The organism is Bradyrhizobium sp. HKCCYLS2038 (assembly GCF_051167655.1).
Classification (GTDB): Bacteria; Pseudomonadota; Alphaproteobacteria; order Rhizobiales; family Xanthobacteraceae; genus Bradyrhizobium.
In genome coordinates this window covers 56711-111960 of sequence record NZ_JBNPTM010000007.1, presented here as the reverse complement: position 1 = coordinate 111960, position 55250 = coordinate 56711, and the positions used below count along the sequence as shown (strand labels likewise).

Below are 55250 nucleotides of genomic sequence, written 5' to 3'. Positions count from 1 at the left end.
GCGCGGCGTTCGTCATCGGCACGATGCTGATCATGAGCGTTCCGCTGCGGCGGATCCTGCGCAAGCGCGACGTGCGGATCGGCAATGGCGGGTTGGCCGCCGGCGCCGTCGGCTACGGCGTGCTCGTCGGCGGCACCTCCGGCTCGGGTGTGATCCTGCTGTCGCTGCTGATGGCTGCCGGCCTCGAAGGCGCGGCGGTCATCGCCACCGACGCGATGATCTCGGTGGCGACGGGCCTCATCAAGATCTCGGTGTTCGGCCTCGCCGGCGTGGTCACGGCGCAGGTGCTCGCCTTCGCGCTGCTGATTGGCGCGGTCGCGGTGCCCGGCGCATTCCTCGCCAAGGCCTTCGTCGCGCGCATGCCGGTGCATATCCACGCCGCGATCCTGGATGCCGCTGTCATCACCGGCGGCACCGTGATGATTGCCTCAGCGCTGCGACATCTGCTGCCGGCGGGGTAGTCGCAAGCGGCGTTACGCCACGCGCTGGTCCGCATCCTCGTCGGGCGGCGCGATCGTGCCCGTCTCGGCGCGCGCGACGATGGCGTCGAGCGTGGCGACGGCCCGGTTCGTCACCTCGTCGATCGGCGGCACCATGCCGCCCGAGGCGAGCTCGACGCGATTGCGGCCCTTCTGCTTGGCGCGGTACAGCGCGCCGTCGGCGACGCGCAGGATCTCCGGCAGCTCGATGCCGGCCTCGGGATAGGCGGCGACGCCGACCGAGACCGTCACCGGCGGCAGCATGCATTCGCCATAGCTGACGTTGAGCGCCTCGACGCGGGCGCGCAGCTCCTCGGCGCGCAGCGCGGCCTCCTCGATGGCGCAGTTCGGCAGCAGCACGACGAACTCCTCGCCCCCGAGCCGGCAGGGCACGTCGTCGTCGCGGAACGTCGCCTTCAGGATCTCGCCGACGTGACGCAGCACCGCGTCGCCGGCCTCGTGGCCGTGGTTGTCGTTGAAAGACTTGAAGTGATCGATGTCCAGGGTCACCACGCTTAGCGGCGTATGCTTGCGCGAGGCGCGCAGCAGCTCGCGGCGCGCCGTCTGGATCAGGCAGCGGCGGTTGTTCAGCCCCGTCAGCGCGTCGCGCAGCGACTGGTCGCGCAGGCCTTCGCGCAGCTTCATGTTGGCGATGGCGATCGACAGATGCTCGGCGCAGGCGAGCGCCAGCCGGGCACGATCGGCGAACCTGGCCTTGGCGTCTTCGGCGCTCTCCTCGCCCTTGAACGCATACTCGACGTGTAGGAGACCAACGGTCTCGCCATGGGCCAGGATCGGGATGCAGCAATAGTTCTCGTTGGCACCGTCATGGACGTGATCGCAGCGGAATTCGACCTCGCTGGTGCCGTGGATGTAGACATGGCCGCGCCGCAGGCTCCAGCAATCGTCCGGATGCAGCGACCGCGTGCGGGCCTGGCCGTTCCATTCGGCGGCGACATCGAGCACGTCGCGGCTGTCCGCATAGATGTAGAGGGCGCCGGTGCATTCGGGCATCAGGCCACCGAGCACCGTCGAGATCATCTGGTAGAGCTCGGGTTCGGACTTGGCCGATTGCAGCCATTCGCTGAGCTCGGACAGGGTGCGCGTCGCCGCGTTCAGCCGCTCGTTCTCGACCAGGCTGATGCGGAAGAAGGCCAGCGCCCGCGCCATCATGCCGAGCTCGTTGCTGTGGCCGGCGTAGGGGATCTCGGTGTCCAGGCGCCCGCGCGCGATCGCTTCCATGCTCTGGGTGATGCGGAAGATCGGCAGCGAGACGTGGCGAGTGACGTAGCCGAGCGTGGCAAGCCCGATCAGCACGCTGATGCCGTTGACGGTCCACAGCACCAGGCGAAACAGCCGCGCATCGAGATTGGCGTTGTCGATCGCCGTGTCGGCGCGATGGTCGGCCAGCTTCGTGGCGTGCCCGATCGCATCGACCACGGCCTGGAAGACGGGCGGCATGTCGATGTTGACGACTCGCTCGAGCCGTTCGCGGTTGGCGCCGACCTCCGGCTCGAGCATCACGGCCTGCAGCTTCAGGTACAGGCTCCATTTGTGGATGAACTGCTCGAACGCCATCTTCATCGGCGTATCGGCGCCGATCGTTTCCTTGAAACGCGCGATCTTCGCGTCGGCTTCGGCGGTGCGCAGCCGCAATTCCTGCTCGGCATCGGCACGCGGCTCGACCGCCGTGGACAGCGCGGCGCGGATCGCGACGAGATGGGTGTGGGCGATCTGGGTCTCGAGATTGCCGAGCGCGTGAATCTGCGGCAGGCGATCATGGTTGATGATCTCGACCGCGCTCTGCAGCGCCGACAGCCGCATCGTCGCCATGACAGACACGCCGCCGAGGATCGCCAGCAGGAGAAAGACGGAGGTCAGGAGCGAGTTCTTGATCGACACGCTCAGCGAGATCTGCGGCAGATTGAGAGACATGACACCGACGCTGCACCAACGGCTTGCGATCGGTCGAAGCGGCGCGCGCGGAAGCGCCGCCCTTTCTCCTTCCAAGCCCCCGTAGCGAGTAGAGATGCGTGCCGATTTCAATTCGGTTACGTCGGTTCCGTATTGCTCCGGGGGCGGCCGCGACCGCTGCGGCTGGTTAACGTCGCGTGTGTCGCAGCGGTGAATGCCGTCCTAATACGGCGCCTGGCATGGCTGCAGGGCTATCGCACATGGTTTGCCGGTGCGGGATTGCCGTGGCCTCATGATTTTCAATGTGATGCGAAAACATCGCCCGAACGCGTCGCAAGAGCGACGCTCCTCACCCTGAGGGCCAAGCGAGGGAGTGGCCGCTGCACACGGGACCATGAACACGCCAAGCTTTCGCTCCTCACCCTGAGGAGCGCGCCACTTGGCGCGCGTCTCGAAGGGCGAGGCCCGGCCGCTGGGCCTCATGGTTCGAGACGCGCCGTCATTGATGCTGATTGCGATAGCTCGACCGGTGGCGCGGCGCTCCTCACCATGAGGAGCTGGCTCCGACGCCGGAGTTGCACATTTGACCATGAGCAGCGTGTTCATGGAGAGGGGTAAGCGCCGAAGCCGGAGCCCCAGCATGGTTGGGAGCCCATATCGGGAGCAGGTGTTGTCGTGCAGTGGCGCGAGAGGGGGGGCCGGGTGTCAGCCCCACTTCATCTCGCCCTTCGCGACCTTGGCGCCGATGTCGAGTGCCACGCCCATGCCGAGGCCCGGAAACCTGGCCTCCATCGCAGCCTTCAACGCCGCAGCATCCTTGGCCTTGGCGAGCTCTTCTTCGAAGGCGACGAGATAGTCCTTGGTATGCCGGACGCCGGAGAGGTCGGTCGGCGCGTCGGCCACGCCGTGGCCGGCGACCACGATGGCCGGTGCGCGCGCTGCGATCTTGTCGAGGTTCGCGATCCAGGCGGCGCGCTGCTCTTTGCTCTGTGTATCAGCGGTCCAGACATGGACGCCCGAGAAGATCATGACGCCGCCGAACACGGCTTTCAGCGAGGGCACCCAGAGGAAGCGGCGGTTGGCGAGGCCGTCGGCGTTCACGATCTCGACCGTCTCGCCGTCGACCGACAGAGACGGGCCGTCGAAAGCCTCGGGGAGCACGATGTCGGCCATCGTCTGCGGGCCGTTCTCCTTGAGCTGCGGTCCCCACACCGCGAGCTTCTTCTCGACATTGCCCTTGATCGCTTCGACGGTGGCCGTCGCGGCGATCACCTTGACCCCGGGGAAGGCGTCGCGGATCGGCTTCAGGCTGAAGTAATAGTCCGGGTCGGACTGGCTGACATAGATCGCGGTCAGCTTCTTGCCGGACGCCTTGATCGCGGCCGCCACGGCGTGGCCGTCCGGATAGTTGAAGCCGCCGTCGATCAGCAGCGCTTCGGTCGGACCCCACAGCAGCACGGGCGCGCGGAAGAAGCCGTTGGGGCCGGCTGGAAAATGCGTCCAGTCGAGCTTGGTGTCCGCAGCTTGACCGCTCTCGGACGCGCCGAGAATGGCGGCGGCGCCGCCGGCCACTGCTGAGGTCATGATCTGTCTCCGTGTGAACATGTGGGATTTCCTGGTGATGATGAAGGACGCGGGAAGGCAGCAGCTCGCAACGCCTGCAACGGGTTGCTGCAGGGTGCGGTCTCGACGGTGCGAACTGATCGGTTCAGGCCGCGCTAAGCTGCGCGAGCAGATTATCAAAGGGTGGTTCGAACAGGCCGTTGCCACGCAGTGGCTTCTGGGTCGGTCCGTCACCGGCCAGCAGGGCCGGCACGCCCGTGAGGCCGTGGCGCCGCATCAGCGTCTGCGCGACCTGCACACGACGGCGATGGGTCTCCACGACCTCCTGATCCTTGGACAGCAGTCGCGCCGCGGCGTCGCCAAGTCCCATCGATTGGAGAAGCTCGCTGACGCCGGTGACGCTGACGATGTCCTGCCCGAGCACGTAGCGTGCCAGCTGCAGCTCCTTCAGCGCCGTCATCTCGCGCGCGGGATCGGTGACGTGAACCGCGGTCAGGCCGAACGAGGCGGCGGTCGAGTCGAACGGGCCGCCGGCGCCCAGAATGCGCGTGCGGTAGTCGTCCGAGAAGCGCTGTCCGGTGAGTTCGGCGATGCGCTGGTCGTTGCGCCAGGCATAGGAGGCGAACTGCGCGTCCATCATGCGCGCGCCCCTGTCGGCGAACAGGCCGGTCGGCAGCAGTTCGAGCGTGACGTCGTCGAGTTCGGCGAGCTTGTCGAGGGCGGGGCGCGCGCCGTAGCACCAGCCGCACAGCGGATCGAACAGGTAGGTCAGTCGCATGCTGAAAATCCTGTCTTGGAGGGGTATGGCGCTGAGATAGCGCGCTCTCCTTTGTTGATAAAGGCGGCATAATCGGACAAACTGTATGCCTAGAACATACAATTGTTGGAAGGCGGTATGGAGCCGATCAACCTCAATCGCCTGGTCTACTTCGCCGCCGTGGTGGATGCGGCGTCGTTCACCCGGGCCGCCGACCGGCTCGGGATCACCAAGGCTGTCGTCAGCCAGCAGGTCGCCGCGCTCGAGCGCGAGCTGAAGACCGATCTGCTGGTGCGCACCACGCGGCGCGTCGAGCCGACGGAAGCCGGCCGGCTGCTGCATGCGCGATGCGCCGCGATCCTGCGCGAGGCTGACAGTGCGATGGCCGAATTGGCGCAGTCCAACGCCGAGCCGATGGGGCTGCTGCGGATCGCCGCGCCGAACGATTACGGCACCTACATTCTCGCAGCGATCGCAACGGCGTTCTCGCGCAGCTATCCGGCCTGCCGGGTCGATCTGGTGCTCGCCGACAGCAGGGTGGACCTGATCGCCAACCAGATCGACCTCTCGATCCGGGTGGGCTGGCTCGACGACTCCACGCTGCAGACGCGCCGGATCGACAGCTTCCGCCAGTTGCTGGTGGCCGCGCCGGGCGTGGTCAAGCGGGTCGCACATCCGCGGGACCTCGCCGCGCTGCCGTTCATCGCGAATGCCGCGCTGAGCGCGCCGCTGGCCTGGCAGTTCGCGAAGGGCGATGCGGAGCGGGAGAGCGTCCAGATGAGCCAGGCGTTGACCATCAACACGACGCCTGCCGTGCTCGCTGCGACCGTGGCCGGCGGCGGTCTTGCGGTGCTGCCGGACTTCCTGATCAGAAACGATCTTGCGGCGGGACGACTCGTTCACATCCTGCCGTCCTGGACGCTGCCGTCCGGCGGCATCCACGTCGTCTATCCGGCCGCGCGCTTTCGCGCGCCGAAGGTGACGGCGTTCGTGGCGATGCTGATGGACGCGCACAAGCGCATGGCGGCGGGTGCGCCGAAACGGCCGCGATGAGCGGGAAGCCTAGCGCGCCGGCACCAGCTCGGTCAGCGAGCGGATGATGCGGTCGGGCTTGACGTGGGTGCCTTCGGGCAGGCCATCGCCATGGACGTCGATCCAGATCGCATAGATGCCGAGCCGCTGCGGCGCCTCGATCTCCCATTCCAGATTGTCGCCGATCATCCAGGTGTCTTCGGGGCCGACGCCGAGCCGCTCCATCGCGTGCCAATAGGCGCGCTCCTCCGGCTTGCCGAAGCCGTGCTCGCCCTCGATCTGGATGTGGTCGAAGCGATGCGCAAGCGCGAAGCGCTCGATCTTGGCGCGCTGCTGGCCGGCCTCGCCGTTCGTGACCAGCGCAAGCTTGATACCGCGCGCCTTGAATTCGTCGATCGCCTCGTGCGCCCCGGGGAAGACGAACATCTGCTCGTCGCGATAGGTGGTGAAGCGGTCGGCCATGCGGATGGCAAGCTCGGTCGGCAGGGCAGGGCCGTCGCTGCTCAGCGCCGCGAAGCCGCCTTTCACCACCTCCTGCCGCGCCTGCATCAGCTTCAACCGCCACTCGGCGCCGGCCACCGACCAGAAGCTGCGCGCCGAGGTCAGGATCGCCGCCGCCACATCCTGCGAGCGATGCGGCGCCAACTCGTCGGCGAACTCGGTGGCGATGATGTTCCAGGCGATCTCGGGTCGGCCATAGGCCGACAGGATGGTGTCGTCCATGTCGATCAGCATGGCGCGGGGCAGGGTGATGGTCATAACGAGGCTTACGGATCAATCAAACGCGGGTTTCAGGGCCATTTCACTTCAGGCGGCATCGACGACAGAATGGACTCCACATTGCCACCGGTTTTCAGCCCAAATGTGGTGCCGCGGTCATAAAGCAGGTTGAATTCGACATAGCGTCCGCGCCGGATCAGCTGCTCCTCGCGGTCGGCGTCGGTCCAGGGTGTGGCGAAATTGCGCCGCACCAGCTCCGGATAAATCTTCAGGAAGGCGCGGCCGACGTCCTGGGTGAAGGCGAGATCGGCGTCCCAGTCGCCGGAATCGTGGTGGTCGTAGAAGATGCCGCCGATGCCGCGCGGCTCCTTGCGGTGGGGCAGGTAGAAGTACTCGTCGCACCAGCGCTTGTATTTGTCATAGGAAGCAACGGAGGCGTGCGCATCGCAGGCGCCCTGCATCGCGGCGTGGAATGCGACCGTATCCGGGTCCTCCTGGTTGCGCCGGCGATCCAGCACGGGCGTGAGATCGGCGCCGCCGCCGAACCAGGCCTTGGTGGTGACCACGAAGCGGGTGTTCATGTGCACCGCCGGCACGTGCGGCGACCACAGATGCGCGATCAGCGAGATGCCGGAGGCCCAGAACCGCGGGTCCTCCGAGGCGCCCGGAATCTGGCTGCGGAATTCCGGCGCGAACTCGCCATGCACGGTCGAGCAGTGCACGCCGACCTTCTCGAACAGCCGGCCGTGCATCATGCTCATGACGCCGCCGCCGCCGTGTCCGCCGCCATGGTCGGTGCGCTCCCAGGGGGTGCGCACGAACCGGCTCGGGGCGCGCGGATAGAGTTCGGCTGGCGCCTCGTCCTCGAGCCGCTCGAACGCCGCGCAGATCTGGTCGCGCAGGCTCTCGAACCAGGCACGGGCGCGGGCCTTGCGATCCTCGATGGCGGCAGTGGTCATGGACGTCCCCCGGCAGTTGTCATTTCGTCTCCCTGTCAAGAGTCCATGACAGCAGGAGCTGACAGCATTGTTGCACTACGGGTTCGGTCCTACCACAATCGATCAGTCCTGCGGACCGAAATAGGTGCAGGTCTCGCGGCAGCTGTCGCGATGGACGCTGACCCTGGTGACGTGGCCGATGGAGCGGACGCGCTCGTAGATGAAGCGCGACAGGTTCTCCAAAGTCGGCAGCCCGATGGCCTCGATCCGGTTCAGGAACTTGTGGTCGAGCGTGGCCTGGATCTCGCCCAGGCGCTGCGTCAGCACGCCGAAATCCACCACCATCCCCGTCTTGGGGTCTGGCGTGCCGCGCACCGTCACCTCGGCGCGGAAGGAGTGGCCGTGGATCTCCTGGCTTACCTCGCCGAGCGTCGTGTGCGCCAGCGCATGCGCGGCCTCGAAGGTGAACGACTTGGTCAATTCCCACATCGGTTCGTTAACAATCCCTATCTGATGCCGATCATCTTGTGCGTCTGCAGGCTGAGCCGCCATTGCGGATGATGCTGGCAATATTGAATCGCGCGCGCCGTGTTCGCGGCCGCCTCCGGCCCGTCCATCGGCTGCAGCGAGAAGCGCTCGAAGGCGAGGTCGGCAAACCGCTCCGGCTCGGCGCCGTCCTGCGGAAAGACGAGCTTGAGCTCGTGGCCTTGCCGGAGCTTCAGCTCGGCGCCGGCTTTCGGGCTGACGCAGATCCAGTCGATGCCGTCGGGCGGCAGCAACGTGCCGTTGGTCTCGATGCCGACCGCGAAGCCCTGGGCGTGGAGTGCCGCGATCAGGTCGGCATCGACCTGCAGCAGCGGCTCGCCGCCGGTGAGGATCGTATAGCGGTCGGCGGACCCGCCTGTCCATTGCCCGGCGATGGCCGCGGCCAGATCAGCGGCGCTGTCGTAGCGGCCGCCCAGCGTGCCGTGGGTGCCGACGAAATCGGTGTCACAGAACCGGCAGATGGCGCCGGCGCGATCGGCCTCGCGGCCGCTCCACAAATTGCAACCGGCGAAGCGGCAGAACACGGCGGCGCGGCCCGCCTGGGCGCCTTCGCCCTGCAGGGTCATGAAGATTTCCTTCACCGCGTAGCTCACGCATCCGCTCCTTTGGCCGATTGCAATTGGACGAATTGTCCAACCTGGCGCAGCGCCTCGCCGGCCGCCATGGCGGCGGCCATCGCGACGTTCAGTGAACGCAGACCAGGCTTGAGCGGAATGCGGAGCCGTGCATCGGCCCTGTCCGCGACCGTGTCGGGCACGCCGGCACTCTCGCGCCCGAGCAGCAGGATGTCGTCCGGGCGATAGCTGAAGTCGAGATACGAGGTCGCGGCCTTGGTCGTCAGCAGCAGCAGGCGGTGGCCTTTCGCCGCCCGCCAGCTCTCGAACGCGCTCCAGGAATCGTGCCGCTGCCAATTCAGCTGGTCGAGATAGTCCATCCCGGCGCGGCGGAACTGGCGGTCTGACACCGGAAACCCCGCCGGCTCGATGATATGGGCGGCGAGCCCGAGGCAGGCGCACAGCCGTAGAATCGTTCCGGTGTTCTGCGGGATGTCTGGCTGATAGAGCGCGATCTGCATGCGAATTGGTCTTAGGTATGATGCGGAAAGTCCGCTTGCTCAGCGGGATTTGGTGCATGGCGTGCTGCGGGGCCGATAGCGGGCTTGCGCGCGTATCGCAAGAGTGCCAATAGAACGATTCTGAGCGGCTTGTTCCACCAGGGGCGGTGGAACGAGCTGTTTGCTGCCGCCGCGGGGGACGCGGGCGCCGGCAGGCATCTCCCGATCACGTGCATTCCAACGTCGAGCGGGGCGGTTGCACCGGCTGCAACGAAGAAAGGGTTGGAATCGTGACAGCGACTACTGCGGATCATCCGACACGCCGGGATTTTCTTTTCGTCGCCACGGGCGCGACTGCAGCGGTCGGTGGCGTGGCCGCCCTGTGGCCCTTCATCTCTCAGATGAATCCCGATGCCTCGACCATCGCGGCCGGTGCGCCGATCGAGGTCGACCTCACCCCGGTCGCCGAAGGACAGGACATCAAGGTGTTCTGGCGCGGCAAGCCGATCTACATCTCCCACCGCACCAAGAAGCAGGTCGAGGAGGTCCGCGCGGTTCCGGTCTCGAGCCTGATCGATCCGGCGAGCGACCAGTCTCGCACCAAGGAAGGCCACGAGCAGTGGCTGATCGTGATCGGCATCTGCACCCATCTGGGTTGCATCCCGATCGCCCACGAAGGCAATTACGACGGCTTCTTCTGCCCGTGCCACGGCTCGCAATACGACGCCTCCGGCCGCGTCCGCCAGGGGCCGGCGCCGCTCAACCTGCCTGTCCCGCCCTATCAGTTCGTTTCCGACACCAAGATCCAGATCGGCTGAGCGGACGTTACGTCCGCAAGCTCAAGCTCGATCGTGCAAGATAATTCTTTCAGGAACGCATCATGAGTGGACCTTCTACCTACCAGCCGAGCCACCCCGCCTTGCAGTGGCTCGAGCAGCGACTCCCCATCATCGGCCTGGTCCACTCGTCCTTCGTTGCCTATCCGACGCCGCGCAACCTGAACTACTGGTGGACCTTCGGCGCCATCCTCTCGATGATGCTTGGCGTGCAGATCGTCACCGGCGTCATCCTGGCGATGCATTACACGCCGCACGCCGACCTCGCCTTCAAGTCGGTCGAGCTGATCGTCCGCGACGTGAACTACGGCTGGCTGCTGCGCAACATGCACGCCTGCGGCGCGTCGATGTTCTTCCTCGCCGTCTACATCCACATGTTCCGCGGCCTCTATTACGGGTCATACAAGGCGCCGCGCGAGGTGCTCTGGATCCTCGGCGTCATCATCTACCTGCTGATGATGGCCACGGGCTTCATGGGTTACGTGCTGCCGTGGGGCCAGATGAGCTTCTGGGGCGCCACCGTCATCACCAACCTGTTCTCGGCCGTGCCGTATTTCGGCGAGAGCATCGTGACCCTGCTGTGGGGCGGCTACTCCGTCGGTAACCCCACGCTGAACCGTTTCTTTGCGCTCCACTATTTGCTGCCGTTCCTGATCGCCGGCGTGGTCGTGCTGCACGTCTGGGCGCTGCACGTCGCCGGTCAGAACAACCCGGCCGGAGTCGAGCCCAAGACCGAAAAGGACATGGTGCCGTTCACGCCGTATGCGACGATCAAGGACTTCTTCGGCGTCACCTGCTTCCTGATCTTCTATTCCTGGTTCATCTTCTATATGCCGAACTATCTCGGCGAGGCCGACAACTACATCCCGGCCAACCCGGCGGTGACGCCGGCGCACATCGTGCCGGAATGGTACTACCTGCCGTTCTACGCCATCCTGCGCTCGATCCCCAACAAGCTGGCCGGCGTCGTGGCGATGTTTGCGGCGATCATCGTGCTGGTGTTCCTGCCCTGGCTCGACGCTGCCAAGACCCGTTCGAACAAGTACCGTCCGCTCGGCAAGCAGTTCTTCTGGATCTTCGTCGTGGTCTGCATCGGCCTCGGCTATCTCGGCGCGCAGCCGCCGGAAGGCGTCTACGTCGTGCTCGGGCGCATCCTGACGGTGCTGTACTTCGCCTACTTCCTGATCGTGCTGCCGCTGCTCGCCCGCATCGAGACGCCGCGTCCGCTGCCGAACTCGATCGCCGACGACGTGCTGGCCAAGTCCGGCAAGGTGGTAGCCAGCGGCGCCATCGCCCTGGTCGCAGCCGCGTCCCTGCTGTTCGGCAGTGTCGGCGACGCCCGGGCCAACGAGGGCACCGAGATGCCGCCGTCGGCCAAGTGGTCGTTCGCCGGCCCGTTCGGCAAGTTCGACCGCGGCGCCGTGCAGCGCGGCCTGAAGATCTACAAGGAAGTCTGCTCGAACTGCCACTCGCTGAACTACGTGGCGTTCCGCAACCTCGCCGAGCCCGGCGGTCCCGGCTACTCGGTGGCCCAGGCGGCGGCGTTTGCGTCCGAGTACAAGATCAAGGACGGCCCGAACGATGCCGGCGAGATGTTCGAGCGTCCGGGCCGCCCGGCCGACTACTTCCCGGCGCCGTTCCCGAACGAGCAGGCGGCGCGCTCGGCCAATGGCGGCGCGGCTCCGCCGGACCTGTCGCTGATCGCCAAGGCCCGCTCCTACAAGCGCGGCTTCCCCTGGTTCCTGATCGACTTCTTCACCCAGTTCCAGGAGCAGGGCCCGAACTACGTCAACGCCCTGCTGCAGGGCTATGAGGACACCCCGCCGCACGGCGTCACCATTCCGGACGGCTCGTATTACAACAAGTACTTCCCCGGCAACGCGATCAAGATGCCGAAGCCGCTTTCCGACGGCCAGGTCACCTTCGACGACGGCTCGCCGACGACGGTCGCGCAGTACGCTCACGACGTGTCGACCTTCCTGATGTGGACCGCCGAGCCGCACATGGAAGCCCGCAAGCGTCTCGGCTACCAGGTCTTCGTCTTCCTGATCATCTTCGCCGGCCTGATGTACTTCACCAAAAAGCGCGTCTGGGCCGCCGCGCACTGAGCGGTGTGATCACAGCATGAGATTGAAAAAGCCCCCGCCGGGGGCTTTTTTGTTGGCTTCTGTCCGTTGGACTCGAACTGGCTCAGCGCGAGCGGTCTACTCCCTCTCCCCGTCCTTACGGGGAGAGGGGCGGGGTGAGGGGCAGCCACACGGGCAGTGCGCGTGATGAGAGCTCCGAGTCAGTGGCAGACGCGCCAGACTTGTGCGCGGATAGACCTGTACCCCCTCACCCGGATTGCATCTTCGATGCAATCCGACCTCTCCCCGCAAGCGGGGCGAGGTGCACCGAGCGAGCCGCGGGACGTGTGGCCAACAACGGGACGCCATCGAAGCTCTCGTGCCATAGCAACACTTGCGAGACAACGGAGCCGCCCCATGCCCTCACTCCTCGCCTTCGCCGGCGCCGCCGTCCTCGAGATCGGCGGCTGCTTCGCGTTCTGGGCGTGGCTGCGACTGGGACAGTCGCCGCTGTGGCTGGCGCCGGGCATCGCCGCGCTGGCTGGCTTCGCCGCGCTGCTTACCGTCGTAGACAGCCCGCTCGCCGGCCGCGCCTATGCCGCCTATGGCGGCATCTACATCGTCGTAGCGCTCACATGGGGCTGGCTGGTCGAAGGCCGTCACCCCGATCTCTGGGATATCGCCGGCGCCATGATCTGCATCGCCGGCATGGCCGTCATCCTGTTCGCGCCGCGCGCCATGCCGGTGTAACGCGCGGCCTGGATGACCGCTCACGTTCGAGCGAAAGCAGGTGGCCTGCCGTCGCGTCGAACGCCCATTTGCGCTAAACCGCGATCCCAACCCCAATCAGAAACTGCGGAGGATCATCATGGGCACATTGATCAGCTTCAAGCGTCCCGACGGCCAGGAGGCCAAGGGCTATCTCGCCAAGGCGGCGCGCGCCGATGCGCCCGGCGTTGTCGTCATCCAGGAATGGTGGGGCCTGCAGGACCAGATCAAGGGCATGGCCGACCGCTTCGCGCTGGCCGGCTTCAACGCGCTGGCGCCGGACCTCTACAAGGGGGTGGTGGTGCCGTATCACGACACGGATGCCGCCGGGCGCGAGATGAACTCGCTCGATTTCATGGATGCGACCACGCAAACCGTGCGCGGCGCCGCGCAATATCTGGCGCGCAATGGCGCCAAGGTCGGGCTGACCGGTTTCTGCCTCGGCGGCGCGGTGACGATCATCGGCGCCACCAAGATCGATGAGCTCGCGGCCGGCGTCGTGTTCTACGGCATCCCGCCGGAGCAGGCAGCGAAGCCCGCCGACGTCAGGATCCCGCTGCAGGCCCACTTCGCCAACACCGACGATTGGTGCACGCCGGCGCTGGTCGACGGCTTTGAGAAGGCGATGCAGGCGGCGGGCAAGTCGCTCGAGCTGTATCGCTACGACGCCGAGCATGCCTTCGTGAACGAGCAGCGCATGACCGTGCACGATCGCGCCGCCGCCGAACTGGCCTGGGGCCGCGCCACAGCGTTCTTCCACAAGCATCTCGGGTGATCTGAGGGCTGCACCGAACGATCGATCGCGCGGGGATCAACCCGCGCGGGCGGTCTCGGCGTCCGTCGGCAGGGGATCGACCTCGTCGCTCACCGAACCACCGTCGGCCCGGTCTGCAGAGGCCGCACGGGTCGTCTCGTCGGCGGAGCGCCGCCGACGCTTCGTCCTTTTCGCCTGCGCTTCGAGGAAGCAATCGAGCAGCGTCTGCTGCTTCGGGAGCGCATGCGACACGGGAGGCTGTTTGCCGCGAGCCATGTTAACCAAGGTAATTCAATATGGTTAACCAATCATTGCCTACACTATGGCAAGGAGACAACAGTGTTGCCCTCGCGCCCGGCCGAGTTATGTAACTTTTTGAGAATACGACAACCGGCGGTAGGTAAGTAGGAGTGGTGCACGCGCGCAACATGAGGTTGTGGCCCTGATCACAGCCAGCGGATGCAGCTCCGCAGCCGTCGGAGCTCCGCTTATGCCCGCGAATCACCGTTGAATTGCGGGTCTTTGAGCGCCGATCACGGGCGCGTCCGGGCGTTTCCGTTCGATGGTCGAATAGGACCGCGTGCTCTTTGTTTGCGTTGCCGAAACAATCTGAGGTAGCGTGTGCCGATCCTCTGCTGATGGAGCGAGCCGTGCGTATCGCCTTTGCGCTGGCCGGGCTGGGCGGCCTGAACGCCCATGGCGCCGGCTTCCTCGATACCGCCCGGGCCTGGGGCGTCGCTCCCGACCTCATCACCGCCACATCCGGCCAGATCCTGGTCCTGTCGGCCTGGCTGCAGGGCCTCGATCTGCGCGACCAATTGATCTCCTCGAGCCGTCCGGAGGATCCGGCATCGCAGCTGCGGACCGTCATGTTCGGTTATCCCGGCGTGTTCAGGCCGGCCTTTGCGGAAGCGCTGGCGCGCTTCGCCTCCTGGCCGGACTGGCGCGACGGGCCGTTCAACGTCATCGCTGACCGGCTGCTGCCGGCGCAGCAATACGTGCCGGTGCGCAGCGAAGCCGACTTCAAGCGCGCCGCCGACACCCTGAACGCGACGCCGATTGGCGTCGTCTTCAACACCTATGATCCCGAGGCCGGCACCGGCTGCCTCTACGGCAACGATGCGGCGCGGGCGCTGCTGCCGCCGGAGAAGTCGATTCCGAATGCCCACGCCGCCAAGGCGCAGCGCTCCGCCGCGAAGCGCGACCTGCGCTACGCCTCCGACGTCAGCGCCGAGCGCGCCATCCGCCCGATCACCCCCGAGGCGATCGAGGCCGCGCTATGGCTGTCGCTGTATGGCTTCACCAAACTCCCGGGCGGGCAGATGGATGGCGCCTATCACCGCGCCAGCATCATCTCCGAGCTGCACGGCTTCGACCGCATCTTCGCCGTCCGCCCGCTCGCCAATGGTTGGCAAGGCCATGCGCCGCAGAACTGGTTCGAGGTGCAGGACTGGACCACTGAGATGTGGTTCTCGGTCGGCTACAAGGCCGAGGTCGATGCGCTCAAGCGCATCAACGATTTGATCGAGGCGAAGGTCATCACTGACCCGAAATACAAGCCCGTCGAGCTGGTCGAAATCCAGCCGGAGACGCCGGCCGGCTACTTCAACTACTTCGTCGAGCGCGGCGAGGTCTACGAGAACGCGGTTGTCGCAACGGAGCAGAGGTTTAAGGAGCTGGGATTGGTGAAGCGGGGAGGCTGACGCGCCGTCACTTACTGCGTCATGAAGACTGCAGAGCTCGATAGTGTTATCGGTGCGATGCAGCAAGTTCAGTCAGCGATCGGTGGCGAGCGAAAAGGCTCCGTTACAGCGCCGGTCAGGGACGAGGCGCGGCTATGCAAGGTAGGTTCGCGATGTCCGGCTCGTTCCTCCATCTCGTCTTCAACATGTCCGCCGCCGGCACGTTGCGCGCTGCGCTCCAGCAAGCCGGCCGCAACGATCGCGTTATCGGTCTTGGCGACAGCCTGAGCTTTGGCCCGATTGATCCGCCCGATCCGGCGTTGCGAACTGCCTGGGTGGACCAGGAATTTGAAGTCTCCGGTTGGGACGAGGTCGGCGGCCAGGCGACAACGTTCTGGGACGAGGCGCTCTCGCGCACCCACCGCAAGGTCGCTTGGCTCTCGCGGCGGTCGGCCCAGGAATATGCTGGTTTTCTTGAGCTCCTGTGGCGGCTTGGCGATGAGCCGATCGAGATCGTTGATCTCACGGACGCGTTGGCGAGGGTAGGGAACCCTGGCGCGTCCAACCTCCGCCAGGTGCGCAGCCTGGCCGTGCTGAACTCCTCCATCATTGGCGATCATCAATTCTGGAATTTTCGGCAGGACCTGTCAGCGGACATGCGCGACGCCTTCCGCGGCCATTGGGCGCGCCTTAGGGCGGAGAAAGCGCCGTTCCGGATTCTCCGCGACGGCGAACTCGTCTCGGCCCCGATCTCGCATTTTGATCCCGTGCTGCTGTCCTGCGCCACCGTCGAATGGAAAAAGACGGCGAGGATCATCGGCGAGGCGCTCTGCGAAACTTGCACCGACGGGAGACAGGTGGGTGATATCGAGTTGTTCGCGCGTGTCCGCGCGCTCGTCGCAGTGGGGCGCCTGCAATGTCGTGGCGACGTGCTCGATATGCATCGCAGCGAGTTGCGGTTGCCGGCTGATAGAGACGATGTGCGGGGCGTGTGAGTTTGGCGGACGCGCGCCGCGCCGAAAATAGCAAGCCGTCTCAAGCTGATTTGGCCTGTCCAGTCTTGATGGCGACGGAACAGAAGTTCAGGGAGCTGGGGGCTGAGCAAGCTGGCGTAAGAGAAGTGATGCATGCGCCGGACGAGGAGCACGCTCTAAGTTCGGCGCAATCTCTCGCTCCAGTCTCGGTGTGTGCCCCTCCCCCTTGCGGGGAGGGGTCGGGGGTGGGGGTCCACGAGTCCTGCTGCATGTGATGACGTCGCATTCCCTGGCATGACATCGTCGCCTTCCCGCCATCGTCTGTGCAGAGCGGCGTGCGTGCCCAAATCAACCACAACGCCCGCGGACCCCCACCCCCGACCCCTCCCCGCAAGGGGGAGGGGAGCGCACCGTCATCCTGGCGGAGTGGCAACGCTCACGACGGTTTGATATCTGCTGACGTTATCTATCAGCTGCCCTGGATTCCGTATGACGATTGACCCGATCACGTTCGTAGACCAGTCGTCTGGTGACGACGCCTGTGTGCTGGTGCGCGTCGTCGGCGGCGCCGTGGGCCTGGCGCTGTCACTGCGTCGGAGCGGAGACCTCGAAGTCCTGATGCAAGCGGATGAGCTTGATCAGCTGATCGCCGCTCTTCAGCGCGCCCGTTCGGCACTCCGCGCCGGGTAAGGTGCTTGGACGTTCACCGAACGCAGTTGTGGCAGGGGCCTCGCCGTCTGCCTCAATGTCAGCCTGTGGCGATGGCGCCCGCCAGCGCGGCGTTGGTCAGCGGTCTGCCGTCGAGATTCCAGGTGCCGTCGACCGCATGCACGCCATTCGACCAGATCCGCTCTCTGGCCAGGGTGCCGCCAGAGAGGTCATGCAGGATGTCGGTGGCTTCGCCGAAGAACGCCGTCTGCACCTCCTGGCTGGCCAGCGCAAACGAGGGCGTCTTGGTCTCGATCCAGGCGCCGTCGACCGGCTTGCCGCCGGCGAAGGTCCGGCCCTTCGGCAGGATGTTCAGATGGGTCGTGACATTCGGCGTCATGACGCTGTTTCCAGCCAGACCATGGTGCCTCAGAAAGGCATCGGTGATCCGCGCGACCGCGATCGGCGCCTTGTCGGCAGCAATGACGCCTTCGGTCAGGGTGAGGGTGATCGGCATTAAGTCCTCCTGTGCTCGCTCAGAGGCGGTTGTCTGGGGAACGTTGGCCATTATATAACGACCGTGATGTTTAATAGAATAACGATCGTTATGAGTCAATCATGAAATAACGATCGCTATGAAAGGCGCCAGATGCGGTACCAGGCCGAACACAGACAGGAAGCAAAGGCGAAGCTGCTGGAAGCCGCAGGCCGCGGATTTCGCCGGCTTGGCTATGGCGGGATCGGCGTCGATGGCCTGGCCAAGGAGGCCGGCGTCACCTCCGGTGCGTTCTACGGTCATTTCAAGTCGAAGGACGCCGCGTTCGAAACGGCTGCATTGGCCGGGCTCGAGGACCTCAGAGCGGGCATCGCAGCGCTTCAGGCGGAGCAGGGCGCCCGCTGGGCCGAGACGTTCATCGCCTTCTACCTCGGTGAGCGCCTCACTTGCGCGCTGGATGCGAGCTGCGGCCTGCAGAGCCTGACCCCGGACGTCACGCGCGCCAGCGAGGCCATCAGGACCAGCTACGGCGCCGCCCTTGAACGCGTCGCCCGGCAGTTGGCGGAAGGGCTGCAGGGATCCACCGACGATATCCGGATGCAAAAGGCCTGGTCGCTGATGGCGCTGCTCTCGGGCGGCGTGACCATGGCGCGCAGCGTCGCCTCACGCGACGCCCGCGACGCGATTGCGGCGCATCTGAAACAGGCCGCGCTGGCGCTTCTTTAGACTAGCGCTGCGCGAGCACTCGGCTTCGCACGTTTTGAACCCGGCCTCTTGCTCCACAGCCGTTGCGGGGGCATGTCGAACAAAGCGACTCGCCGATATTGCCGGCATGTCAGCTTATCAGCATCCTGGAGTCACGCATGGCCATCGAGCCGATCACGTTCATAGACAAGGAGTCAGGGGTTGACGCATTCGTTCTGGTTCGCGTCGTTGGATTGGTGCTGTCGTTGAGGACGAACGGAGAGATCGAGGCCTTTATGGAGGCCGAAGAACTCGATCGGGTTATCGCGGCGCTACAAGCAGCTCGCGCTGAACTTCGTGCTGCGATGTAGGCGCGATGTCCATCGAAGGCTCCAATCAACTCATCTTTGGAGAATGCGTCGGCAGGTCAAATTCATCAGCCGGCTCAAGCTGATTTGGGTTGTCCAGTCTCATCGCGAAAAATATTCTTCTTTCTTTTTTTCAGAAATCATGTTTCTATTCGCGCGTCCCACCCCGGCACGAGGGGCGTATCGCGATCGTCATGACACGCGGGGTGGAGATGCGGTGGGCGCGTCACGTCGCAGCATGGCTTTGGTCGTGCGGACGAACGGCGGGAGGCGCACGGCGAAGTCGCATGGTCCTGGCCTCCCGACGCTGAGGCTACGCTGGTGGTGATGATGATCCGCCGGTCACGGGGGCAAGACAGCCCGGTCCCCGGGGAGAGTGTGTATAAGCCGTAAGCCATCGCGCAGGGAGGGCCGGTCTTCCGGCTGAACCTGTGGTGACTGCCGCCTGCTTTTTTTGCTGCAGGCGGGCCACGGGCCTCAGTCGAGGTCCGGCCTTCCCTGCGCCCTCGACTTGAGGAGGGCGGGAATGATGATCATGACTCGGGCAGATCGTGTCGCGAGAATGCTTTTCCATGTTTGATGGTCATACCGTCCCGCGATCTCGCCTTCGGCTCGCCGCTGGTCGTTATTGCGCCCTCGCCCCTTGTGGGAGAGGGCATGTAGGACAGAGCGGCAAACGCGGTTGGGTGAGGGGTATGCGTCTGCAAGCGCCACTCCCGGAGAGATACCCCTCACCCAACCGCGTTCGCGCATGGGCCGTGCATGCCCTCTCCCACAAGGGGCGAGGGCGCTGTATTGGGCAGCCATTTCGCGGAGCTTCTGCTGATCCACTGACGTATCGGACACCTCCCTGTGTCCCGGCCGCCCTTGACCGCAGCCGCGGCCCGTGGTCATTTCCGCCCCATGAGCACCGTTGTCCGCCCAGCCCGTCTCTGGTGGCGCACCTTGTAAAAGGTGGCCGGTGCGATTTGTTTGACATGAGATCGCAGAGGGGCCGCCACGCAGCGGCGGCTTCCGGTTGGTCCTGTGTGGCGTTTCCTCGGCAAATTCCGTAAGAGGACGCCCAAGAGGACCCCATGAACAGGACCGTTTTCACCCTTCCGGCCCGCAGCGAGTACCGCACGTCCAGCGGTCTCGCGATCACGCGCGCCGTCGAGCAGTTTTCCGGCGGCGCCAGCCGGCTCGACGATCTGATCGACCTGCTCGACCGCCGCCGCGGCGTGGTGCTGTCCTCCGGCACCACCGTGCCCGGACGGTACGAGAGCTTCGACCTCGGTTTTGCCGATCCGCCGCTGGTGCTGGAGACCAAGGGCGTCGACTTCACCCTGCAGGCGCTCAACAAGCGCGGCGAGGTGCTGATCGCGTTCCTGAAGGACACGCTGCGCGAGCCTTGTGTGGTCATCACCGCGGCCTCGCCGGCGCGGCTCGCCGGTCACATCGTCCGCGGCCCCGCGCCGGTCGAGGAGGACCAGCGCACGCGGCGCGCCAGCGTGATGTCGCTGGTGCGGGCAATGATCGCCGCACTCTCGGCCAATGACGACCCGCTGCTCGGCCTGTTCGGCGCCTTCGCCTACGACCTCGTGTTCCAGATCGAGGATCTCGTGCAGAAGCGCGCGCGCGAGAACGACCAGCGCGACATCGTGCTGTACGTGCCGGATCGCCTCCTGGCCTATGACCGCGCCACCGGCCGCGGCGTCGTTCTTTCTTATGATTTTTCCTGGAACGGCCAGTCGACCGCGGGCCTGCCGCGCGACACCGACGCCAGCGTCTACCTGAAGGAGCCGCGCCAGGGTTTTGCCGATCACGCCCCCGGCGAGTACCAGGCGACGGTCGAGAAGGCGCGCGCGGCGTTCGCCCGCGGCGACCTGTTCGAGGCGGTGCCCGGCCAGTTGTTCGCCGAGCCCTGCGAGCGCTCGCCGGCCGAAGTGTTCCAGCGTCTCTGCCGCATCAACCCGTCGCCCTATGGCGCGCTGATGAATCTCGGCGACGGCGAGTTTCTCGTCTCGGCCTCGCCGGAGATGTTCGTGCGCTCCGACGGCCGCCGCGTCGAGACCTGTCCGATCTCCGGCACCATCGCGCGCGGCCGCGATGCCATCGGCGATGCCGAGCAGATCCGCCAGCTCCTGAACTCGGAGAAGGACGAGTTCGAGCTCAACATGTGTACCGACGTCGATCGCAACGACAAGGCGCGCATCTGCGTGCCCGGCACCATCAAGGTGCTGGCGCGCCGGCAGATCGAGACCTACTCAAAGCTGTTCCACACCGTCGACCACGTCGAGGGCATGCTGCGGCCGGGCTTCGACGCACTCGACGCGTTCCTGACTCACGCCTGGGCGGTCACCGTCACCGGCGCGCCAAAGCTGTGGGCGATGCAGTTCGTCGAGGACAATGAGCGCTCGCCGCGGCGCTGGTACGCCGGCGCGATCGGCGCGGTCAATTTCGACGGCTCGATCAATACCGGTCTCACCATCCGCACCATTCGGATGAAGGACGGACTCGCCGAGGTCCGCGTCGGCGCCACCTGTCTGTTCGATTCCGATCCCGCGGCCGAGGATCGCGAGTGCCAGGTCAAGGCGGCGGCGCTGTTCCAGGCGCTGCGCGGCGATCCGCCGAAGCCGCTGTCGTCGACCGCGCCGGACGCCACCGGCTCGGGCAAGAACGTGCTGCTGATCGACCACGATGATTCCTTCGTGCACATGCTGGCGGATTATTTCCGCCAGGTCGGCGCCAACGTCACCGTGGTGCGTTACATCCACGCGCAGAAGATGCTGGCCGAGCGCAGCTGGGATCTCATCGTGTTGTCGCCGGGTCCTGGCCGGCCCGAGGATTTCAAGATTTCCGCGACGATCGATGCGGCGCTTAAGAAGAAGCTGCCGATCTTCGGCGTCTGCCTGGGCGTGCAGGCGATGGGCGAGTATTTTGGCGGCCAGCTCGGCCAGCTCGCGCAGCCCGCGCATGGACGGCCCTCGCGGGTCCAGGTGCGCGGCGGCCGTTTGATGCAGGGCCTGCCGAACGAGATCGTGATCGGCCGCTACCATTCGCTGTTCGTCGAGCGCGACAGCATGCCGGAGGTGCTGACGGTGACGGCGGCGACCGAGGACGGCGTGGCGATGGCGATCGAGCACAAGACGCTGCCGGTCGGCGGCGTGCAGTTCCATCCGGAATCGCTGATGTCGCTCGGCGATGCCGTGGGTTTGAGGATCGTGGAGAATGCGTTCCGGCTCAATCAGCCGGGGGAATAGGTGGTCACCGTCATCGCGAGGAGCGTGAGCGACGAAGCGATCCAGACTTGTTTTTTAAACTCCTGGATTGCTTCGCTTCGCTCGCCATGACGAATTCCTCGCGGTCACGGCCAAACAAGGCAACGAGAGCACGATGACGTTCGATCTGGACATCAAGAACACGGTCCGCACCATTCCGGACTATCCCAAGCCCGGCATCCTGTTCCGGGACATCACGACGCTCCTCGCGGACGCGCGCGCGTTCCGCCGCGCCGTCGACGAGCTGGTGCATCCCTGGGCAGGGTCGAAGATCGACAAGGTCGCGGGCATCGAGGCGCGCGGCTTCATTCTCGGCGGCGCGGTCGCGCATCAGCTCTCGGCCGGGTTCGTGCCGATCCGCAAGAAGGGCAAGCTGCCGCACAAGACCGTCAGCATGTCCTACGCGTTGGAATACGGCACCGACGAGATGGAGATGCATGTCGACGCGGTGCAGCCCGGCGAGCGCGTGATCCTGGTCGACGACCTGATCGCGACCGGCGGCACGGCCGAGGGCGCGGTGAAGCTGCTGCGACAGATCGGCGCCACCGTGGTGGCCGCCTGTTTCATCATCGACCTGCCGGACCTCGGCGGCGCCGCCAAGCTGCGCGCGCTCGACGTGCCGGTCCGCTCGCTGATCGCGTTCGAGGGGCACTGAGGCGGGGTCCGGCGCGGGGTCAGGACCGCTGCATCAGCAGCTCGGTCTCGATCTCGCGCAGCGAATAATAGTTGCGGCGGATCCACTGGTAGAGCTCGGTGGAGGGGTCCTTCTCCTGGCGCAGATAATTGGTGAAGGAGAACGAGAAGCGCTCGATGTAGGTTTTCAGGAACGCCGGCAGGGCGGCGATCTTCAGGTGCTTGCTGCGGTTGTAGAGCTCGGGCAGATCCTCGCGCAGCACGTGGTCGTTCTCGACCACGATCAGCTGGGGCTTCGGAATCTGCCGGCGCAGGGTGTCATAGGCGCGCATCGAGACCCGGTCGCCCTCGGCGCAGAAGAGAACGATCGGGACCACGCTCCGCCGCGCGGCCTCCTTCAAAAAGCCGATCTGTTCGGACATTTTGAAGAACTCGTCGAACGAGTAGTAGCCGAGGTCGATCACCTTGGGGATGCCGTCGTTGAGGATCACCCGGTCCATCAGCTGGATCTTGCCGAGGGTGTCCTCGATCGACGCGGTTTCCGTGATCTGCGGCAGGAAGTCGAGCAGCGACGGCTCGCGCAGGGTGACGTCGAAAGCCTGCACCTGGCCGTTCTTCAGCAGCAGGAACTCCGCCAGCACCCGCGCAAGCAGCGTCTTCCCGGATTGCGGCCGGGGTGAGCAGACAATGTAGACGGGCGTCGCGGGCATCCAGCCTATATCAGGTCAAATGCGGTCGCGATAAAGTCCCATCATTCACGGAGGCGCTATTTTTCCCCGGCGGGCCGCGGCGCCGCCGCCTTGGTCGAGCCGACGATGTCGGTGAGCTTGATGCGGTCATATTCGCTCCAGACATTGGCCAGCCAATGCCGTACATAGCCGCGCAGCACGAAGGAGTAGTTGGCGGATTCGTCGTGAGGGCCCTTGTTGGCGACGAATTTGAGGAACGGCACCGACGCCACCTCGACCTGCTCGAACGCCATCTCGTTGAGCTTGGGGATGGTCAGCTCGGTCGCATCCTTGATGCGGTGGAAGTAGGAGTTGTAGGTCGACTGGTCCCACTCGAAGAAGCTGGTGTTGTTGATGAAGTTCTTCACCAGGAAGTATTTCGCCCCGATCATGTAGCTCGCCGTCTCGGCGATCTCGTCGAGCGAGGCGATCGACGATCCCAGGATGTGGAACACCGCGAAGGTGATCTGGCCGGAGCGGGCGGCGTCGAGGAAGCCGATGTCGCGCAACGCGGCAAGCGTCGGCGACATCAGGCCGGCGCGGACGTCGATCACGGTCACCGACGGCGCTACCGCGCTCAAGGTGTCGAAGATCTTCATCTGGTCCGGCGTCGAATTCATGTCGACGATCTCGGTAATCTCCGGGTGGAAGCGCTTCAGGGTGCCGCGCGGATGCTCGGTGTCGAAGGCGCGGGTGGGGACGTTGTTGGCGCTGAAATAATCGAGCAACGTCCGCGACACCGTGGTCTTGCCGACCCCGCCCTTGTCCGCGCCCACCACAACCACTGCCGGTTTCGCCATGGAAAGTCCTTCAGCCCTGAGGCCGGCCAGGGGGCCGGCGCTTGCCATTCTGCTTTGGGCGCGAACATGGCAGAAACGCTGGAGAATTCAAATTCATTGCGGCACGGAAAAGAGGAAATTTACGGCTTCGCCACGCCAAGGCGAAGCACCCGGACGGCTTGGGGTCCAAACATTCGGGCTGGCGCGGAGGTACTTGAGAGGGAGTGGCAGCAGGATTGCCTGCCGCGCGGGATCGAGACCCAAATCGTACCGCAGCCGGAGCTAGTGCCGCCCCCACGGACCTGCCGCAGGCGTCGTCCAAGGTCCTCCGGGAGCCGCTTGCCCCGGGGCCGGGGCATCGGCATTGCCCCAGGGGCCCGTCGGCGGCAGCGGCGGTGGTGCGGAGCCATCTGCGGCGTTGGCTTCGGGCTCCTCCGGCTGTGGGTCCGAAGGCAGCGCCAGCGGGCCAGGATCGTGGCCGCCGGCGAACTTGATCAGCGCCTGGACGCGGGCATCGACCGAGGGGTGGGTGGCGAACAGATCGGCAAAGCCCTCGCGCGGATTGTCGACGCACAATTCCATGACCGCCGAGGTCGCGCCGGGCAGCTCGCCGCGGCCCTCGATCTTGCGCAGCGCGCTGATCATGGCGTCCGGGTTCTTGGTCAGCTCGACCGAACCGGCGTCGGCAAGGAACTCGCGGGTCCGCGACAGCGCCAGCTTGACGACCTGCGACAGCAGCCAGGCCAGCACGATCAGGACGACGGCGATGATCACCACGATGATCGCGCCGCCGCCCGAGCCCTTGCGGTCGGAATCGGAGGAGGAGGACGAAGAGGAGGACGAGCGGCCCCAGCCGCCGCCCCAGCTCATGTTGGTGAACAGGCGGAAGAACAATTCGCCGAAGAAGCCCACGACGCCGGCGATGATGACGGCGACCACCATCAGCTGGACGTCGCCGTTGCGGATATGGGTGAGCTCGTGGCCCAGCACGGCCTCGATCTCCTGGTCGTCGAGCGCATCGAGCAGGCCGGTGGTCACGGTGACCGAATATTGCCGCGGGTTCAGGCCGGTCGCGAAGGCGTTGAGCGCCGGGCTGTCCATGATCTTGAGCTGCGGCATCGTGATGCCGCGCGAGATGCAGAGGTTTTCGAGCAGATTGTACAGCCGCGGCTGCTCCTGGCGGGTGACCGCGGCGCCGCCGGTCACGGCGTCGATCATCTTCTGGTGGAAGAAATAGGCGATCACGATCCAGGCCACTGCCGCGAGCGTGGCAATGGGCAGCGCCTTGATCAGGTCGCGGGTGGCAGCGTTCATGTAATAGGCGACGCTGCCGTTGCCGTTGATCATCACCTCCGCGATCAGCGCGCCGGCAAACACCAGCACGTAGATCAGCAGGAACAGGCCGCCGAGCAGCAGCACCGAACGGGTCTTGTTCGATGCGATGTGGGTGTAGAGACCGTAGGCGGCCATGGTGTCGGGCCCTTCAGCGGCGAGGGCGAAGGCTCAGAACTTGACGCTCGGGGCTGCCTCGACCTCGGCGCGGCTGGTGCCGAGATCGAAAAACTCCTTGCGGGTGAAGCCGAAAGTGCCGGCGAACAGCGCCGCGGGCATCTGCTGGATGCCGGTATTGTACTCCTGCACCGCATTGTTGAAGAAGCGGCGGCTGGCGGCGATCTTGTTCTCGATGTCCGAGAGCTCGCCGGCGAGCTGCTGGAAATTGGCGTTGGCCTTGAGGTCTGGATAGCTCTCGGAGAGTGCGATCAGGCGACCGAGCGCGCCGGACAGCTGGCCTTCGGCGGCGGACACCTGAGCCGGTCCCTGGGCCGAAATCGCAGCATTCCGCGCCTTGATGACCTCGTCCAGCGTGCCGCGCTCATGTGCAGCGTACCCCTTCACCGTCTCGACGAGGTTCGGGATCAGGTCGTGGCGCAGCTTGAGCTGGACATCGATGTCGGCAAAGGCCTGGCCGACCCGCTGGCTGAGCGCCACCAGCCGGTTGTAGGCGCCGAAGGCGAACAGCACGAGAATGACGAGGATGCCGAGGACGATCCAGCCGGACATGACGGGCTCCGAGGGAGAGGGCGGGAGGACAAGGCGGCCGACACGCAGCAGCGCCGCCGGTTCTGGGGTGAACCGGCGTGCATTGGTCGCGCCAGGAGGGACGGCCGTTCAAGCCGCTCTGAGCCGGCTGGACCGTTCGGTGGCCGCCCCGGTGGATGGGGCGCCGAACGCAAGGATGCGCAGGGGTCAATAGGGGCGGGCGATGCGCCACTTCTGCCCGGGGTCATCGCCCTTGATCTCGCCGGGGACGCTATCGAGCTGCGAGGTGTAGAGTGGGCGGTAGCGGTAGGCCCACATCTTCTTGCCGTCGCTGCGGGTGATGACCGTGAAATCGCCGCTGGCAATCGCATTATCGGGCGCGATGAGCGGCGGCCGCTTCTCGGCGCACTCGCCGTCGCAGGTCGAATTTCGGCCGGTGTTATCGCGCTCCGTGTAGTACAGCGTCATGCCCTTCGGGTCGGTCAGGACAGGGCCGTTCTTGCCGATGACCGCCTTGGCCGGCGGGCCTTCCTGCTTCGGAGGCGGCGGCGCCGAGGACTCACCGCCATGGCCGCCGGCGAAGGCGGTTCCTGCCGAAGCGAGCAGCATTGCAGCGATCGTCATCGTCCTGAACATCGACACGCGTTCCCTTGTGAGCAGCGCATTCAGCGCCTGTTGCAGCTCACCGTAGCAAACGCGAATTTCTCTCGGGTTTCGCGAAGTCGCGAAAATGACAGACCGGCACGACCCGGAGTTAACCATGCTGCACCGCAGCGGTATCTATTGGTGTGGCGGCCGCTCCACGCTGTCGCCCCAGTCCCAGCGCCGGGCCGCGGCGAATGCCGCCTTGTCGCGGCGGGGAATGCTGACGGCGGCCGCACTCCCGTCGGCCTGGCACAGCTTCGCCGTGACCGCGATCTTGGTCACCACTGGCGGGGCGAGGACGCGTGCGCCCGGTCGATGCGAGGCGGGCTGCCGGGTCAAGGCGATGAAGCTGAACTTCTCGTCCTCGAACGGAAGGTCGGCCCCCTTCAACTCGCGATGCGCCCGCGACCGCGCCAGCCGTTGGACGAAATGGCACCAGTCCGGAGCCACCAGCGGACACGCCGCCGCATGCGGGCAGGGCGCGGCGACCTGAGCGCCGGCTGCGATCAGCCGATCGCGCGCGGCGATGATGCGCTGATAGCCGGCCGGCGTACCGGGCTCGACGATCAAGAGCGTATCGTTGGTCTTCGCCCACAGCGCATCAACGACCGCGGAGCGGTCGCGGTCCGTCAACTCGCCGATCATGTAGCTGGCAATGACGAGATCAACGCTTGCGGCACGATCGAGCTGCGCCCGCGCCGGACCAAGCACGTAGTCGAGACCAAGGATCCGCATCGTGTCTTCAGCCAGCGTCAGGGCCAGCGTTCGCAAGGCGGGATTGGCATCAACGGCGTTGAACGATGCCAACGACGAAAAGGCCTCTACCGCGGCGAAGCTCGCGGTGCCCGGCCCGGCGCCGACGTCGAGCAGCGAGACCGGGGCGAAGTCCGGGCTCGCCTGCATCACGGCGTTGAGGCTTGCAGCCACCGCCGCGTAGGTCGCGGGCATCCTCACGGTCGCGTAGGCGATCGCGTCGGCTTCGCTCGTGATCGTCCCGGAATTGCCGCCGTTGCGGTAGGTGGTCGAGATGCGCGCCGCGCGCACGGCCGCATCCTGCCGCGACTGGCCGTGCAGCCTGGTCTCCAGCGCGGCCTTCAGCGAGGCGGGAAGATCGGGAGAGATCATTCGTCCTCTCCGTGCGTCATTCCGGGTGCCGCGGTCGCGACAGTCCGGAATGACGGAGCACGATCACGCCACCTGCTGATCGAGGATCTTCACGGCCTCGTCGAGCGCCACGGACACCAGCTGCGACACGCCGCGCTCGGCCATGGTGACGCCGAACAGCCGGTTCATGCGCGCCATGGTGATCGGGTTGTGGGTGATGATGATGAAGCGGGTCTCGGTCGAGCCCTTCATCTCGTGCAGCAGGTTGCAGAAGCGTTCGACGTTGTGGTCGTCGAGCGGCGCGTCGACCTCGTCCAGCACGCAGATCGGGGACGGGTTGGTGAGGAACACCGCGAAGATCAGCGCCATTGCCGTCAGCGCCTGCTCGCCGCCCGAGAGCAGCGACAGCGTCTGCGGCTTCTTGCCCGGCGGCTTGGCGATGATCTCGAGGCCGGCCTCAAGCGGATCGTCGCTCTCGATCAGGTGCAGCGCGGCCTCGCCGCCGCCGAACAGCTCGGTGAAGAGCCGCTTGAAGTGGTCGTTGACGGTCTCGAACGAGGACTGCAGGCGCTCGCGCGCCTCCTTGTTGAGGCTCTGGATGCCCTGGCGCAGCCGCTTGATGGCCTCGACGAGGTCGTCCCGCTCGGTGGTCAGCGCGGTGTGCGAGCCCTCGACCTCGGTGAGCTCCTCCTCGGCGCGCAGGTTCACGGCACCGAGCCGCTCGCGGTCACGGCGCAGCTTCTCCAGGCTCTCCTCGATCTCGTGCAGCGGCGGCAGCTGGGTGTCCGGGCCGATCTCGGCCATCGCGGCGACCGCGGACGGCTCGCATTCGAGCATGTCGTGGATCTCGCGCTCGACGTCGGCGACGCGGCGCTTGGCGCTCTCCAGCCGCTCTTCGGCCCGCGCAGCCGCTTCACGCGACTTCGACAGTGCTTCGAGCGAGGCCTTGGCGGCGCGGTCGGTATCGCCCATCGCGGTCTCGGCCTCGGCGAGCGCGTCGGCGGCGACCTGGCGCTCTTCTTCCGCGATGGAGAGCTCGTCGATCAGCGCGCTGCGCTTCTCCGCGAAGATCTCCGGCGCGTTGTCGAGTTCGGCGCGCTCGTCGCGGACCTCGGCGATGCGCGCCTCGATGGTGGCGATCTGCGAGCCGGCGCCGCGGATGCGGTTGAACCAGTCGTTGCGCTCGTTGATGATCGCCTGGACGCGGCGATCGGCGAGCTCAGCCTCGCGGGCGAGTGCCTGCGCCTCGGCGCGCACCTGCGCTGCGGCGCGGCGCTTGGTCTCGATCTCGGCGCGCACGGCGGCCAGACGGCCGTCGGCTTCGGTGGTCGCCGGCAGCTCCTCGATTGCCTCCAGCGCATTCTGGTGCAGCTCGGCGATCTCGGCGCGGTCATGGGCGAGACGGGTCGAGGCTTCGACCAGCGCTGATTTGCGCGCCGAATGGCGGTTGATCTCGCGCTCGGCATTGGCGTGGCGCTCACGAGCGGAGTTCACCTCGCGCTGTGCGGCGCGCCAGGCTTCGCGCGCGGCGCTCTCGGCAGCGGTAGCAGCCCGCACCTCGGCCTCGGCGCTTTCCAGCGCCTGGCGCTTGTTCGTCGCGTCGATGCGCGCCTGCTCCAGCTCGCTCTCGATGTCGATCAGGCGGGCACGCTCGGCGAGACGACGCGCGGCGCCGGTCGGAGCATGCGCGGCGGCGATGAAGCCGTCCCAGCGCCAGACGTCGCCTTCCGGCGACACCAGCCGCTGGCCGGTGCGCAGCTGCGACACCAGCTGGGCGCCGCGATCGCGCGACACCACGCCGATCTGGGCGAGGCGGCGCGACAGCTCCGGCGGCGCCTGGACGTACGCCGCCAGCGGCTCGACACCGTCGGGCAGCGCGGGATCGGTGACCTCGGCCCCGGCGACGGTCCAATGCATCGGCGCGGACGCATCGACCGGCGCATCGAGATCGTCGCCGAGCACGGCGCCAAGCGCCTTCTCATAGCCCTTGGCCACGGTGACGCCGTCGATGATCGGCGGCCACAGATTCTTGGTCTCGCTGTTCACCATCTTGGAGATGGTGCGCGCCTCGGTCTCCAGCCGCTGTGCGCGCTTCTCGGCCTCAGCCAGCGGAGCACGCGAGGCTTCGAGCTTCTGCCGTGCGGAAGCCTGCGCCGACTCGTTGGTCTGCACCGCGGCTTCGGCCTGGGCCTCGGCCTCTTCGGCGGCTTCGAGCGTGGCGGCGAGGGTGTCGAGATCGCCGAGATGGGCGGTCTCCTGCGCCAGCCGCGCCTCGTCGGCGCGGACATTGGCGATGTCCTGATCGAGGCGCGCCAGCCGGTCGCGGTGGCTGCGGACGTTGGCCTCGAGCTGGTTGCGGCGGGCGGTGAGATCGGCGAGCTGCGTCGTCAGCTCGGTGAACTGGCGCTCGGTCTCGGACAGCAGCGCCTCGGCCTCGGCGACGCGCTCGTCGACGCCGCTGCGCATCTCGACGCGCGCCTTGATCTCTTCCTTCAGCTCCGCGTCTTCAGTTTCAAGACGTTGCAGCGCGACCTGGGCATCCTGATTCTGCTGCTGCTCACGGGAGACGTCAGCTGTGAGCTGCATCAATCGGCGGTCGAGCTCGCCGGCACGCTCCTTGGCGCGCACCTCTTCGCGGTCGAGCAGATCGCGGGCATTCTTCAGCCGCTGCATGGTCGCGGCGGCGCGGGCCTCGGCCTCGCGCAGCGCCGGCAGATGCGACGAGCGGATCGCCTGGATGCGGGCCGATTCTGCCTGCTCGCGGGTCCGCTCCGCCATCTCGCGCACCGCAACGTCGTGCACATGCGCGGAATCATTGAGGTCGGCATGCGCGCCCATCCAGCGCAGATGATAGAGCGTCGCCTCGGCCTTGCGCACCTTGGCGGCGACTTCGCGGTAGCGGATCGCCTGGCGCGCCTGCTTGCGCAGGCCTTCCATCTGGCCGGAGAGCTGGCCGATGACGTCCTCGACGCGCAGCAGATTGGTCTCGGCCGCCTTCAGCCGCAGCTCGGCTTCGTGACGGCGCGCATGCAGGCCGGCGACGCCGGCGGCGTCTTCCAGCACGCGACGGCGCTGCTCAGGTTTCGCTTGAATGATCTCGCCGATCTTGCCCTGGTGGACCAGCGCCGGCGAACGCGCGCCGGTGGCGGCGTCGGCGAACAGGATCTGCACGTCGCGGGCGCGCACGTCGCGGCCGTTGATGCGATACACCGAGCCGGCCTCGCGCTCGATGCGGCGCGAGATCTCGAGAATGTCGCGGTCGTTCACGGCAGCCGGCGCGGTGCGATCGCTGTTGTCGATCGTCATCACCACTTCGGCATGGTTGCGCGACGGCCGGGTGTTCGAGCCGGAGAAGATCACCGCGTCCATGTCGGCGGCGCGCAGCGATTTGTGCGAGGTCTCACCCATCGCCCAGCGCAGCGCCTCGACCAGATTCGACTTGCCGCAGCCGTTCGGACCGACGACGCCGGTGAGGCCGGGTTCGATCACGAAATCAGTCGGTTCGACGAACGTCTTGAAACCGTGAAGACGTAGACGCGTGAGTTTCATGCACAGATTCTCTGTTGGCGGGAGACGAATCTCACAGCCCCGACAATACCATGGAAGGCAATGTCAATGTGGACTGAATAGCCGTTGCGCCCCATTCTGAGGGCGGGACAATGGCGATGGCCGGTCCCCGGGGCAACCCGCCGGCCCTGCTTTTCCAAGGCTTTCTCGCGGCAATCAGCCCAACAAACAGAAGCGGCCCCACGAAGGGGCCGCGCTGTGTCTTGCAGGACTCAGTGAGTCCCAAGTGATTCCCAAGTGATTTCGGGTTGACTCGAATCAGCTCTTCAGAAGCGGGTTGATGCGCTTCTGAAACTCCTCGATCGAGGACTCGCCTTTGATCTTCTCGCCGTTGATGAAGAAGGTCGGCGTCGAATCAACCTTGAGAATGTCGCTGGCGTACTTCTGGTCGGCGGCGATCTTGTCGAGCAGCGCCTGGTCCTTGAGGCAGGCTTCGACCTGCTGCTGGCTGAGGCCGGCCTGCTTGCCGATCCGGGTCAAAGTCTCCGTGGTGTTCTTGACCACCCAGTCGTTCTGCGAACGGAACAGCATGTCGGTAACGGCAAAATACTTCTGCGCGTCGCCATTGGCGATGCAGCGCGTCAGCATCGACCCGGCGGCGGCTTTGATGTCGAGCGGGAACTCGCGGAAGATGTAGCGGATCTTGCCGGTATCGATGTATTCGGCCTTCAGCTTCGGGAACACGGTGGCGTTGAACGCCGCGCAATGCGGGCAGGTCATCGAGGCGTATTCGGTGATGGTGACGGCAGCGTCCGCCGGCCCGATCGCCATGTCCGGCAGCGACTGCGGCTTGGCCACGTCTGAGGCGCTCTGCGCCAGGGCGTCCGAAATCAGCCGCAGCGGGGAAAAGCCGGCCAGCGCGGCGAGGCCGGTCAGCGACAGGGCAGCGGTGAAGGCGCGGCGGGTGATGATCAAGGCTCTGCTCCGGAATGGGCGCATCTGGCGCCTGAAACGCTCGTAACGTGGCTTAACTTGGCTTTTCGCTAGCTTGAAACCCGGTCTGAGGCAATGCCGGGCCGCAAAGCGGGATCAAAGGCGAAGCGTCAATTTCGCTTGATGGCAGCGCCGAGACGGGCGAGTGCGTCGCGCAACGCGTCGTCCTCGATCGCCGTCAGGGTCGAGGCGACCTTCGCCACCGACTTCGGATCGGGCGGGGGCGGGCGGCGCTTCACCGGCGGGCGGGTCAGCGGGCCCTGTCGCAGCGCCAGCTTGCCCACCGCGTGCCAGCCGAAGAACCGGTTGACCCGCTCCAGGATCACATCGGACGAATGCTGGATCTCCAGCGCCATCGGCCCCTCGACGCGCAGGATCAAGGTCGCCGGCTCCTGCGGCTGGCCCTCGACCGGCCGCGGCCATTGCATTTTCAGCGGCTGTGCATGCTCGGCGATGTCGCGCCCGGCGATCTCCGGCCAGCGCGTGACGAGCTCGCGCGCGGCAAACCCCTGCTTGGCATACGCGGCCGACAGCACGTCGCCCATCATCAGCGACAGAGGCTTTGCGGTGAGGCGGCCGGGCTTTGCCATGATGAACGGGTCTCGTGGTGCGGTCGTCGGTCCGGCGCGAAGAAAGCCGTGGACGAGACCGCTGTTCCGCGGGCGACGATCGCTCCTGACGTACTAGATTAAGCCAATGGTGTCATCAGCCCTTCCTTCCAAGCGCAAGAACCAACAGCGGATTGATCCAGCCGCCGAGCGCCCGGCGCAGCTGCTCGCCTGGTACGACCGCCACCGCCGGCGGCTGCCGTGGCGGGCGCCGGCGGGGCATCGCTCCGACCCATATCGGGTCTGGCTGTCGGAGATCATGCTGCAGCAGACGACGGTGAAGGCGGTCGGGCCGTATTTCGAGAAGTTCGTCGCGCGCTGGCCGGATGTCACGGCGCTCGGCAGCGCAGAGCTCGACGACGTGCTCAGGATGTGGGCCGGGCTCGGCTACTATTCGCGGGCGCGCAACCTGCACGCCTGCGCCGTCACCGTGATGCGCGAGCATGGCGGGGTGTTTCCGGATACGGAGGAGGGGCTGCGCAAGCTGCCCGGCATCGGCCCGTACACCGCAGCGGCGATTGCGGCGATCGCGTTCGATCGACAAACAATGCCCGTCGACGGCAACATCGAGCGCGTGACGACACGGCTGTTCGCGGTGGAGGAGGCGCTGCCGCAGGCCAAGCCGCAGATCCAGGCGCTGGCGGCGACCCTGCTTGGACCCTCGCGCGCCGGCGACAGCGCCCAGGCGCTGATGGATCTCGGCGCCGGCATCTGCACGCCGAAGAAGCCGGCCTGCGCGCTCTGTCCGCTGAACGAGAATTGCGCGGCGCGCGAACGCGGCGACCAGGACACGTTCCCGCGCAAGGCCGCGAAGAAGACCGGCGCACTCAGACGCGGTGCCGCGTTCGTGGTCGTCAGAGGCGAAGAACTGCTGGTGCGCTCGCGCCCCGCGAAGGGCCTGCTCGGCGGCATGACCGAGGTCCCCGGCTCGGAGTGGCTGGCCGGCCAGGAGGATGCGGAGGCGTTGGCGCAGGCGCCGGAACTGGCTGGCGTGAAGAGCTGGCATCGCAAGCTCGGCGTCGTCACCCATGTCTTCACGCATTTTCCGCTGGAGCTCGTGGTCTACACCGCCAAGGTCTCGGGCCGCGCGCGCGCTCCTGACGGCATGCGCTGGGTGCCAATCGCCACCCTCGAAGGCGAGGCGCTGCCAAACGTGATGCGCAAGGTGGTTGCGCATGGGCTCGGGGAGTGAGGCGTGGCTGCTGACACAGGGCTGGCAGCAGAGGCGATCTAAGAAGCGGGCGCTCACAGGAGGCGTCCATGATCTCGACCGCACTCGACACGCTCGCTCCGCCGCCCTGCGCCATATTGCTCGGCTGGCGGCTGATCGACGCCCGGCCGGCTGACGGCTGGATCAAGATTGGCTTCGATGGCAAGCCGGAGTTCTGTAACCCCGCCGGCTTCATCCAGGGCGGCATCCTCGCATCGATGCTCGACGATACGATGGGACCTGCTGTCTTCATCAAGACCGAGGGCCGGCTTTACACGGCGACGGTCAGTATGACCGTCAACTTTCTGACGCCGGCAAAACCTGGACCGATGGTCGGCGAGGCGCGGGTGCTTCAGCTCGGCAAGACCGTCGCCTTCGTCGAGGGACGTCTCATGGACGGCGGCGGTACGCTGCTCGCAACCGCCAGCTCCAGTGCGCGGCCGATGGAGGCGGTGAAGGTGCTGGGCAAGTAAAGGCACTCGCCAAGCAACGCGACGCTCAACCTCGAAACGGGGGCGGGCAGGTGCGCTCAGCGATCTGTTGCTGCTACTTTCCTCATCGACAGCGGAGGATGAGGCGTATTCACGGTTCAAACAGCGGCTTGCATCAGCGACTAAGAGTTGCATCAATGATGAAGATAGAGAGACGATGAGCATGAATTCGCATTCTCGCGGCATAGCATGCCCGAGGCTTGCGATCGCTCGTCCCCCTGCAAACGCAGAGGGCGCAGGGAATGCCGGATGCTGGCCGCACCCATGGCCCGCCTGCGAAAAGAATGCAGGCGGCAGGTACCACAGGTTCAGCCGAACACAGCCGGCATTCCCTGCGCGATGGTATTCACGCTTATACGCAGTCTGCCTGGTGCGCCGGCTTGTTGGCCACCATTCGCGACAATGCTTGCGCACTGCGCGGGACACCAGCTTCGGGGTGCCAGCACGCTGCGATTTCACGTCCGCACGCTGCCGTTCGTCGGCGCATCCAACTGGACACGCTGCGGCACCATGCGGCCATCGCTCCCCGCCTCACGTGTCGTGACGATCGCGCGCAACGTCCCTCTGCTCGAGGCGGGATGGCGAGAGACAATCATGGATTCCGATAAAGCGCAAGGTTTTTATTTTTTTCAGAAGGGGAAGCTTCGCTTGTTCCGTCGCTCGCGCGCTGCGGCGGAGTTCGCGACTGCAGCGCTGATTCCTTTCGTTCCGACGTTCTTTTACGTTGCGACTGCCTTGCGGATGTAGATAATCTTAGATTGTGTTTGAAGTTCACGCTCTTTGAGCGGGTGGATTGGTGTCGACTGCTGCTCCTCACCTGAGGAGCCCGCCGCAGGCGGGCGTCTCGAAGGGCGAGGCCCGCGCTGGGGCCTCATGGGTTCGAGACGGCGCTGCGCGCCTCCTCACCATGACGAGTCAGCTTGGAAGCCGGGGCTGCACATGGCCATGAGCGGCGTGTTCTTGGAGAAGAGAGCGTCGGGTGATCGTGGAGTCACGATATCGAAGGCAGCAGCTCGGACCAACGCGAGCAAGAAACAGATTGGTAAGAGGGAGGCAAAGATGGCAAAGCTTACGGGACTCTCACGTCGCTCGATGATCGGTCTTGGCGCTGCGGCAGGACTGTCCGGACTCGTCAGTCCCGTCCTGGCCAAGGGCCCATTCCTGAACACGCAGGCACCGACCTTCTTTCGCTTCAAGCTCGGCACGGCCGAGGCCACCATCATCTCCGACGGCGTGCTGCCGCTCGGCGATCCCCATGCGGCGTTCCTCGGCATTTCCCCCGGCGAGCTCGACGCGATGCTGACGAACAATTTCCTGCCGGTCGGCGCCGCAACTCTCGAGCAGAACATCCTGGTGCTCAACACCGGCGACAAGATCATCATCTTCGACAACGGCATGGGCGTCTCGAAACTGTTCGGCGACACCACCGGCAAGATGCTGATGACCTTGAAGCAGGCTGGCATCGAGGCGAAGGACGTCGATGCGCTGGTGATGACGCACGCGCACATCGACCATTGCGGCGGCGTGGTAGGGCCGGACGGCAAGCCGAGCTTCCCGAATGCCGAGCTGTTCATCTCCGAGGCCGACTTCACCTTCTGGACCGACGAGGCCAAGGTCGGCCCCAACTACAAGCCCTTCTATGAGCAGGCGGTGCGCAATCTCCTGCCGGTCAAGGACCGCATCACCTTCTTGAAGGACGGCCAGGAGTTCCTGCCGGGCGTGCAGGCGATGTTCACGCCGGGCCACACGGTCGGGCACACCATCTTCCTGATCCAGTCCGGCAAGGATCAGCTCGCCTATATCGGCGACATCTCGCATCATCCGGTGCTGCTGATCGAGAAGCCGCTGATCGAGTTCGCCTACGACACCGATCCGAAGCAGGCCGCCAAGACCCGCGTGCGCGTGCTCGACATGCTCGCGGCGAACCGCACGCGTATTCTCGGCTATCACTTCCCGTGGCCGGGCATCGGCCACATCGGCAAGCTCGGCGACGGCTTCCGCTACTATCCGACGGCGGTGCATACCATGGACGTAGCGCCGATCTGACCGGAGGCTGACTGACCCCGCTTCCCGCGACGGCCAGCGCATGCTGGCCGCGCGGACGTGTTCCCCGGACAAGCCGGATGGACGGCCGATGCCGCTGCCGCTAGGTTCGCAGCTCGTTTCATCCGGGGAACACCATGCTCAAGCTCTATGTCGCGCCGGGTACCTGCGCGCTCGCCTCCCACATTGCACTCGCCGAGACCGACGCTTCCTACGCGGTCGAGAAGCTCAGCTTCAAGACCAGCCAGCAGACCAGTCCGGAGTATCTCGCGATCAATCCCAAGGGACGGGTGCCGGCGCTGGTGACGGAGCAGGGCATCCTGACCGAGACGCCGGCGATGCTGGCCTATGTCGCGCAGCGCTTCCCGGAGGCGCGTCTGGCGCCGCTCGACGACATCTTCGCCTTCGCCGAGGTGCAGTCGTTCACCAGCTATCTCTGCTCGACCGTCCACATCGCCCACGCGCACAAGATGCGCGGCTACCGCTGGGCCACCGAAGAATCCTCCTTCGCCGACATGAAGCGGAAGGTGCCGGAGACGATGGGCGCGTGCTTCGCGCTGATCGAGCAGAAGATGCTGCGCGGCCCCTGGGTGATGGGCGAGCAGTATACGATCTGCGATCCGTATCTGTTCACGATCGCGCAATGGCTCGAAGGCGACAGCGTCGACATCAACGCCTTCCCGAAGGTCGCCGACCACTTCAAACGCATGTCGGAGCGGCCGGCGGTGCAGAAGGCGTTTGCCGAGCTCGCGGCCTGACGATGTCGTCAGCGGCATGCGGGCTCCCGAGCAGGCCCGCATCGTCCGCTCATCTGCCCTTCGTCGCACGCGCAGCCGCGCCGCCGAGTTCACGGCCGGTCTCCAGCATCAGGTTGCGCAGCCAGATCGAACCCGGCTCGACCTGCGCCCGCGTCGGATAGAACATGTATTGCTCGTCGAGACCGGGATCGAGCGGCGGCGCGACGGTCGACAGCGACAACGGCCGGGCCAGCGCCGCGATCAGCCGGCGCGGCACGAAGGCGACGAGATCGGTGCGCGCAGCGACGTGCAGCGCCTCGATGTAGCTCGGTACCACCAGCGCGATTCGCCGCTCCCAGCCCTTGCTGCGCAACCAGTTGTCGATCAGGTCCTCGCTCTGGCCGCGCAGAACCACGGCGACATGCCGGGCGGCGAGAAAGCCGTCGCGCCGGCTCAGCCGCCTGGTTGCAGGATGGCCGCGGCGGACCGCAAGTGCATCGCTGTCGGTGTAGAGCAACTGGCGGTGAAAGCCTTTGAAGGCGTTGCCGATCGAGATCACCATGTCGATGGTGCGGGCGAACTCGGCGTGGAAGATCGCAGGTCCCCGCCACGGCACCACGTCGATGCGGACATGGGGGGCTGACCGCGTCACCTTGGCCATCAAGGACGGCATCAGCAGCTCGACCGCCAGATCAGGCATCATCAGCCGGAACTGGCGTTCGCTGCGGCTGGAATCGAAGACATCCGGCGTGAACAGGCCGCGCACCTGGTCCAGCGCCTGCGCCAGCGGCGCCTGCAGCGCGAGCGCGCGGGGTGTCGGCTCCATGCGTGCACCGGTCCGCACCAGCAGCGGATCGCCGAGCAGCTCGCGCAGCCGCTGCAGCGCGTGGCTGGTGGCCGGCTGCGACAGGCCGATCCGCAGTGCGGCCCGGCTGACGCTGCTCTCGCGGAGCAGCGCGTCGAGCGCGACCAGCAGGTTGAGATCGAGCGCGGCTAAATTCATACAGTGAATAGATATCATATTCGATATCGATTGGAAGAATGCTGTGACTTGGCTCAAGCTCGTTCTGCTCGCACCGAGAGTTCAGGAGGAACGATGTCATGAGCGCCAGCGCCAACAAGCGGTTGATGCAGGATCTGCTCGCGGCGGCGGCCGCGGGTGACCGCGCGGCCTATGTCGCGGCGATCGCCGACGACGTCACGATGGTGATCACCGGACAATATTCATGGTCGCAGACGATCAGGGGCAAGGAGGCGCTGCTGCGCAATCTCCATGGTCATCTCGCCAGCCTTCTGGCGGACGGCCGCCGCGCCGTTCCGCTCCGCTTCATCGCCGAGGATGACATCGTCGTGGTCGAAGCCAAGGGCGCGATGCGTACCAGGGACGGGCGGGCGTACGACAACGACTACTGCCTGATCTATCGATTGCGCGGGGCGCGCATCGTGGAGATCCGGGAGTATTGCGACTCGGCGCTGACGGAAGCGGTGCTCGGGCCGTTTCCGCCCTCGCTCAGGCAAGCCGGCTGATGCCGACGTCACAGGATCGAAGGAGAATTACCGATGAGCGATGCGGGCATGACGAGTGAACAGAACAAGCAGATCGTCCAGCACGTGTTCGACGAGCTGGCCAAGAGCAATCCGCAGCCGCTGCTGGCGCATCTGTCCGACGCGTTTCGCTTCGTCATCATGGGCAGCGGCTCGTGGTCGCGCAGCTATGACGGCAAGGAGACGGTTCTCGTCGAATTGTTCGCGCCGCTGCGGGCCCGGCTCGGCCGGATCACGACGATCCCGCTCCGGCTGATCGCGGAAGGCGATCACGTCGTCGTGCAAGCCCGCGGCCGCAACACGACTGCGGATGGACGCGCCTACGACAACAGCTATTGCAACGTGCTACGGCTCGAGAACGGACTGATCACGGAATGGGTCGAATATTGCGACACGCTCCTGATCGAAAACGTGCTCGGCCCACCCTAGACGGTGTCGGAGGGCTGACGGGAGGGCTGTCGCATATACCGCTTCGGGCTCTCAGGAAGGTTAACCCTGCCAATTAGTTACTCCGTCATGCCCGGGCTTGTCCCGGGTATCCACGCCGTTCCCAGGATGACGAACGACGTGGATGGCCGGGACAAGCCCGGCCATGACGATGTGGAGGCAGACGGACGTAAAACTTCAGCCGGCTTATGCGATCGCCAGGGCTGACGGGGAAGATGGAATCAACGACCAAGCGAGACGGAGCGACGCGCTGGACCTCCATCTCTCGCCCTGGCCATCGCATGGAAAACACGGGAAGCGAGCCGGAACCAGAGTCGTCGATCGGCGTTTACTGGAGCCGTCGCGCGCCTGCGGCCGCTCTCTTTTTTGTGGGCCCCTCGATGCCGCTGGCTGCTATTTCCGACGACCCGCCTTTTGCCCTTAGCACCGAGGGGATCCGCCACAGATTGAAGCTCGCCACCGCCGGCGCGCATCATGCGCTGGATGAGCGGCTCTGCCAGTTCGATCTCACTACGACGGTCCACTATCGCCGCTTTCTGCAAGCCAGTGCCGCTGCGCTGCTGCCGCTGGAGGCCGCGCTCGAGCAGGCGGGGGTCGCCGGCCATATCGACGATTGGTTCCTGAGGCGGCGCTCGTCCGCGATCATGGCCGATCTCGGCGAACTCGACGGCGTGGCGCGTCCGATGAGCCTGCCGCTCGCACGGCGCGATCGCGCCTTCATCTTCGGCACGCTCTATGTTCTCGAAGGATCGCGGCTGGGCGCGGCCTATCTGTTGCGCATCGTTGCCGCATCGGCCGACCCGCGGGTGCGGCGAGCCACGCGTTATCTCCGTCATGGCGCCGGCGCAGGGCTCTGGCAAAGTTTCCTGTCTCAGCTGTCACGCGAGCCCACGACCGCGGATGACGAGATCCTGATGATGGAGAGTGCGCTCGACGCGTTCGCGCTGTTTGCTGGAGCGGTGGCGAGCGCATGATGACCAACGAGCCGGTCAATCTCACCAATTGCGACCGCGAGCCGATCCACGTTCCCGGCCACGTGCAGCCATTCGGCTTCCTGCTGGCGCTGGTCTCGGACTTCACGATCTGCATGGCCTCGGAGAACGCGCCCGACTATCTCGGTGCCGATCTCGCCTCGATTCTGAACCGGCCGATCGCAGCCCTGCTGTCGGAGCCCGCGGTTGCAGCGATCCGCGTGCGCGTCGACTATTTGAGCGGTCCTGACGCGGTCGAGCGCGTGTTCGGCATCGATCTGCTCGGCAACGGCCGACTGTTCGATCTCGCCATCCATTTCTCCGGAGCGTATCTGATCGTCGAGGCCGAGCCGAGCATGGTCGAGCCAGGCGTCAATTCGGGCGAGCTGGTGCGGCTGATGCTCGGCCGCATCCGCAAGACGACGGGCACGATCGACCTTGCGCAGGAGGCTGCGCGGCAGCTCAAGCTGCTCACCGGCTTCGACCGCGTCATGGTCTATCGCTTTCACCCGGACGGCTCGGGCGAGGTGATCGCCGAGACGGCAGGCTCCGGCCTCGAGCCGTTTCTGGGGCTGCATTATCCCGCCTCCGACATTCCGCGACAGGCCCGCCAGCTCTACCAGCGCAACTGGCTGCGCATCATCGCCGACATCAATGCCTCCCCGGCGCCGCTAACGTCGACGCCCACGCACAATGCAGGCCTCCTCGACCTGTCGATGAGCGTGCTGCGCGCGGTCTCGCCGATCCACATCGAATATCTGCGCAACATGGGCGTGGCCGCGTCGATGTCGGTGTCCATTCTGCGCGACGGCAAGCTGTGGGGCCTGTTCGCCTGCCATCATTATTCGCCGCTGCATCTGTCGTTCGAGAAGCGCACCGCCGCGGAGCTGTTCGGCCAGATGTATTCCTGGCTGCTCGAGGCGCGCGAGCGCGAGACCGACGTTGCCTACGAGACGCGCGCGCATCAGATCCAGGAGCGGCTGATCGAGCGCGCGGCCGCGCAGGCCCACAGCAAGCGCGCCATCCTCGAATTCGTCGCCGACTATCGGCAGATGATCGAATGCGATGGCATTGCGGTGTGGTCCGACGACGAGATCACGCTCCATGGCGAGACGCCGACCGAGCGGGAAGTGCAGGACCTCGTCGGCTTCATCAACCGCACCTCGCCCGGACGGATCTGCGCCAGTGCCGAGATCGCCAGGATCTATGCCGCGGGCGAATCGTTCCGCGATCGCGCCGCCGGATTCCTGGCGATCCCGATCTCGCGGACGCCGCGCGACTGCCTGATCTTCTTTCGCCGCGAGGTGCTGCGCTCGGTGAACTGGGCGGGCGATCCCAACAAGACCTATGCCGAAGGTCCGCTCGGTGCCCGGTTGACGCCGCGCAAGAGCTTCGAGTTGTGGCAGCAGACGGTGGCGGGCCAGTCGACGACGTGGACCGCGGCGGACCTGCGCATTGCCGAGAGCCTGCGTGTCACGCTGCTGGAGGTGATCCTGCAACTGTCGGAGCTCGCCGCGCGCGAGCGTCGCGGTGCGCAGGAGCGGCAGGAGCTGATGATTGCCGAGCTCAACCACCGCGTCCGCAACATTCTGAGCCTGGTGCGCGGCCTGGTGGCGCAGAGCAAGGACACCGCGACCTCGGTGGAGGAGTTTGCCGCGGTGCTGGGCGGCCGCATCCAGGCGCTGGCGCGTGCGCATGACCAGATCACGAACCTGAACTGGGCGCCGGTGGCGTTGCGCCATCTGCTCGAATCGGAAGCGGGCGCCTATCTCGGCTCGCGCGCGGGACGGGTGCGGATGGAGGGGCCGGACGTTGCGCTCGACCCCAAGGCGTTCGCAACGCTCGCGCTCGTCGTGCACGAGATGATGACCAACTCCGCAAAGTATGGTGCGCTCGCGGATTCCACCGGACAGGTCCAGGTGATCTGGCGACTGGATCCGGCGTCGAGCCTCGTGATCGACTGGAAGGAGAGCGGCGGGCCGCCGGTGCAGCCGCCGTCGCGGCGCGGCTTCGGCACCACCATCATCGAGCGCTCGGTGCCGTTCGATCTGAAGGGCGACGCCGAAATCCGCTTCGACCTGCTCGGCGTGCAGGCGCGCTTCGTCATCCCCGCAAATTTTGTGCAGATGGTGCCGGCGCTGACCGGCGCTCCTTCGCGTCAGCACGCGAAGGAGGAGCAGATGCCGCGCCTCTCCGGCACCGTGCTGATCGTCGAGGACAATCTGATCATCGCGATGGGCGCCGAGGTCATCCTGCTGGAGCTCGGCGCGCGGCATGTCGATACGGCGGCCTCGGTCAACCAGGCATTGAAGTCGATCGAACGCGCTGTGCCAAGCTTCGCGCTGCTCGACATCAACCTCGGCGCGGAGAGCAGCCTCGCGGTCGGGCACAGGCTGAAGGAGCTCGACGTGCCCTTCATGTTCGCCACCGGCTATGGCGAGCGCGCGCCGATCCCTGCGGAGCTTGCCGACGCGCCGGTGATCCAGAAACCCTATACGCGCGAGCTGGTCGAGAAGGCCCTGCCGAAGATGCTGAAGCAGGCGGCCGCCGGTCGCGACGGTGCCGCTCGGTAAATCGATGATCACCGCAGCGGCGGCGAGTACATCGTGCGCAGCAAGACTCGCTTTCCCGCCGGACTGCACGGCGCGCATTCGGTGACCTTCCTGCTCATCAAGGGCACGCCTTAGCCGGACGGCCATCCCGGCCACTCCTGCGTCATCGTGGAGGAGACGGGTGAGAGCAAGGGCAGTGTCTATCGCGCGCGCTGATCTGGATGCGCAATGCGGGTGCGATGCTCGCGCGTGATTCGAACGCGCTGTCGCGTCCGAGATGGCGAACTATCAACCTTGGCGCGGGCATTTCCTGACTTGTAGCTCAAAGGTTGAATATAGGCGTCGCGGTTGTTGATCTTCGTGCCCGACACGCTGCTTGCGATGATTGGCGTGCATAATTTTCCTGTGCTCACCGTCTCACATCCGCGTGTTGTTGATAATGCGATGCTGCATGTAAAGCGATCACATGGCGGGCTAACGCACCGTGTTGCTGCGACAAAACAGCTCCAAATAATTAGAAGGCATCCAAAGCCGACCGCTGTTCTAACATTGTTTCGACAAATGGAACCTCTGCAGCCTTATTCCGAACGTAGTCATCGCCGAAACGGCGCATCGGGGGCGTTGAATCGTCGGAGGTCTGATGACGAATCGAACGGCGAATTTGTTGCCGTGTGTTGCAGCTGTCGCGCTGGCGGGAGCGGCTGCGGTGACAATCGAGTTTTCACCGGCATCAGCTGCTGACGAATGCCTGGCGAAGCCTGCGGGGACGCCGGCGGGCAAGCATTGGTTCTATCGCGTCGATCGCACGACGAAGAAGCAGTGCTGGTATCTTGGCGACGACCGCGGCACGCACGGCGCCTCGCTCACCATGCGCAAGCTGGCGTCGCATCGGGCGCGTGAGCCGCTGTCGTCATCGGCGGCCGATGCGCATGCAGAAATTCAGTCACCGCCCAATCGGGCGGCGGACGAGGTGAAGCCGTCGCCGTCGATCCCGAGCGCTGCGGCGCGATCAACGGTGCTGTTTCCTCCGATCGCCGCACTTGGCGCGACCGCTGCCTCGCCGTCCGCCGCGATGGCCGCTGCGAGTGCCGAGCCGCTGACCTCGGCGCCCGTGGTCGATGAAGCCGATGCCGTCGCGAGCGAATCCGCAGTTGCGACGCGTTGGCCGGATACGTCCGACACCCTGCAGGCAAAGCCTGCTCCGGCGCCGCGCTCGACGTCCATTACGCTTGCTGCAGCATCGAGTGATGTTGCGCCGTCGTCGGAAACAGCCGCGCCGGTCGCGGCATCGCAGACCGTGGCCGAAGCGATGCCCGTAGCGCCGGTCGGCGGCTTCAGCGACGATGCGGCGCGCACGCGGCTGTTGGCGTTTCTCGCCGCGGTCGCGGTCGCCGGCTTCTCGATCAGCGTCCTGCTTGCGCGGGCCCGTGCCAGGCGGCAGTTGCGGATCGAGCCGGTCGCCACGCGCCGCATGTCGCGCTGGCCGGCGGAGCCGGAGCTCGATCACATGCACCTGCCGCCGGTCGGCAGTCTTTATCAAGAGATGTCGAGGCGCCGCGAGCAGCCGGCGCAGCGCGCCTCGCAGGTCTCGGTCGTGCCGCGCGACGACGAGCGCTACGACGACCAGTATGAGGTCGAGGATCTGCTGGCCCGCTATTCCGGGCAGGGCCGCCGCAAGTCGTAGACGTCAGGCGGCGGTCATCTCGGAGCGGATCTCGGCGCGCAGCTCGTCGATCAGCTTGAGCCCGCCCTTGGTCTCGACGTGCCAGAACGTCCAGCCGTTGCAGGCCGGCAGCCCTTGGGCCACCGCGCCGATGCGATGGATCGAGCCGACCTTGTCGCCGAGCATGATGGCTCCATCGGCGCGCACCAGCGCGCCGTGGCGCCGCTTGGAATCGACGAGCTTGGCGCCGGGCGCGATCATGCCGCGCTCGATCAATTCCGAGAACGCGACCCGCGGCGCCTCGCGCGCCGTCATGAACGGGGCGAGCGTGGCTTCCGGCAGCGGCTCGACCGCCGCGATGCGTCGTTCTGCCGCTTCGGCATAGACCTTGTCGCGCTCGAAGCCGATGTAGCGGCGGCCTAGGCGTTTTGCCACGGCGCCGGTGGTGCCCGTGCCGTTGAACGGGTCGATCACCAGATCGCCCTGCTTCGAGGAGGACAGCAGCACCCGCGCCAGCAGGCCTTCCGGCTTCTGCGTCGGATGAATCTTCTTGCCGCCGCCGTCCTTCAGCCGCTCCTCGCCGGTGCACAGCGGGATCAGCCAGTCGGAGCGCGCCTGAACGTCCTCGTTGGAGGCCTTCAGCGATTCGTAGTTGAAGGTGTAGCCCTTCGCCTTCTGGTCGCGCGCCGCCCAGATCATCGTCTCGTGGGCGTTGGTGAAGCGGCGGCCGCGGAAGTTCGGCATCGGGTTGGACTTGCGCCACACGATGTCGTTGAGGATCCAGAAGCCGAGATCCTGCATGATCGCGCCGACGCGGAAGATGTTGTGATAGGAGCCGATCACCCAGATCGTCGCGCTCGGCTTCATCGCGCGGCGCGCGGCGAGCAGCCAGGCGCGCGTGAAGTCGTCATAGGCGGCGAACGAGGAGAACTTGTCCCAATCGTCGTTGACGGCATCGACCTGCGATTCGTCGGGACGCTTGAGCTCACCCTTGAGCTGCAGATTGTAGGGCGGATCTGCAAACACCAGGTCGACGGATGCACCTGGCAGTTTCGACATCTCGGCGACGCAGTCGCCGACGATGATGCGGTGCTCTTCAAGAGCCTGAAATTTAGTGCGGGGCGCCCTTGCAGACGCCCCGCGACGCGACTCAACCATGACTCAAGAACTCTGACTCAGGCGACGCTGTCGGCGACGCGGGACCTAACAACCGACTGGCCACACATTGGCGTGGCAAAGTAAAAATGGACTTAACCCGGAAAATTTTTCGCATCGATGTGCGCGTTTTCATCATGCGCATCGCGGGTGAAAAAGCCGCTCGTCGATGAATTGCAACTTGTGCGCAACGTCGCGATCGCCGTGGATTTTTTTGAATGGATGCGCGCACCGGCGGCGTGCAACGATGCGGCGAAGGCGGTGGAATTTTCGCGCCGCGCTAGGCAAAATTTGCCGGCCGGGTTATTGATTAACACAGTGGAAATTTTACCTGTTTGCCGCGTTGGGCATTTCGCGCAGAGCCGCGCTAGGGATCATGAGGAAAGGCCGCCATGCGTTACGATGATTTCCGTCGCAGCGACGACATCGACGACCGTCGCGACGAGGGCGGCGGGATGGGCGGTGGTATGGGTCTGCCGATCGGCGGCGGTGGACTCGGCATCGGCACCATCATCGTGCTCGGCCTGATCGGCTACGCCTTCGGCATCGACCCGCGCATCCTGATCGGCGGCGCCGAGATGATCACGCATGGCGGCGCGCCGACCTACCAGACCGACCGCCGGTCGTCCGGCAAGACCGGCGCGCCGAAGGATGAGATGGGCGACATGATCGCCGGCGTGCTCGGCGAGATCGACGACCGCTGGACCGAGATCTTCCAGTCGTCGGGCCAGAATTACACCGGACCGAAGATCGTGCTGTTCCGCAACAGCACCAATGGCGGCCGCTGCGGCATGGCGCAGTCGGCGATGGGGCCGTTCTATTGTCCGCCGGACAAGCAGATCTTCCTCGACACCGGCTTCTTCCGCGAGGTGGAAACCCGGTTCCGCGGTTGCTCCGGCAGTGCCTGCAAGTTCACCGCAGCCTACATCATCGCGCATGAGGCCGGCCACCACATTCAGAACCTGCTCGGCATCCTGCCGCGCGTGACGCGGATGCAGCAGGCGGCCGGCAGCAAGGCGGAAGCCAACGCGCTGCAGGTCAAGGTCGAGCTGCAGGCCGACTGCCTGTCGGGCGTCTGGGTCAATCGCGAGGCCAAGAAGCGTCCGGGCTTCCTGGAGGAGGGCGACATCGACGCCGCGCTGACGACGGCGTCGGCGATCGGCGATGACACCCTGCAGCGCCAGGCGACCGGCCGCGTGGTGCCAGATTCGTTCACGCACGGCTCGGCGGCGCAGCGCAAGCGCTGGTTCATGGTCGGCTACCAGCAGGGCACGGTGCAGGCCTGCAACACGTTCGCCGCCAACTCGCTTTAGGGAGAAGCGATCATGGCGATCGACGAGAGCAAGAGCTTCATCCCCCTCAACATCGCCGTGCTGACGGTGTCGGATACGCGCTCGCTCGCCGACGACAAGTCCGGCAACACCTTGAGCGACCGCCTGACGGCGGCGGGCCACAAGCTCGCGGGGCGCGACATCGTCACCGATGACGTCGAGAAGATCCGCGCCGTGGTGCGGTCCTGGATCGCCGATCCCGGCGTCGACGTCATCATCACCACCGGCGGCACCGGCTTCACCGGCCGCGACGTCACGCCGGAGGCGATCGAGCCGCTGTTCGAGAAGCGCATGGACGGCTTCTCGATCGCTTTCCACCTGCTCAGCCATGCCAAGATCGGCACGTCGACGATCCAGAGCCGCGCCACCGCGGGCGTCGCCGGCGCCACCTACATCTTCTGCCTGCCGGGCTCGCCCGGCGCCTGCCGCGACGGCTGGGACGGCATCCTGGCCGCCCAGCTCGACTACCGCACGCGTCCCTGCAATTTCGTCGAGATCATGCCGCGGCTCGACGAGCATCTGCGCCGGCCGAAGGCGCAAGGCGCGACCGCCTGACGCGACCTGACGGTGAGCCGCGTCCCGCGGCTCACGCTTGCGGCTCACATATGAATCATTTCGCCGGGCCGATTGCGAAGGCGCCGCCGCCTTCGATCGCCGCGCCGATCAGGCCACCGAGCATGTTGGCCGCGAAATTCTCCCCGCGCGGGCCGACCACCATCCGATAGGTCTTGCCGGGGACGGCATTGAAGCTGATCTTGGAAGACCCCGGTGTGGACCATGTCGACACGGTGATGGTCGTGGCGCCGGGCACGAGCGGGCCGTTGTAGCTCTCGCCACGGCCGAGGCTCGCCACCTTGGTGCCGTTGATCTCGACCGCGGCGGGCGCCGCGAGATACAGGAAATCAGTCGTGCGCGTGATCGTGACCGTCGTGCGTCCCTTGCCGGCTGCTTTCGGCGCGGCATAAGCCGCCGTGCCGGCTTCGAATCCAAACAAGCTTGCGAGCGCAACCAGCGCCACAAGCTTCGATCGCATCATCACGTTCATCACCGCTCAGACCCCACTCCGTTTCGCGGGATACTACCGAAGCACGGGAACTCCGCAATCGGCATGCTCGGCGTGGTGTGGAGATGATGTCGACCTACCGGCAGTTGTCGTCCATCGGCAAATCAAAGCTCGAGCCGCCACGTTTCGCCGATCAGCTCGACGCCGAACGAGGCATGCGGCTGTTCGGCGACCTTGCGGAAGCCGGCGCGGGCGTAGATGTCGCGCGCGGCGGTGAGGATGCTCTGCGTCCACAGCTCGATCGTCTTGTAGTTCGTCTCGCGCGCGAAGCGGATGCACTGCTCGGTCAAGGCGCGGCCGACGCCAAAGCCGCGCGCCGTCTTCTCCACCAGCAATAGCCTGAGCTTGGCGACGTCGTCGCTGGCCTTGACCAGGAAGATCGAGCCGACTGGCGCGCCGTCCAGCTCCGCGATCCAGCAATGCTCGCGCGCCGGATCGTAGCTTCTGATGAACTGCGCCCCGATCTCGGCGACCAGCGCCTCGAACTCGGCATTCCAGCCATACTCCTGCGCGTAGACAGCGCCGTGCCGGGCGATGACCCAGCCGATGTCGCCGGCGCGGTGGCTGCGCAGCACGACGACGGGGCGTGTCTGCGCCGGCTCCTGCAGCAGGCGCTCGATCGTGCCCATCGCGCCGACGAGCCGCTCACGTGCCGGGGCGCCGAGCGCTGCCAGCATCGCGGCGATCGCCGTCTGCGAGCTGCGATCCAGCTTGGCAAAGGCCTGGTGTCCCCGAGCGGTGAGGTTGAGCTGCTGCTGCCGGCGATCCGAGGGCAGGGGTGTGCGGTTGATCAGGCCCTTCTCGTCGAAGCTCTGCACGATGCGGCTGAGATAGCCCGCATCGAGACCGAGCAGCAGGCCGATCTCCTTGGCCGTCGTCGCGTCGTGGTGGGCGAGCTCGTAGAGCACGCGCGCCTCGGCGAGCGAGAACGGGCTGTCCAGCAAATGCTGATCGAGCGCGCCGAGCTTCCTGGTGTAGAAGCGGTTGAAGGCGCGAACGGCTGTGACCGAATTGTCGGGCTGCACATCGGGCATGGCGGCATCTCCTCAATGTTTGCCATTGTCAACTAATTTGTTGACTTTGGCAAGTATCGAGGCGGCCGCTACACCATGACGATCCGGCTGCGCAGCATGGTGCGCGACGAGCGGCCGAGCCGGCGCAACAGCTGTGCTTCGGCGCGCTTGGCGTCCGGCTTGTAGCCGCCGATCTGGCGGTAATGATCCCTGGCGATCAGAAGACCCTGGTCACCGAGCGGCCCGACCAGCGCCCGCGCAACCGATCGCAGGCGGTCGCGCAGGCTGGTGTCTGCGTAGGGCGAGCGGGCGTAGCGAAACACGCCGGCGCGCGGCCGGCCCGCCGCCGCCACGCTCTGCACGAACTGCACGGTCTCATCGATCCAGCCGGGATCGAGCATTGCGCCGGCCGGCAGAAACATAAGCCATGGGGCGCGCGCCTGAGCGGCGCCGGCCGCCAGCGCGGCGGCATGGGAGCCCTCGAACGTCATGAAGTGACAGCCGGCGACGTCGGCGACACGCTCGATCACGCTGGAATCGGCGGAGCGGTCGACCAGCAGCACCTCGGTAACGACACCTGCCGCGGCCCCCGGCACCAGCGCGGACAGGGTGGCCACGGCGGTCTGCTCGACTCCTGCGGTCGGAATGATCACGCTCAGCATGAACCGGACATCGGGATTTTAGTGCCTCCGCCCGGACTGTTATCATCTCGTCACGGCCAAATCAGCCCGCTGCATTGCGGAATTTTGCGGCAGCATCCCCGCGCGCCCCGTTCGGACGTCGCCCGAACGGCAGGCCGCGGTCGTCAGCGGCTGAGTGGGGGCTCAGTCCCCGGCCTCCGCTGGCGTCGTCCCGGCCGCGCTGCTCTGCCAGGCCCAGTCGCGGATGGCCGGCATGTCCTCGCCGTGCTCGCGGACGTAGCGCGCGTGCGCGATCAGCGCGTCACGGAAGTCCTGCTTCACATGCGCGGCGGAGACGCTGAGCCCCGGCACCCGCTCGATCACCTCGATGGCAAGATGGAAACGGTCGAGCTCGTTGAGCACCACCATGTCGAACGGCGTGGTCGTGGTGCCCTCTTCGATGAAGCCGCGCACGTGCATGCCTGCATGGTTGGTGCGGCTGTAGGTGAGGCGGTGAATGAGATGCGGATAGCCGTGATAGGCGAAGATCACAGGCTTGTTCGTCGTGAACAGGCTGTCGAAGTCGCGGTCGCTGAGGCCGTGCGGATGCTCGGTCTCGGGCTGCAGCGTCATCAGGTCGACGACGTTGACGACGCGGATCTTGAGATGCGGCAGCCTGTTGCGCAGCAGGTCGACGGCGGCGAGCGTCTCCAGGGTCGGGACGTCTCCCGCGCAGGCCATCACGACGTCTGGTTCGGCGTCGGCGGGGCCGGTGCCCGCCCACGACCAGATGCCGATGCCGGCGTCGCAATGAACAGCGGCGTCCTGCATCGATAGCCATTGCGGCGCGGGCTGCTTGCCGGCGACGATGACGTTGATGCGGTTGTAGGTGCGCAGGCAGTGATCCGCGATCCACAACAGCGTGTTGGCATCGGGCGGGAAGTAGATGCGGACGATGTCCGCCTTCTTGTTGGCGACGAGGTCGACGAAGCCCGGATCCTGGTGGCTGAAGCCGTTGTGATCCTGGCGCCAGACATGCGAGGTCAAGAGATAGTTCAGCGACGCGATCGGCCGCCGCCACGGCAGATGGCGCGACACCTTCAGCCATTTGGCGTGCTGGTTGAACATCGAATCCACGATGTGGATGAAGGCCTCGTAGCAGGAGAACAGGCCATGGCGCCCGGTCAGCAGATAGCCTTCGAGCCAGCCCTGGCAGAGGTGCTCGCTGAGCACTTCCATGACGCGGCCGTCATGCGCGAGATGGACGTCATAGGGCTCGATGCCCTCCATCCATACCCGCTCGGTGACGTCGAACACCGCGTCGAGCCGGTTCGAGGCGGTCTCGTCCGGGCCCATGATGCGGAAGTTTCGGTTGGCCGCGTTCAGCGTGATGACCTCGCGCAGAAACTTCCCGAGTTCGCGCGTCGCTTCCGCGATGGTCTCGCCTGGTGAGGTCACCTTGACCGCGAAGGCGCGATAATCCGGCAGCTTGAGCTCGCGCTTGAGCAGCCCGCCGTTGGCGTGCGGATTGGCGCCCATGCGCCGCGGGCCGCGCGGCGCCAACGCCTGCAGCTCCGGCACGAGGCGGCCTTGCGCGTCGAACAGCGTCTCCGGCTGATAGCTCTTCATCCAGGTCTCGAGCAGCGCGAGATGCTCCGGCTTGCCTCGCGGATTCGATATCGGCACCTGATGCGCGCGCCAGAAGCCTTCGACCTTGAGGCCGTCGACCTGTTTCGGGCCGGTCCAGCCCTTCGGGCTGCGGAGCACGATCATCGGCCAACGCGGGCGCTGGATCACTGCATCCGGCTGACGTGCGTTCTGCTGGATCGAGCGGATGCTTGCGAACGCCACGTCAAACGCATCCGCCATCTGCCGGTGCATCGCCTTGGGCTCGTCGCCCGCGACGAACAGCGGCGCATAGCCATAACCGTCGAACAGGCACTTGATCTCGGCATCGCTCATGCGGCCGAGCACGGTGGGATTGGCGATCTTGTAGCCGTTGAGATGCAGGATCGGCAGCACGGCGCCGTCCTGCGCGGGGTTCAGGAACTTGTTCGAATGCCAGGACGCGGCGAGCGGGCCGGTCTCGGCCTCGCCATCGCCGACGACGCAGGCGACGATCAGGTCGGGATTGTCGAACGCGGCGCCATAGGCGTGCACCAGCGCGTAGCCGAGCTCGCCGCCTTCGTGGATCGACCCCGGCGTCTCAGGTGCCGCATGGCTCGGAATGCCGCCAGGGAAGGAGAACTGCCGGAACAGTTTGCGCAGGCCGTCGGCATCGCGGGTAATGTCCGGATAGATCTCGCTGTAGGTGCCCTCGAGATAGGTGTTGGCGACCATGCCCGGGCCGCCATGGCCGGGACCGCAGACATAGATGACGTTGAGATCCTGCGCCGCGATGGCGCGGTTGAGATGGGCGTAGATGAAGTTCAGCCCCGGCGTCGTGCCCCAATGGCCGAGCAGGCGCGGCTTGATGTGCTCGGGCTTGAGCGGCTCGCGCAGCAACGGGTTGTCGAGCAGATAGATCTGCCCGACCGAGAGATAGTTGGCCGCGCGCCAATAGCGATCGAGCAGGTCGAGATCGTCGGCACGAAGGGTCGGTTGGGGAGAACTGATCTGCATGGGACCTCGCTTGCCGTCTGTTTCGCGCCTGCGGGAGAGTACATGAGAGTAACGCCGCACCGTCCCGTTCCAACGCGGCCGCAGCATAGAACGGGAATGTGATGGCTGGCCTAGCCCAGGCTTAGAACCAATTCGGTTCAGCCTGTTCAATTTTGATCTTGTTATGTTCTCTTTTTGTGCTATGTCTTGGCCCATGAGCCGAGCATCTTCACATGCCCTCAAGCGCCCGCCGGTCACGGTGCCCTCCGAGCCGGTGGGCGCGCCTTCCTCGAGTCCTGAAAAGGACTTTCCCGAACTCGCGGTCGCCATCGAACGGGGCCGGCGCCGCGGCCGGGGTGCCCAATCCAATGCGAGCGGCCGCTACGAGGCGGAGGCCCGCGTTGTCTTCGACGATGGCTGGCAGAGCCTCGAGGAACTGCCGCCGTTCAAGACGACGGTCGCGACCGATACCTCGCGCAAGGTCATCACCCGCAACGAGTCGCCTGACATCGGCTTCGATCGCTCGATCAATCCGTATCGCGGCTGTGAGCACGGCTGCGTCTATTGTTTCGCGCGGCCGACCCACGCCTTTCTCGGCCTGTCGCCGGGGCTCGATTTCGAATCCAAGCTGTTCGTGAAGCCGGATGCGCCGGCGCTGCTGGAGAAGGAACTCGCGGCCAGCGGCTACGAGCCGCGGATGATCGCGATCGGCACCAACACCGATCCCTACCAGCCGATCGAGCGCGAGCGGAAGATTATGCGCGGCATCCTCGAGGTGCTGGAAAAGGTTGGCCATCCCGTCGGAATCGTCACCAAGTCGGCGCTGGTGATGCGTGATGCCGACATTCTGGCGCGGATGGCCAAGAAGAACCTGGCGAAGGTCGCGATATCAGTGACCACGCTGGATCCGAAGCTGGCGCGCACCATGGAGCCGCGGGCGTCGACGCCGTCGAAGCGGCTGGAGGCGCTGCAGGCCTTGTCCAAGGCGGGCATTCCGACGACTGTGATGGTGGCGCCTGTGATCCCGGCGCTCAACGACAGCGAGATCGAGCGCATCCTCGATGCGGCGGCCCACGCCGGCGTGAAGGAGGCGGCGTATGTGCTGCTGCGGCTGCCGCTGGAGGTGCGTGACCTGTTCCGCGAATGGCTGCTGGAGCACTATCCGGACCGCTATCGCCACGTCTTCACCCTGATCCGCGACATGCGCGGCGGCCGTGACTACGACTCGCAATGGGGCACGCGGATGAAGGGCACGGGGCCGATGGCCTGGATGATCGGCCGCCGCTTCGAGATCGCCTGCGAGAAGCTCGGGCTGAACAAGCGCCGGACCAAGCTGACGACCGATCATTTTGTGCGGCCGAAGGGCGGCGGGCAGCAGTTGAGCTTGTTCTGAGCGTAAGCGAGCGTTGAAGTGATGCGCTCGACGTCCGCGAGGTTGCTTGCAGCGCCGGTGTCGAGGCGATAGTCATCCAGTGCCTGCCACTGGAGACTATCTGCGTCTGGCGGTTGCGGTCGAAAGCGTAGGAACTACCCAGTGGCTGGAAAGAGGGGCAAGCCGTCGAGCCGTCTGCCTCTACCAGCTCTGCCAGATCTAGCAGTGCAGTGGCACTATGGATAGCGGGGACTTGAGCATGGTTCCGGGTTGCGCTGCCGCGGCTCGTTCCGCACCATGCCGGCCATGATTCGGGACCAAGCGAAGAAGCCGGGCAGGGCGAAAGCGGCCAGCGGTGCTGTGACGAAGGCCGCTGCAGCGAAGGGCACGGCGAAAGCTTCTGTCAAAGCCGGCAAGGGCGTCATCGCGGTGGCGCCGCCGAGCTTCCGCCGCGAGCGCGCGCTGCTGAAGCAGGGTATCTGGCCGGTCGCCGGCTGCGATGAGGCCGGCCGTGGGCCGCTTGCGGGCCCCGTGGTCGCCGCCGCCGTGATTCTCGATCCCAATCGCATCCCGAAGGGCCTCGACGATTCCAAGCGGCTGACGGCCGAGCAGCGCGAGGTGCTGTTCGACAAGATCTGCAAGACGTCTTCCTTCGCGGTGGCGATGGCGTCGCCGGCGCGAATCGATCGCGACAACATCCTGCGGGCCTCGCTGTGGGCGCTGTCGCGCGCGGTGAGGGCACTGCCGGAGGCGCCGAAGCACGTGTTCGTCGACGGCCGCGACCGCATCGACGTCGATTGCAATTGCGAGGCGGTGATCGGCGGCGACGGCCTGGTGATGTCGATCGCCGCGGCCTCGATCGTCGCCAAGGTCACGCGCGACCGGCTGATGTGCGCGCTGGCGCAGGATTGCCCGGGTTATGGCTTCGAGCAGCACAAGGGCTATGGCGTGCCGGAGCATCTCGCCGCGCTCGACCGCCTCGGTCCGTCGGTGCACCATCGCAGCCTGTTCGCCCCGGTCGTGGCCGCGCGGCGCAAGCATCAGCCTTGGACCGATATGCCCGAACCGGATCTGTTCGCGGAGATCACCGTGGTGACATCCACGGAAATCTCGCTGTGAGCCTGATGCCGGTTGCCTCGATGGCGCCGCGGTCTTAAAGCTTGAGATAGCCAACCAGCACGAATTGTCACTCCCCGCGGCGGGGGCGGTCTTGTGCGCCTCGATCACGCGGTATCGATTGCGGGCGTCGGACAAAGCTGCGGATGAGGGACGGTTCTGCCGGCCTCCTGACGTTTCAAGCGATCCAGCCGTTCATGCGTTTCACGTCACTGGTTGTCGAACTGATCCGCGCAAGGCCGCGACTGGTCGTCGTCATCGTGGTGCTGTGCCAGGCCTTGCTCTGGCTCGGTGTCGCCGTGCTGTTCTATCGCAGCCCGCCCGGCCAGCTTGCCACGGGAATCGCATTTGGACGGGAGTACCAGGTCGGCACCGATCTGGGACCGCCGCTGACGTTCTGGCTTTCGGACATCGCCTATCGCGCCGCCGGCAACCATGTGTTCGGCGTCTACGTCGTCGCGATGCTGTGCTCGGCCGTGGCGCTCTGGGTCATCTATCTCCTGGCGCGCTCCATCGTCGGCGGCCAGCAGGCGGTGCTCGCCGTGCTGCTGACCATGACCATCACCGCGTTCGGAGCGCCAACCCTGGAATTCGGCCCCGAGGTGCTGGCGCGGCCGCTCTGGGCGCTGCTGCTTCTGCATAGTTGGCAGATCCTGGGCCAGGGGCGGCGCAATGCCTGGTTCACCTGGTCGATCGAGGCCGGCCTTCTGCTGCTGACCACGCCGGCGGCCGCCGGCCTGCTGC

54 protein-coding genes (2 of these 54 running past the window's edge) are annotated in these 55250 nt (G+C 65.9%); 28 read left to right on the top strand and 26 right to left on the bottom strand.

The features are described from left to right. On the top strand, window positions 1-461 hold the 3' portion of the coding sequence (locus ACQR1I_RS28125; protein WP_434868573.1) for a TSUP family transporter. The gene continues 316 nt to the left of window position 1, outside the view; 461 of the gene's 777 nt are visible here — the last part of the coding sequence; its start codon lies beyond the left edge, outside the window; it ends in the stop codon at window positions 459-461. 12 nt (window positions 462-473) lie between these two features. Here ACQR1I_RS28125 and ACQR1I_RS28120 read toward each other — a convergent pair whose 3' ends face one another. From ACQR1I_RS28120 to ACQR1I_RS28110, 3 genes are all read right to left on the bottom strand, one after another. Continuing rightward, the gene (locus tag ACQR1I_RS28120) at window positions 474-2414 is read right to left on the bottom strand and encodes a diguanylate cyclase (RefSeq protein WP_434868572.1); all 1941 of its coding nucleotides are present in this window, start codon (window positions 2412-2414) and stop codon (window positions 474-476) included. A 684-nt stretch (window positions 2415-3098) separates the two neighbouring features. Next, window positions 3099-3998: an MBL fold metallo-hydrolase gene (locus tag ACQR1I_RS28115; RefSeq protein ID WP_434868571.1), complete on the bottom strand. Its 900-nt coding sequence runs from the start codon at window positions 3996-3998 to the stop codon at window positions 3099-3101. A gap of 103 nt (window positions 3999-4101) precedes the next feature. Continuing rightward, a complete protein-coding gene (locus tag ACQR1I_RS28110; RefSeq protein WP_434868570.1) occupies window positions 4102-4734 on the bottom strand; it encodes a DsbA family protein in 633 nt (210 codons plus the stop codon). 117 nt (window positions 4735-4851) lie between these two features. Between ACQR1I_RS28110 and ACQR1I_RS28105 the strand changes: the two genes are divergently transcribed. After that, complete coding sequence (locus tag ACQR1I_RS28105; RefSeq protein WP_434868569.1) at window positions 4852-5766, top strand: LysR substrate-binding domain-containing protein; 915 nt, start codon at window positions 4852-4854, stop codon at window positions 5764-5766. A 9-nt stretch (window positions 5767-5775) separates the two neighbouring features. On the opposite strand, the gene ACQR1I_RS28100 is transcribed toward ACQR1I_RS28105, so the two are convergent. From ACQR1I_RS28100 to ACQR1I_RS28080, 5 genes are all read right to left on the bottom strand, one after another. Next, window positions 5776-6504 carry an HAD family hydrolase gene (locus ACQR1I_RS28100; protein WP_434868568.1) on the bottom strand — a complete coding sequence of 243 codons (729 nt, stop codon included), beginning with the start codon at window positions 6502-6504 and terminating at the stop codon, window positions 5776-5778. 32 nt (window positions 6505-6536) lie between these two features. Next, window positions 6537-7424, bottom strand: a complete 888-nt coding sequence (hemF, locus tag ACQR1I_RS28095) for an oxygen-dependent coproporphyrinogen oxidase (RefSeq protein WP_434868567.1) — start codon at window positions 7422-7424, stop codon at window positions 6537-6539. Between the two features lie 102 nt (window positions 7425-7526). After that, the gene (locus tag ACQR1I_RS28090; protein ID WP_434868566.1) at window positions 7527-7892 is read right to left on the bottom strand and encodes a 6-pyruvoyl trahydropterin synthase family protein; all 366 of its coding nucleotides are present in this window, start codon (window positions 7890-7892) and stop codon (window positions 7527-7529) included. Window positions 7893-7909: 17 nt separating this feature from the next. Further along, window positions 7910-8542: a 7-carboxy-7-deazaguanine synthase gene (queE, locus tag ACQR1I_RS28085; RefSeq protein ID WP_434868565.1), complete on the bottom strand. Its 633-nt coding sequence runs from the start codon at window positions 8540-8542 to the stop codon at window positions 7910-7912. Beyond that, window positions 8539-9024: a tRNA (cytidine(34)-2'-O)-methyltransferase gene (locus tag ACQR1I_RS28080; RefSeq protein WP_434868564.1), complete on the bottom strand. Its 486-nt coding sequence runs from the start codon at window positions 9022-9024 to the stop codon at window positions 8539-8541. Before ACQR1I_RS28080 ends, queE begins: the two co-directional genes overlap by 4 nt. Window positions 9025-9290: 266 nt before the next feature. On the opposite strand from ACQR1I_RS28080, the gene petA reads away from it, so the two are divergent. The 4 genes from petA (at window position 9291) to ACQR1I_RS28060 (ending at window position 13448) form a co-directional block, all read left to right on the top strand. Beyond that, window positions 9291-9821 carry a ubiquinol-cytochrome c reductase iron-sulfur subunit gene (gene petA / locus ACQR1I_RS28075; protein WP_434868789.1) on the top strand — a complete coding sequence of 177 codons (531 nt, stop codon included), beginning with the start codon at window positions 9291-9293 and terminating at the stop codon, window positions 9819-9821. A gap of 62 nt (window positions 9822-9883) precedes the next feature. Beyond that, window positions 9884-11947 carry a cytochrome c1 gene (locus tag ACQR1I_RS28070; RefSeq protein WP_434868563.1) on the top strand — a complete coding sequence of 688 codons (2064 nt, stop codon included), beginning with the start codon at window positions 9884-9886 and terminating at the stop codon, window positions 11945-11947. A gap of 375 nt (window positions 11948-12322) precedes the next feature. Then, a complete protein-coding gene (locus tag ACQR1I_RS28065) occupies window positions 12323-12655 on the top strand; it encodes a YnfA family protein (RefSeq protein ID WP_434868562.1) in 333 nt (110 codons plus the stop codon). A 118-nt stretch (window positions 12656-12773) separates the two neighbouring features. Next, window positions 12774-13448, top strand: coding sequence for a dienelactone hydrolase family protein (locus tag ACQR1I_RS28060; RefSeq protein ID WP_434868561.1), 675 nt, complete (start codon window positions 12774-12776; stop codon window positions 13446-13448). 36 nt (window positions 13449-13484) lie between these two features. On the opposite strand, the gene ACQR1I_RS28055 is transcribed toward ACQR1I_RS28060, so the two are convergent. Continuing rightward, window positions 13485-13679, bottom strand: a complete 195-nt coding sequence (locus ACQR1I_RS28055; protein WP_434868560.1) for a hypothetical protein — start codon at window positions 13677-13679, stop codon at window positions 13485-13487. Window positions 13680-14077: 398 nt separating this feature from the next. Here ACQR1I_RS28055 and ACQR1I_RS28050 point away from each other — a divergent pair, with 398 nt between their 5' ends. The 3 genes from ACQR1I_RS28050 (at window position 14078) to ACQR1I_RS28040 (ending at window position 16773) form a co-directional block, all read left to right on the top strand. Further along, entirely contained in the window at window positions 14078-15130 is a 1053-nt protein-coding gene (locus ACQR1I_RS28050) for a hypothetical protein (RefSeq protein ID WP_434868559.1), read from the top strand. A gap of 152 nt (window positions 15131-15282) precedes the next feature. Further along, window positions 15283-16104, top strand: coding sequence for a DUF3658 domain-containing protein (locus tag ACQR1I_RS28045; protein ID WP_434868558.1), 822 nt, complete (start codon window positions 15283-15285; stop codon window positions 16102-16104). Window positions 16105-16572: 468 nt separating this feature from the next. Beyond that, window positions 16573-16773, top strand: a complete 201-nt coding sequence (locus ACQR1I_RS28040; RefSeq protein WP_434868557.1) for a hypothetical protein — start codon at window positions 16573-16575, stop codon at window positions 16771-16773. 58 nt (window positions 16774-16831) lie between these two features. Here ACQR1I_RS28040 and ACQR1I_RS28035 read toward each other — a convergent pair whose 3' ends face one another. Next, entirely contained in the window at window positions 16832-17248 is a 417-nt protein-coding gene (locus ACQR1I_RS28035) for a 4-oxalocrotonate tautomerase (protein ID WP_434868556.1), read from the bottom strand. A gap of 132 nt (window positions 17249-17380) precedes the next feature. Here ACQR1I_RS28035 and ACQR1I_RS28030 point away from each other — a divergent pair, with 132 nt between their 5' ends. From ACQR1I_RS28030 to ACQR1I_RS28015, 4 genes are all read left to right on the top strand, one after another. Next, window positions 17381-17953 carry a TetR/AcrR family transcriptional regulator gene (locus ACQR1I_RS28030; RefSeq protein WP_434868555.1) on the top strand — a complete coding sequence of 191 codons (573 nt, stop codon included), beginning with the start codon at window positions 17381-17383 and terminating at the stop codon, window positions 17951-17953. Window positions 17954-18090: 137 nt separating this feature from the next. Beyond that, a complete protein-coding gene (locus tag ACQR1I_RS28025; protein ID WP_434868554.1) occupies window positions 18091-18282 on the top strand; it encodes a hypothetical protein in 192 nt (63 codons plus the stop codon). A gap of 1073 nt (window positions 18283-19355) precedes the next feature. Further along, a complete protein-coding gene (locus tag ACQR1I_RS28020) occupies window positions 19356-21521 on the top strand; it encodes an anthranilate synthase component I (protein ID WP_434868553.1) in 2166 nt (721 codons plus the stop codon). 133 nt (window positions 21522-21654) lie between these two features. Further along, window positions 21655-22194, top strand: coding sequence for an adenine phosphoribosyltransferase (locus tag ACQR1I_RS28015; RefSeq protein WP_434868552.1), 540 nt, complete (start codon window positions 21655-21657; stop codon window positions 22192-22194). Between the two features lie 19 nt (window positions 22195-22213). Here the strand turns inward: ACQR1I_RS28015 and ACQR1I_RS28010 are convergent, their stop codons facing one another. The 9 genes from ACQR1I_RS28010 to ACQR1I_RS27970 form a co-directional block, all read right to left on the bottom strand. Continuing rightward, complete coding sequence (locus ACQR1I_RS28010; RefSeq protein ID WP_434868551.1) at window positions 22214-22882, bottom strand: hypothetical protein; 669 nt, start codon at window positions 22880-22882, stop codon at window positions 22214-22216. Between the two features lie 56 nt (window positions 22883-22938). After that, window positions 22939-23700 carry a hypothetical protein gene (locus tag ACQR1I_RS28005; protein WP_434868550.1) on the bottom strand — a complete coding sequence of 254 codons (762 nt, stop codon included), beginning with the start codon at window positions 23698-23700 and terminating at the stop codon, window positions 22939-22941. A 261-nt stretch (window positions 23701-23961) separates the two neighbouring features. Continuing rightward, a complete protein-coding gene (locus tag ACQR1I_RS28000) occupies window positions 23962-25149 on the bottom strand; it encodes a M48 family metallopeptidase (RefSeq protein ID WP_434868549.1) in 1188 nt (395 codons plus the stop codon). Window positions 25150-25182: 33 nt separating this feature from the next. Then, entirely contained in the window at window positions 25183-25740 is a 558-nt protein-coding gene (locus tag ACQR1I_RS27995) for a LemA family protein (protein WP_434868548.1), read from the bottom strand. Between the two features lie 186 nt (window positions 25741-25926). Further along, complete coding sequence (locus tag ACQR1I_RS27990) at window positions 25927-26355, bottom strand: COG4315 family predicted lipoprotein (protein ID WP_434868547.1); 429 nt, start codon at window positions 26353-26355, stop codon at window positions 25927-25929. A gap of 144 nt (window positions 26356-26499) precedes the next feature. Beyond that, entirely contained in the window at window positions 26500-27489 is a 990-nt protein-coding gene (locus tag ACQR1I_RS27985) for a small ribosomal subunit Rsm22 family protein (protein ID WP_434868546.1), read from the bottom strand. A 63-nt stretch (window positions 27490-27552) separates the two neighbouring features. Beyond that, a complete protein-coding gene (gene smc / locus ACQR1I_RS27980) occupies window positions 27553-31017 on the bottom strand; it encodes a chromosome segregation protein SMC (protein ID WP_434868545.1) in 3465 nt (1154 codons plus the stop codon). Window positions 31018-31293: 276 nt separating this feature from the next. Then, the gene (locus ACQR1I_RS27975; protein ID WP_434868544.1) at window positions 31294-31950 is read right to left on the bottom strand and encodes a DsbA family protein; all 657 of its coding nucleotides are present in this window, start codon (window positions 31948-31950) and stop codon (window positions 31294-31296) included. Window positions 31951-32078: 128 nt separating this feature from the next. Continuing rightward, window positions 32079-32558, bottom strand: a complete 480-nt coding sequence (locus ACQR1I_RS27970) for a DUF721 domain-containing protein (RefSeq protein WP_434868543.1) — start codon at window positions 32556-32558, stop codon at window positions 32079-32081. A gap of 106 nt (window positions 32559-32664) precedes the next feature. On the opposite strand from ACQR1I_RS27970, the gene mutY reads away from it, so the two are divergent. The 5 genes from mutY (at window position 32665) to ACQR1I_RS27945 (ending at window position 37078) form a co-directional block, all read left to right on the top strand. Further along, window positions 32665-33768 carry an A/G-specific adenine glycosylase gene (mutY, locus tag ACQR1I_RS27965; RefSeq protein WP_434868542.1) on the top strand — a complete coding sequence of 368 codons (1104 nt, stop codon included), beginning with the start codon at window positions 32665-32667 and terminating at the stop codon, window positions 33766-33768. A 68-nt stretch (window positions 33769-33836) separates the two neighbouring features. Beyond that, window positions 33837-34259: a PaaI family thioesterase gene (locus ACQR1I_RS27960; protein WP_434868541.1), complete on the top strand. Its 423-nt coding sequence runs from the start codon at window positions 33837-33839 to the stop codon at window positions 34257-34259. A 267-nt stretch (window positions 34260-34526) separates the two neighbouring features. Beyond that, entirely contained in the window at window positions 34527-35024 is a 498-nt protein-coding gene (locus ACQR1I_RS27955) for a hypothetical protein (RefSeq protein WP_434888854.1), read from the top strand. Window positions 35025-35336: 312 nt separating this feature from the next. Continuing rightward, window positions 35337-36323 carry an MBL fold metallo-hydrolase gene (locus ACQR1I_RS27950; RefSeq protein WP_434868539.1) on the top strand — a complete coding sequence of 329 codons (987 nt, stop codon included), beginning with the start codon at window positions 35337-35339 and terminating at the stop codon, window positions 36321-36323. 134 nt (window positions 36324-36457) lie between these two features. After that, on the top strand, window positions 36458-37078 hold the full coding sequence (locus ACQR1I_RS27945) for a glutathione S-transferase family protein (RefSeq protein ID WP_434868538.1): 621 nt from the start codon (window positions 36458-36460) through the stop codon (window positions 37076-37078). A gap of 49 nt (window positions 37079-37127) precedes the next feature. Here ACQR1I_RS27945 and ACQR1I_RS27940 read toward each other — a convergent pair whose 3' ends face one another. After that, window positions 37128-38060 (bottom strand): LysR family transcriptional regulator, encoded by a 933-nt coding sequence (locus ACQR1I_RS27940; RefSeq protein ID WP_434868537.1) that lies wholly within the window; start codon window positions 38058-38060, stop codon window positions 37128-37130. Window positions 38061-38158: 98 nt separating this feature from the next. Between ACQR1I_RS27940 and ACQR1I_RS27935 the strand changes: the two genes are divergently transcribed. From ACQR1I_RS27935 to ACQR1I_RS27915, 5 genes are all read left to right on the top strand, one after another. Further along, window positions 38159-38584, top strand: a complete 426-nt coding sequence (locus tag ACQR1I_RS27935) for a nuclear transport factor 2 family protein (protein WP_434868536.1) — start codon at window positions 38159-38161, stop codon at window positions 38582-38584. A 33-nt stretch (window positions 38585-38617) separates the two neighbouring features. After that, entirely contained in the window at window positions 38618-39031 is a 414-nt protein-coding gene (locus ACQR1I_RS27930) for a nuclear transport factor 2 family protein (RefSeq protein WP_434868535.1), read from the top strand. 233 nt (window positions 39032-39264) lie between these two features. Then, window positions 39265-40023 carry a biliverdin-producing heme oxygenase gene (locus tag ACQR1I_RS27925; protein ID WP_434888853.1) on the top strand — a complete coding sequence of 253 codons (759 nt, stop codon included), beginning with the start codon at window positions 39265-39267 and terminating at the stop codon, window positions 40021-40023. After that, window positions 40020-42593, top strand: coding sequence for an HWE histidine kinase domain-containing protein (locus tag ACQR1I_RS27920; protein WP_434868533.1), 2574 nt, complete (start codon window positions 40020-40022; stop codon window positions 42591-42593). The genes ACQR1I_RS27925 and ACQR1I_RS27920 overlap by 4 nt, the downstream gene beginning before the upstream one ends. A 619-nt stretch (window positions 42594-43212) precedes the next feature. After that, a complete protein-coding gene (locus ACQR1I_RS27915) occupies window positions 43213-44256 on the top strand; it encodes a hypothetical protein (protein WP_434868532.1) in 1044 nt (347 codons plus the stop codon). A 3-nt stretch (window positions 44257-44259) separates the two neighbouring features. On the opposite strand, the gene ACQR1I_RS27910 is transcribed toward ACQR1I_RS27915, so the two are convergent. Beyond that, entirely contained in the window at window positions 44260-45393 is a 1134-nt protein-coding gene (locus tag ACQR1I_RS27910; protein ID WP_434868531.1) for a site-specific DNA-methyltransferase, read from the bottom strand. A 92-nt stretch (window positions 45394-45485) separates the two neighbouring features. Next, window positions 45486-45707 carry a hypothetical protein gene (locus tag ACQR1I_RS27905; protein ID WP_434868530.1) on the bottom strand — a complete coding sequence of 74 codons (222 nt, stop codon included), beginning with the start codon at window positions 45705-45707 and terminating at the stop codon, window positions 45486-45488. Window positions 45708-45782: 75 nt separating this feature from the next. Here ACQR1I_RS27905 and ypfJ point away from each other — a divergent pair, with 75 nt between their 5' ends. Continuing rightward, window positions 45783-46703 (top strand): KPN_02809 family neutral zinc metallopeptidase, encoded by a 921-nt coding sequence (gene ypfJ / locus ACQR1I_RS27900; protein WP_434868529.1) that lies wholly within the window; start codon window positions 45783-45785, stop codon window positions 46701-46703. A 12-nt stretch (window positions 46704-46715) separates the two neighbouring features. Continuing rightward, window positions 46716-47276, top strand: coding sequence for a molybdenum cofactor biosynthesis protein B (gene moaB, locus ACQR1I_RS27895; RefSeq protein ID WP_434868528.1), 561 nt, complete (start codon window positions 46716-46718; stop codon window positions 47274-47276). A gap of 55 nt (window positions 47277-47331) precedes the next feature. Here moaB and ACQR1I_RS27890 read toward each other — a convergent pair whose 3' ends face one another. The 4 genes from ACQR1I_RS27890 to ACQR1I_RS27875 all read right to left on the bottom strand — a co-directional run bounded on the left by ACQR1I_RS27890 (window position 47332) and on the right by ACQR1I_RS27875 (window position 52039). After that, the gene (locus tag ACQR1I_RS27890) at window positions 47332-47757 is read right to left on the bottom strand and encodes a hypothetical protein (protein WP_434868527.1); all 426 of its coding nucleotides are present in this window, start codon (window positions 47755-47757) and stop codon (window positions 47332-47334) included. A gap of 131 nt (window positions 47758-47888) precedes the next feature. After that, the gene (locus ACQR1I_RS27885) at window positions 47889-48818 is read right to left on the bottom strand and encodes a bifunctional helix-turn-helix transcriptional regulator/GNAT family N-acetyltransferase (protein WP_434868526.1); all 930 of its coding nucleotides are present in this window, start codon (window positions 48816-48818) and stop codon (window positions 47889-47891) included. Window positions 48819-48886: 68 nt separating this feature from the next. Further along, entirely contained in the window at window positions 48887-49459 is a 573-nt protein-coding gene (locus ACQR1I_RS27880) for a glycosyl transferase (protein WP_434868525.1), read from the bottom strand. A gap of 162 nt (window positions 49460-49621) precedes the next feature. Next, the gene (locus ACQR1I_RS27875; RefSeq protein ID WP_434868524.1) at window positions 49622-52039 is read right to left on the bottom strand and encodes a phosphoketolase family protein; all 2418 of its coding nucleotides are present in this window, start codon (window positions 52037-52039) and stop codon (window positions 49622-49624) included. Window positions 52040-52232: 193 nt separating this feature from the next. On the opposite strand from ACQR1I_RS27875, the gene ACQR1I_RS27870 reads away from it, so the two are divergent. The 3 genes from ACQR1I_RS27870 to ACQR1I_RS27860 form a co-directional block, all read left to right on the top strand. Next, a complete protein-coding gene (locus ACQR1I_RS27870) occupies window positions 52233-53411 on the top strand; it encodes a PA0069 family radical SAM protein (RefSeq protein ID WP_434868523.1) in 1179 nt (392 codons plus the stop codon). Between the two features lie 276 nt (window positions 53412-53687). Further along, on the top strand, window positions 53688-54509 hold the full coding sequence (locus ACQR1I_RS27865) for a ribonuclease HII (protein ID WP_434868522.1): 822 nt from the start codon (window positions 53688-53690) through the stop codon (window positions 54507-54509). A gap of 194 nt (window positions 54510-54703) precedes the next feature. Beyond that, a protein-coding gene (locus tag ACQR1I_RS27860) for a glycosyltransferase family 39 protein (RefSeq protein ID WP_434868521.1) crosses the window boundary here: on the top strand, window positions 54704-55250 show its beginning. It continues 962 nt past the right edge of the window; the window shows 547 of its 1509 coding nt (coding positions 1-547); the start codon lies at window positions 54704-54706; the stop codon falls past the right edge of the window.

Excerpts from the sequence above, each read along its gene's own strand:
- ACQR1I_RS28120 (WP_434868572.1), bottom strand. The coding sequence starts at position 2,414 with ATGTCTCTCAATCTGCCGCAGATCTCGCTGAGCGTGTCGATCAAGAAC.
- ACQR1I_RS28115 (WP_434868571.1), bottom strand. The coding sequence starts at position 3,998 with ATGTTCACACGGAGACAGATCATGACCTCAGCAGTGGCCGGCGGCGCC.
- ACQR1I_RS28110 (WP_434868570.1), bottom strand. The coding sequence starts at position 4,734 with ATGCGACTGACCTACCTGTTCGATCCGCTGTGCGGCTGGTGCTACGGC.
- ACQR1I_RS28105 (WP_434868569.1), top strand. The coding sequence starts at position 4,852 with ATGGAGCCGATCAACCTCAATCGCCTGGTCTACTTCGCCGCCGTGGTG.
- ACQR1I_RS28100 (WP_434868568.1), bottom strand. The coding sequence starts at position 6,504 with ATGACCATCACCCTGCCCCGCGCCATGCTGATCGACATGGACGACACC.
- hemF (WP_434868567.1), bottom strand. The coding sequence starts at position 7,424 with ATGACCACTGCCGCCATCGAGGATCGCAAGGCCCGCGCCCGTGCCTGG.
- ACQR1I_RS28090 (WP_434868566.1), bottom strand. The coding sequence starts at position 7,892 with ATGTGGGAATTGACCAAGTCGTTCACCTTCGAGGCCGCGCATGCGCTG.
- ACQR1I_RS28080 (WP_434868564.1), bottom strand. The coding sequence starts at position 9,024 with ATGCAGATCGCGCTCTATCAGCCAGACATCCCGCAGAACACCGGAACG.
- ACQR1I_RS28070 (WP_434868563.1), top strand. The coding sequence starts at position 9,884 with ATGAGTGGACCTTCTACCTACCAGCCGAGCCACCCCGCCTTGCAGTGG.
- ACQR1I_RS28065 (WP_434868562.1), top strand. The coding sequence starts at position 12,323 with ATGCCCTCACTCCTCGCCTTCGCCGGCGCCGCCGTCCTCGAGATCGGC.
- ACQR1I_RS28060 (WP_434868561.1), top strand. The coding sequence starts at position 12,774 with ATGGGCACATTGATCAGCTTCAAGCGTCCCGACGGCCAGGAGGCCAAG.
- ACQR1I_RS28045 (WP_434868558.1), top strand. The coding sequence starts at position 15,283 with ATGTCCGGCTCGTTCCTCCATCTCGTCTTCAACATGTCCGCCGCCGGC.
- ACQR1I_RS28040 (WP_434868557.1), top strand. The coding sequence starts at position 16,573 with ATGACGATTGACCCGATCACGTTCGTAGACCAGTCGTCTGGTGACGAC.
- ACQR1I_RS28035 (WP_434868556.1), bottom strand. The coding sequence starts at position 17,248 with ATGCCGATCACCCTCACCCTGACCGAAGGCGTCATTGCTGCCGACAAG.
- ACQR1I_RS28030 (WP_434868555.1), top strand. The coding sequence starts at position 17,381 with ATGCGGTACCAGGCCGAACACAGACAGGAAGCAAAGGCGAAGCTGCTG.
- ACQR1I_RS28025 (WP_434868554.1), top strand. The coding sequence starts at position 18,091 with ATGGCCATCGAGCCGATCACGTTCATAGACAAGGAGTCAGGGGTTGAC.
- ACQR1I_RS28020 (WP_434868553.1), top strand. The coding sequence starts at position 19,356 with ATGAACAGGACCGTTTTCACCCTTCCGGCCCGCAGCGAGTACCGCACG.
- ACQR1I_RS28015 (WP_434868552.1), top strand. The coding sequence starts at position 21,655 with ATGACGTTCGATCTGGACATCAAGAACACGGTCCGCACCATTCCGGAC.
- ACQR1I_RS28010 (WP_434868551.1), bottom strand. The coding sequence starts at position 22,882 with ATGCCCGCGACGCCCGTCTACATTGTCTGCTCACCCCGGCCGCAATCC.
- ACQR1I_RS28005 (WP_434868550.1), bottom strand. The coding sequence starts at position 23,700 with ATGGCGAAACCGGCAGTGGTTGTGGTGGGCGCGGACAAGGGCGGGGTC.
- ACQR1I_RS28000 (WP_434868549.1), bottom strand. The coding sequence starts at position 25,149 with ATGGCCGCCTACGGTCTCTACACCCACATCGCATCGAACAAGACCCGT.
- ACQR1I_RS27995 (WP_434868548.1), bottom strand. The coding sequence starts at position 25,740 with ATGTCCGGCTGGATCGTCCTCGGCATCCTCGTCATTCTCGTGCTGTTC.
- ACQR1I_RS27990 (WP_434868547.1), bottom strand. The coding sequence starts at position 26,355 with ATGTTCAGGACGATGACGATCGCTGCAATGCTGCTCGCTTCGGCAGGA.
- ACQR1I_RS27985 (WP_434868546.1), bottom strand. The coding sequence starts at position 27,489 with ATGATCTCTCCCGATCTTCCCGCCTCGCTGAAGGCCGCGCTGGAGACC.
- smc (WP_434868545.1), bottom strand. The coding sequence starts at position 31,017 with ATGAAACTCACGCGTCTACGTCTTCACGGTTTCAAGACGTTCGTCGAA.
- ACQR1I_RS27970 (WP_434868543.1), bottom strand. The coding sequence starts at position 32,558 with ATGGCAAAGCCCGGCCGCCTCACCGCAAAGCCTCTGTCGCTGATGATG.
- mutY (WP_434868542.1), top strand. The coding sequence starts at position 32,665 with ATGGTGTCATCAGCCCTTCCTTCCAAGCGCAAGAACCAACAGCGGATT.
- ACQR1I_RS27960 (WP_434868541.1), top strand. The coding sequence starts at position 33,837 with ATGATCTCGACCGCACTCGACACGCTCGCTCCGCCGCCCTGCGCCATA.
- ACQR1I_RS27955 (WP_434888854.1), top strand. The coding sequence starts at position 34,527 with ATGCTGGCCGCACCCATGGCCCGCCTGCGAAAAGAATGCAGGCGGCAG.
- ACQR1I_RS27950 (WP_434868539.1), top strand. The coding sequence starts at position 35,337 with ATGGCAAAGCTTACGGGACTCTCACGTCGCTCGATGATCGGTCTTGGC.
- ACQR1I_RS27945 (WP_434868538.1), top strand. The coding sequence starts at position 36,458 with ATGCTCAAGCTCTATGTCGCGCCGGGTACCTGCGCGCTCGCCTCCCAC.
- ACQR1I_RS27940 (WP_434868537.1), bottom strand. The coding sequence starts at position 38,060 with ATGAATTTAGCCGCGCTCGATCTCAACCTGCTGGTCGCGCTCGACGCG.
- ACQR1I_RS27935 (WP_434868536.1), top strand. The coding sequence starts at position 38,159 with ATGAGCGCCAGCGCCAACAAGCGGTTGATGCAGGATCTGCTCGCGGCG.
- ACQR1I_RS27930 (WP_434868535.1), top strand. The coding sequence starts at position 38,618 with ATGAGCGATGCGGGCATGACGAGTGAACAGAACAAGCAGATCGTCCAG.
- ACQR1I_RS27925 (WP_434888853.1), top strand. The coding sequence starts at position 39,265 with ATGGAATCAACGACCAAGCGAGACGGAGCGACGCGCTGGACCTCCATC.
- ACQR1I_RS27920 (WP_434868533.1), top strand. The coding sequence starts at position 40,020 with ATGATGACCAACGAGCCGGTCAATCTCACCAATTGCGACCGCGAGCCG.
- ACQR1I_RS27915 (WP_434868532.1), top strand. The coding sequence starts at position 43,213 with ATGACGAATCGAACGGCGAATTTGTTGCCGTGTGTTGCAGCTGTCGCG.
- ACQR1I_RS27910 (WP_434868531.1), bottom strand. The coding sequence starts at position 45,393 with ATGGTTGAGTCGCGTCGCGGGGCGTCTGCAAGGGCGCCCCGCACTAAA.
- ypfJ (WP_434868529.1), top strand. The coding sequence starts at position 45,783 with ATGCGTTACGATGATTTCCGTCGCAGCGACGACATCGACGACCGTCGC.
- moaB (WP_434868528.1), top strand. The coding sequence starts at position 46,716 with ATGGCGATCGACGAGAGCAAGAGCTTCATCCCCCTCAACATCGCCGTG.
- ACQR1I_RS27890 (WP_434868527.1), bottom strand. The coding sequence starts at position 47,757 with ATGATGCGATCGAAGCTTGTGGCGCTGGTTGCGCTCGCAAGCTTGTTT.
- ACQR1I_RS27885 (WP_434868526.1), bottom strand. The coding sequence starts at position 48,818 with ATGCCCGATGTGCAGCCCGACAATTCGGTCACAGCCGTTCGCGCCTTC.
- ACQR1I_RS27880 (WP_434868525.1), bottom strand. The coding sequence starts at position 49,459 with ATGCTGAGCGTGATCATTCCGACCGCAGGAGTCGAGCAGACCGCCGTG.
- ACQR1I_RS27875 (WP_434868524.1), bottom strand. The coding sequence starts at position 52,039 with ATGCAGATCAGTTCTCCCCAACCGACCCTTCGTGCCGACGATCTCGAC.
- ACQR1I_RS27870 (WP_434868523.1), top strand. The coding sequence starts at position 52,233 with ATGAGCCGAGCATCTTCACATGCCCTCAAGCGCCCGCCGGTCACGGTG.
- ACQR1I_RS27865 (WP_434868522.1), top strand. The coding sequence starts at position 53,688 with ATGCCGGCCATGATTCGGGACCAAGCGAAGAAGCCGGGCAGGGCGAAA.